Annotated in this window: 29 protein-coding genes; 15 read left to right on the top strand and 14 right to left on the bottom strand. The window is 70.6% G+C overall.

Features of this window, described 5'->3' with window-relative positions; genetic code table 11:
* Nucleotides 1-888: 888 nt before the first annotated feature.
* Nucleotides 889-2,577, bottom strand: coding sequence for a response regulator (locus Vgi01_RS26835; RefSeq protein WP_204292930.1), 1,689 nt, complete (start codon nt 2,575-2,577; stop codon nt 889-891).
* Nucleotides 2,574-7,076, bottom strand: coding sequence for an ATP-binding protein (locus Vgi01_RS30915; protein ID WP_239089179.1), 4,503 nt, complete (start codon nt 7,074-7,076; stop codon nt 2,574-2,576). The genes Vgi01_RS26835 and Vgi01_RS30915 overlap by 4 nt, the downstream gene beginning before the upstream one ends.
* 160 nt (nt 7,077-7,236) lie before the next feature.
* Between Vgi01_RS30915 and Vgi01_RS26825 the strand changes: the two genes are divergently transcribed.
* The 3 genes from Vgi01_RS26825 (at nt 7,237) to Vgi01_RS26815 (ending at nt 10,123) form a co-directional block, all read left to right on the top strand.
* Nucleotides 7,237-7,788 carry a hypothetical protein gene (locus tag Vgi01_RS26825; RefSeq protein ID WP_204292929.1) on the top strand — a complete coding sequence of 184 codons (552 nt, stop codon included), beginning with the start codon at nt 7,237-7,239 and terminating at the stop codon, nt 7,786-7,788.
* A gap of 266 nt (nt 7,789-8,054) precedes the next feature.
* A complete protein-coding gene (locus Vgi01_RS26820) occupies nt 8,055-8,906 on the top strand; it encodes a glycosyltransferase family 2 protein (RefSeq protein WP_204292928.1) in 852 nt (283 codons plus the stop codon).
* Nucleotides 8,903-10,123, top strand: coding sequence for a CorA family divalent cation transporter (locus tag Vgi01_RS26815; RefSeq protein ID WP_204292927.1), 1,221 nt, complete (start codon nt 8,903-8,905; stop codon nt 10,121-10,123). The genes Vgi01_RS26820 and Vgi01_RS26815 overlap by 4 nt, the downstream gene beginning before the upstream one ends.
* A gap of 249 nt (nt 10,124-10,372) precedes the next feature.
* Here Vgi01_RS26815 and Vgi01_RS26810 read toward each other — a convergent pair whose 3' ends face one another.
* The 3 genes from Vgi01_RS26810 to Vgi01_RS26800 all read right to left on the bottom strand — a co-directional run bounded on the left by Vgi01_RS26810 (nt 10,373) and on the right by Vgi01_RS26800 (nt 11,657).
* Nucleotides 10,373-10,870, bottom strand: coding sequence for a hypothetical protein (locus Vgi01_RS26810; RefSeq protein WP_204292926.1), 498 nt, complete (start codon nt 10,868-10,870; stop codon nt 10,373-10,375).
* Complete coding sequence (locus Vgi01_RS26805; protein ID WP_204292925.1) at nt 10,870-11,184, bottom strand: hypothetical protein; 315 nt, start codon at nt 11,182-11,184, stop codon at nt 10,870-10,872. The genes Vgi01_RS26810 and Vgi01_RS26805 overlap by 1 nt, the downstream gene beginning before the upstream one ends.
* 170 nt (nt 11,185-11,354) lie before the next feature.
* Nucleotides 11,355-11,657, bottom strand: a complete 303-nt coding sequence (locus tag Vgi01_RS26800) for a hypothetical protein (protein ID WP_204292924.1) — start codon at nt 11,655-11,657, stop codon at nt 11,355-11,357.
* A 97-nt stretch (nt 11,658-11,754) separates the two neighbouring features.
* On the opposite strand from Vgi01_RS26800, the gene Vgi01_RS26795 reads away from it, so the two are divergent.
* Nucleotides 11,755-12,705, top strand: a complete 951-nt coding sequence (locus Vgi01_RS26795; RefSeq protein ID WP_204292923.1) for a hypothetical protein — start codon at nt 11,755-11,757, stop codon at nt 12,703-12,705.
* A gap of 400 nt (nt 12,706-13,105) precedes the next feature.
* Entirely contained in the window at nt 13,106-14,449 is a 1,344-nt protein-coding gene (gene gdhA / locus Vgi01_RS26790) for an NADP-specific glutamate dehydrogenase (protein ID WP_102656250.1), read from the top strand.
* Nucleotides 14,450-14,491: 42 nt separating this feature from the next.
* Here the strand turns inward: gdhA and Vgi01_RS26785 are convergent, their stop codons facing one another.
* On the bottom strand, nt 14,492-15,088 hold the full coding sequence (locus Vgi01_RS26785) for an ATP-binding protein (RefSeq protein ID WP_233196575.1): 597 nt from the start codon (nt 15,086-15,088) through the stop codon (nt 14,492-14,494).
* Nucleotides 15,089-15,099: 11 nt separating this feature from the next.
* On the bottom strand, nt 15,100-15,948 hold the full coding sequence (locus tag Vgi01_RS26780; RefSeq protein WP_239089178.1) for an aminoglycoside phosphotransferase family protein: 849 nt from the start codon (nt 15,946-15,948) through the stop codon (nt 15,100-15,102).
* A gap of 262 nt (nt 15,949-16,210) precedes the next feature.
* Between Vgi01_RS26780 and Vgi01_RS26775 the strand changes: the two genes are divergently transcribed.
* Complete coding sequence (locus Vgi01_RS26775; RefSeq protein ID WP_102656252.1) at nt 16,211-17,140, top strand: tyrosine-type recombinase/integrase; 930 nt, start codon at nt 16,211-16,213, stop codon at nt 17,138-17,140.
* 96 nt (nt 17,141-17,236) lie between these two features.
* On the opposite strand, the gene Vgi01_RS26770 is transcribed toward Vgi01_RS26775, so the two are convergent.
* The 5 genes from Vgi01_RS26770 to Vgi01_RS26750 form a co-directional block, all read right to left on the bottom strand.
* Complete coding sequence (locus tag Vgi01_RS26770; RefSeq protein ID WP_102656253.1) at nt 17,237-17,707, bottom strand: hypothetical protein; 471 nt, start codon at nt 17,705-17,707, stop codon at nt 17,237-17,239.
* A gap of 894 nt (nt 17,708-18,601) precedes the next feature.
* Nucleotides 18,602-21,655: a Tn3 family transposase gene (locus Vgi01_RS26765; protein WP_239089177.1), complete on the bottom strand. Its 3,054-nt coding sequence runs from the start codon at nt 21,653-21,655 to the stop codon at nt 18,602-18,604.
* Between the two features lie 352 nt (nt 21,656-22,007).
* On the bottom strand, nt 22,008-24,245 hold the full coding sequence (locus Vgi01_RS26760) for an ATP-binding protein (protein WP_203224519.1): 2,238 nt from the start codon (nt 24,243-24,245) through the stop codon (nt 22,008-22,010).
* Nucleotides 24,246-24,374: 129 nt separating this feature from the next.
* Nucleotides 24,375-25,889: an MFS transporter gene (locus Vgi01_RS26755; RefSeq protein ID WP_307817138.1), complete on the bottom strand. Its 1,515-nt coding sequence runs from the start codon at nt 25,887-25,889 to the stop codon at nt 24,375-24,377.
* A gap of 67 nt (nt 25,890-25,956) precedes the next feature.
* A complete protein-coding gene (locus tag Vgi01_RS26750) occupies nt 25,957-26,847 on the bottom strand; it encodes an NAD(P)-dependent oxidoreductase (RefSeq protein ID WP_013733165.1) in 891 nt (296 codons plus the stop codon).
* Nucleotides 26,848-27,032: 185 nt separating this feature from the next.
* Between Vgi01_RS26750 and Vgi01_RS26745 the strand changes: the two genes are divergently transcribed.
* The 8 genes from Vgi01_RS26745 (at nt 27,033) to Vgi01_RS26710 (ending at nt 38,585) form a co-directional block, all read left to right on the top strand.
* Nucleotides 27,033-30,227 (top strand): AfsR/SARP family transcriptional regulator, encoded by a 3,195-nt coding sequence (locus Vgi01_RS26745; RefSeq protein ID WP_204292922.1) that lies wholly within the window; start codon nt 27,033-27,035, stop codon nt 30,225-30,227.
* 187 nt (nt 30,228-30,414) lie between these two features.
* A complete protein-coding gene (locus Vgi01_RS26740; RefSeq protein ID WP_233196578.1) occupies nt 30,415-31,971 on the top strand; it encodes an aspartate aminotransferase family protein in 1,557 nt (518 codons plus the stop codon).
* A complete protein-coding gene (locus Vgi01_RS26735) occupies nt 31,968-33,221 on the top strand; it encodes a cytochrome P450 family protein (RefSeq protein WP_126713204.1) in 1,254 nt (417 codons plus the stop codon). Before Vgi01_RS26740 ends, Vgi01_RS26735 begins: the two co-directional genes overlap by 4 nt.
* Nucleotides 33,218-34,372, top strand: coding sequence for an acyl-CoA dehydrogenase family protein (locus Vgi01_RS26730; protein WP_204292921.1), 1,155 nt, complete (start codon nt 33,218-33,220; stop codon nt 34,370-34,372). The genes Vgi01_RS26735 and Vgi01_RS26730 overlap by 4 nt, the downstream gene beginning before the upstream one ends.
* Before the next feature lie 35 nt (nt 34,373-34,407).
* Nucleotides 34,408-35,817, top strand: coding sequence for a flavin monoamine oxidase family protein (locus Vgi01_RS26725; RefSeq protein ID WP_102656262.1), 1,410 nt, complete (start codon nt 34,408-34,410; stop codon nt 35,815-35,817).
* Between the two features lie 50 nt (nt 35,818-35,867).
* A complete protein-coding gene (locus Vgi01_RS26720; RefSeq protein ID WP_204292920.1) occupies nt 35,868-37,439 on the top strand; it encodes a GMC family oxidoreductase in 1,572 nt (523 codons plus the stop codon).
* Nucleotides 37,440-37,549: 110 nt separating this feature from the next.
* Nucleotides 37,550-37,969, top strand: a complete 420-nt coding sequence (locus Vgi01_RS26715; protein ID WP_013733172.1) for a YybH family protein — start codon at nt 37,550-37,552, stop codon at nt 37,967-37,969.
* Between the two features lie 70 nt (nt 37,970-38,039).
* Nucleotides 38,040-38,585, top strand: coding sequence for a flavin reductase family protein (locus Vgi01_RS26710; RefSeq protein WP_204292919.1), 546 nt, complete (start codon nt 38,040-38,042; stop codon nt 38,583-38,585).
* A 339-nt stretch (nt 38,586-38,924) separates the two neighbouring features.
* On the opposite strand, the gene Vgi01_RS26705 is transcribed toward Vgi01_RS26710, so the two are convergent.
* Together Vgi01_RS26705 and Vgi01_RS26700 are read right to left on the bottom strand one after the other, a co-directional pair.
* The gene (locus Vgi01_RS26705) at nt 38,925-40,484 is read right to left on the bottom strand and encodes an aspartate aminotransferase family protein (RefSeq protein WP_204292918.1); all 1,560 of its coding nucleotides are present in this window, start codon (nt 40,482-40,484) and stop codon (nt 38,925-38,927) included.
* A gap of 10 nt (nt 40,485-40,494) precedes the next feature.
* Nucleotides 40,495-40,893 carry a YybH family protein gene (locus Vgi01_RS26700; protein WP_239089176.1) on the bottom strand — a complete coding sequence of 133 codons (399 nt, stop codon included), beginning with the start codon at nt 40,891-40,893 and terminating at the stop codon, nt 40,495-40,497.
* Between the two features lie 218 nt (nt 40,894-41,111).
* Here Vgi01_RS26700 and Vgi01_RS26695 point away from each other — a divergent pair.
* Nucleotides 41,112-49,335, top strand: an 8,224-nt coding sequence (locus Vgi01_RS26695; RefSeq protein ID WP_204292917.1) for a type I polyketide synthase, incomplete at its 3' end; no start/stop codon positions are given.

The raw sequence follows: 49,335 nt of genomic DNA, 5'->3' as shown, positions 1-49,335 counted from the left end.
CGTGCCGAGTTGACGGCGTCCCGTGCCACAGTAAGAACCCCCTGTTCTGCCACCTGATCGGAGTCGACGTTGAGAGAAGAGCCCGAGCCGGCACGACATCGGCACTCAGCAGGCACGTCAATTCAACAGTCAACACAACTGCAGGTCGCGGCCATTCTGATCATGTAGTTGGGGTTCAACTCGGGCCTCCGACATGAACTCCCATGCTCGATCGCCAGTGTGGGTGTGTCGGTCCGTCTTCGGTGTCGCCGGCGGCTCCCCGCAGGAAGGTCGCCGTCGCTGGACCCGCGGCGGTGGCTGGTGGATCTCGGTCCAGAAGGCAAGCCGAGATTCCTGCTCTGTCGGGCTCGAGTCGACCTGCGCGATGTATCAACCGGTCGGTTCTCCCATGGGATGGGTTGGCGCGGGTTGCCATGGTGTGGATGTCCGTGCTGCGTCGCGACCGCGCCCCCCATTTACCCCCCGAAAACTCCAGCTGGTGATTGACAATCAGTGACAAGGCGAGACCAGTGATCTGCGCTTTCTTTGCAGGTCAATGCCCATTTGTGGCAAGCGGTGACAAGCTTGTGATGGCTACGTTCCGTAACAAGGGGGGTCGTCGGTTCGAATCCGGCCATCCCGGAAAGGGGAAGCCCTGACAAGCGGAAACGCGGTCAGGGTTGTGGTTTCTTCGATGGCGCTTTGAACCGTCCCCCGAAACCCCCGTTTACCGGGTGTGGCATTCAAGTAATCCGGTGTCCACGTCCCGGAGGAACCTCAGCCCGGGATGTCCGGGCGATGCGATCACATGCTGGCTGGTTCTACCGTGTCTGACACCCGCCTACGGGGAACCGAGATCGTGGTGCTGGCTTCGCATGGCGACGAGCGTAGATGCAGGCCCGATCGCCATCAGTCGGCCAAGGCCTCAGCCGCCTGCTGCAGGTGGCGGGCAGCCGCAGTCAGCGCGAGGACGGCCCGCGTCGGCAGCAGGCCCGGACGTGATCCCTGGCGAAGGAATTCGCGGGCTAGGGCGACGTGCCATTGCCAGTGCCAGTCCACCCGACGCGGTGCCAGGTCGTCGAGGCAGAGGTACGTGACGCGTTCGGTGACCAGCTCGACGATATAGGCGTCGGTGGGACTGCCGGGGTCGGGTTTGAGGCTTCCGGTGCAGTCGCACAGGCCGATCGCGAAACCAGCCTCGGCCGCAACGCCTGTCCACAGCATCGACTCGATGCCCGGGCGACGGACCTGCAGGACCAGGTCGACCAGCAGACGGGTCGTGTCGGTTGCCCAGTGGTGGACGCCGTACTGGGAGGCGTCGATCAGCAGGGGATGGGGCTCGCCGACGGACTGCACCAGGATGTTGCCCGAGTGCAGGTCGCCGAAACCGCCGGCGTGCAGCACCTCCTTGCCGAGGCGTTTCGGTGCGACGCCGGGCAGTGCTCCCGTCCCCACGAAGTCGCGCAGCACGGCGGCCATCGGCTCCGCGTCGGCCTGACCGGCGCCGCGATCGTCGTGCCACACCTGCGCGTAGGTGTCGAGGGCGTCGAGGACGCGGCCGCGCAGCACCGGTGACATGGTGAGCCACTGGCTGACCGGCCGGGACTCGTGTAGGGCCGGCTGCAGCAGTTCTCTGAGGTGGCCGCGGTGTAGTTCGCGGGCCAGCTTTGTCGCCTGCTCGGTGGTGGTGTCCCGGTGGTGTAGCCAGTCCTTGAGAGTGACCGCGTCTCTTGCCAGTTCGGCGGCGATCGCGCTGTAGCCCGACTGCTCGTGGGACCGCAGCTCGCGGTCGAGCCGGACAAGTACCTGCGAGCGCAGCGCTCGCCCCGCTCGGCGGTTAGCCTCCTTCTCTGCTAGGAGGGACGCGCGATCGAGGCCGATCTTGAGGACGAACGACTCTTTGGGTTGGCCCTGCTGTACGCGAACGACCTTGCAGACGTGAGCGCCGGAGCGGCCGGGAGCGAGGTGCCGGACGGTCAGCGAGGTGCCGGCGTCGTCGTCGGTCCCGAGGCACTTGACGATCAGGGTGCGTGCGATCAGATCGCCGCGCTTCATGGCATCGCGATACTCCCCGGGTGGGTCGCCGAGGCTGTGGAGCATGGATTGCACTCCCGCCTCCGGTGCGAAGACGATCCGGAACCCGTCCTCTCGATCCTGCACGCGCATCCGCTCACGGATTCTGCGGGCCAGATTCTCGCCATCCCAGCCGTTCCGGTCGCCCTCGAACGCTGGATACATGGTCAGCTGGTTGTCACGGATGATGGCGTCATCCGCGCCGGCCTCCACAGACCGTTTCAGGAAATTCGGGTTCTTCTTCGATTCCCCGGTCACGACGAGGATGTAGCAGTTGTCCTTGCGGTGCTTACGTAACTCTCGCACGACCGGGAGGCAGGTCTCGTCGTTGAGGTCGTAGTCGAGGACTGCGAAGTCGAAGTCCACCTCGCGCGCCAACCTGACCGCGTCGGTAGGGGTACTCGCCTCCTTGTACTCCACCTCCCATTCGCCCAACTGGGAGAAGCCGTAGTCGAGGATGTCTTGAACCTGCAGGATCACCGCGGCCTCGTTGTCGACGACAAGCCCGCGTGCACGGGTTCTCATGTAGGCATCCTCCAGCGATCCAGCTCGACGGTCACCGCATAGGTCCACGGCGGCTCGAACTTGGCTTCGTGCAGCGTTCCGCCGAAGCGCTCGAGCCGGTGCCGCAAGGTCTCCAGGCCTTTTCCACTGCCGCCGGAATGCGGCGCACTGCCGGTATTCCGAACCGTGATCAACAGGCGTTCCTGTCGGTATTCGAGTTCTACCTGGAATGTCTGCGGCACGCCGGCCACGCGGTGGGTCGTGTCGGCGTTGTGCCGGATGTCCAGCAGCACCTGCTCTAGCAGCCGATCGGTACAGAAGACACGGTAGGCTCCCCGCTGTTCGGCGGGCACCAGCCGGTCCACGAGTACGTCGCCCCGATCCCCGAAGAACTCCCGTGCCGCCGGCAGCGCGTCCACTGGACCGCGCGCGACGAATCTGCGCAGTACGGACTTGTCACCGTCGAGCGCGAACCGTAGCCACCACAGCAGGTCGGGGAGCAGATTCGCGGCCTCTTCCTTGCTGGGGACCAGACCGGACTTGATTTTCCCGACAAAGTTGTCGACGCGCACCGTCGTTTCGTCGACGAACTTCGGCCCGTCGTCGGAGAGGGTCCGCTCCCACAGCGGAATCTCCTCCTGAGACAGGTCGCGCTCCGCGCTGCGACTGACCAGGATGTCCCGCAGCATCGCCGCGTTCGGCAGGATTACCTCGAGCAGGAAGTTCTGGCAGTGGTTCCAGGCCTCTGCGATCGCCTCGTGGTTGCGCGGCAGCCGACCGGTGGCGATGACAAATTCGACGGTTGACTTCGCCAGCCACATCGGGGTGGAGAAGTCGTGCGCCACGTAGGCGATCTCGTGCCTGATCTGCGACCAGGCCTCCTGCTTACCGGGCGGCGGCGCGTGCAGCGGCCGCCGCGTGTGCGAAAGCAGATAGCGGACCAGTGGCACGTTGACGTAACTGGACCGGATGCCCGGCGCTTCGTTCTTGTCGCGCAGATCGTCTAGGAGGCGGCCCAGGGCGTCCGTGAGCTGCTGCGCCACGCGCATCCGGGGAAACGGTGCGCCGGTGCGTCGCGCAGACATCAGCTGCAGAACCTCCAGCATGACTTGCGGGACGACGAGCCCGTCGTCACGGTTGGTACGCATGATCCGGACGAGTTCGGCGGCGAACCGCTCGGGTGCGGCCCGGGTGAGCAGGATGACCGCTTGCACCCGCAAGCGCGCCCCGATCAGCAGCGCGGCCTCACCCACCAGCATCGCCGCTGCCATGTCCACGATCAGGGCACGGCAGCGGGGAAATGACAGCGGCGCCGACGACAGCCACTGCGGCTCGGCGACCAGCAGCCGGATCAGCGCGTCGCGGTACTCCCCGTTGCTGGCCGCCTCTTGGAGCCGCTCCACGATCCGGGCGCGGCGCCTGGTGTTGACGTCGGCGTCGCGCAGGCGTAGCCGCCACCTCAGGTAGGCCACGCATTCGCGCTGGGTCACGTCCGCACCGAAGAGGTCGGCCGCCTGCTCCTCGAACAGCTGCTGTTTGGTCCGGGCCTCCAGCAGCTTCAACAACCAACCCCGGTGGGTGGCGAGCGGCTCGGGCACGGGCGCGTAGAGCGTCAGCTCAGCGTACCGGCGGCGCAGGGCGCAGATGCCGCAGTGGCTGCTGCGGAGGTTACTCATGGCGGTCCGAGCCACGTAGTAGATCCTCAGCGCAGCCCGTTCTCGGGGCGAGGACTCGTCCGAGCGGCGGACCCTAGCGATGCGCTGCAGGTTCACCGCGTCGCTGTCGCCGAGCCCGTTGATTAGCAGGATCACGGTGATCGTGACGGCGCCCTTGTCAGCCGCCAGCCCGACCAGTTGCTGCACCGTCCGGCCGCTGCTGGCACCCGAGTCGAGGATGAGCGCGTGCTCTACTGTCGGCAGCGCCGCCGATCCGGGCAGCTGCCAATTCGCGGTGTGTGCCGCCCGGGGCACCGAGGCAACCTCCGCTCGCATGGTTGCCGGCAGTGCCCGCCTCATCTGGTCAGCGGTGACGCTCAGGTCGTCCGCCGTACCTTCGGGAAACAGGATGGTCACCCTGGCCGACGTCTCGCCGAAAGCCTCACGGTGGCGCCGTTCAATCTCGGGGACCAGGCAGCCGAACACCGTGTCGGTCCAGCGTCGCTCGCGGAACAGAAGCGTTGGGTCGACGTAGGCGGTGTAATGCCTGTCGGCTGGGCGTTCGATGTGCCCGAGCCTGGCCGCGGCGTTGCGCTGCATCGTCTCGACGTACTGGTCTTGGTCGATGACCGTCGCCGGGAGTGGTCGCCCGCCGTGCTCGGGGCTGCGCAGGACCGGATCGATCGGCTGCGTCGGGCCGTCGTCGTCCGCGGGTAGGCCGACGTCCACCACGGCGAGTGCTGCTACCGGCAGGTCGATGCCCGGTTCGTCGGGTGTACGGGCATCAACGATGGTCGTGACGGCGACCGGATTTATTCCCAGGTCGCGCACTTCAGCCACGACGCTGGCTACCGAATTGCCGCTGGAGACCACGTCGGCCACGAGTAACACCCGCGGCTGCTCATCGGTGTGGGGGACGTCGCGCAGGAAGTCGTAGTTGCCTTGCGCGGCCACGGTACGGGCTACAGCGGCTGCGACCTCCGTCGGTGTGTGGGGAAGCCGCAGCACGACCAGCGGCCCATTCTCGTCGGACGGTGGTAGGCACTCCTCGGCACGTGCAGCGAGGGTGATGCCGACCAACGCCCGCAGGTCCAGTTCGGACAAAACACCATCGAGGTCGAACCAACGGTTGGTCCGGCGCAGGCTGGGTGTCAGAAATCGTCCGCGGCGCACGTTCTCGCCGGCCGCCGTACCCTCGCCCCTGTTCTCGGGCGGGTCCTCGATTGCGGCGGCTATCCGCTCGCCGACCCAGGTCGCCATGGCCCGCACGGCGCTGCGAGGCGACGTCCTCAGCCGGACCCGGGCGCCATCAATCACGATCAGCGCCGTGTGCCGGGCTAGATCATCCACGGCGGACGACTCGTCCGGGGAGAGCTCCGTCAGTGGCGGCGGCTCGCCTGCTGTGGACAACCGGATGAGCACCTGTCGCTGCGCCAGCGTGCCGCCCACCCAGTAATGCCGATTGTCCGGCGCCAACACGAGGACGGGCGGGGGAACATCCTCACCGGAGGCGACCCGGTCGTCGTATTCGGCGTTGACGTATTCCATCGCCACCGCCATCAGCGGGCGGTTGACGCTAGGAAACGCCAGGATAGCGGCGCGGTGACCGCGGAAGCCCGCCACGATGTCGATCACCTGGAACGCGGCGCGGCCGATCTCGACGTCGTGGGCGCCGTGACCGTCGTCCGGCGCATTCACCGCCACGACGAGATGTGCATCGTTCGCGAGCTTGCCGCGGATGTCATTGCGGCCCTTCTCGTTAAGCCCCAGAGACGAGTAGAGCCTGACCGCCAGGCAGTTCGTCGCCGCCGGCTCATCGTCCGGCTTCGCCGCCGGCGTCCGCAACTCGCCGGCCCCGGCGAGCGCGGAGTCACCGGGATCGGCGAGGATGTTGCACTCGATAAGAGTGCCGGGCACAATCGCGGGCCTCCGGGCGGCGATCTTCTGGGTCGTGCCCCGGTAGACGCGGCCGCTCGCCTGCCCCTGACTGGTCACCAGCAGGGCGCCCTGGAAGGCGCGGACCACCCGTGCGACCTTCCACATCCCGCGGGCCGCACCCTGCGCTCCGGTGCGCGTGTCGACCACGCTTACGCCCCCATCGATGCCCCGGCCGGTGTCCGCCACGACCAGCCGGATCATCGGGCTTTGCGCCGCTGCGGCGTGCTGGGCGAAGCCTTCCAGCGACTCGTCGAAGTCCGTCGCCCGCTGCCCGTAGGTCTCGGGATCGACGATCACTCCGCCAATCAGCACCTCTTTCGCCCCAGAATGCCGTTCCGCGTTCTCGAAAAGCTCGAGCAGGATGCCGCGGGTCACCGCAGCGGCTGTTTCGGGCCGCAGACCCAGCTCGCGCAGCGACCGTTCCGTGGCGGTCGGCCGAGTGACGAGCGTGATGTCACGCAGGCTCTCGCTTGGCAGCCACTGGTACCGCAGAATGCGTCGGTAGCGGTGCGGCCGCTCGGACGTCGGCGGGGCCGTGAGCACCTCGCCGTCCGCGTCGGTCGACGTGCCGTCGCCCGCGACCACCTGCTCGTCCAAATGCTCGCCCAGCACCTCGACGACGCCCGCCTGTTCCAGGTAGCGGCGGCAGTTGTGCCGTTTCACAATGCGCTGCGCCGCGAGCGGATCGGCCGGAGTGCCGCTGGGCAGCGCGTCGGCGCTGGGTAGACGCACCTTGCAGTCGGCGCCTGCGGCCGCGGCGGCCCGGACGAAGACCAGCAGGTAGCCGAGGGTGACGAAGTCGGCGAAGCCTAGGTCACTGAGGTCGATCAGCAGACGTCTGCCTCGCAGCGGGCCGGGTCGCAGACGAGTCAGCGCCGCAGCCCATGTCGTCGCGTTGAGGCGGCTACCGATTCTCAGATCTGTCATGATGGGTGCCGTTCTGTCCGGGGCTGAATCGGCGACGGACTTCGAAGCTACCCACAGCGACTCACGTATCACCATCCTGCGGATGCGTATTGATTCGAGCCGACAGACGTGATCCGATCCGACTGAGCCGAAAAATACGCCGGAGCGGAGGCTAACGAACGTGACGGTCCCCAGCTACGACGGAGCGCTCGCCGAGTTCAGCGCCCTCCGGACCGAGATCGACTCGCGATCCAAGTATCAGCAACAGATTCTGTCGCTGCAGTTGACTCTCACAACCGCCCTCTTCGGACTCGGCCTAGCCGAGCCAGTGCCGCTTGGCGTCCTGCTGGTCATTCCCCTGACGTCTTACTTGCTCTGTGCGCGTTACATCGGACAGCGCTCCGCCATCCGCTGGGCGTCGAAATACATAACCGAGCAGCTCAGCCCGCGAGTGCCGGATGGCCTCGGCTGGTCGGCGTGGGTCGCCCGGAACCGCCGACCCGACCGGCTGATCGACTGGTACGTGCCAATGCTCATCTGCTTCCCGGGAGCGAGTCTGCTCGCGCTCGGTTGGACCACACGCCTCGTCTTCGTCCAGGACCACCGCTCCGGCTGGGCCACCACAGGTCTGGTCATCGTCTGGCTGGCCGGGCTCTTCGCCACGGCCGGATGCGGCTATCTCGTCCATCGCGTCTTCCGCGACCGATCACCGACAGCACCCTCGACCCAATGACGCAGCCTGCCGATTGCGATTCCGACATTTAGTCACGCGTGGTCGGCTCCGTCGTCGGCTCGAACCGGCACCAGGTACGGAACCATTTCGATCGCCTCGGTGCGGCTCGACGAGGCCATCGCCGTCAATCACGCCGATAAGCCGCGTCGAGGCTGATGAGTCGCCGTGCCAGGCCGCGGCGTGCGGGGTGGAGGGCGGCCAGTGGGCTGGCGGTAACGGCACCCATCGGGTCCGCCCACCCCTGCCCAGACAGCTAGGATCACGCAATGATCAGCGTCATCACGCCTGTTCTGCCGGCTCACGTTGACATGCTCGCCCAGGCCCACGAATCCCTGCTCTCGCAGGACAGCGGCGCGGACTGGGAGTGGCTGATCCAGATCGACGGCACCCCAGACGGGCCGGTCGACGAGACTTTCCCGGCGGCGGCCACCGACGGCCGGATCCGGGTTGCGGCCAACGGGGAGAGACTCGGTATCAGCGCGACGCGTAACCGGGCCCTGCTGCGCTCCACCGGGCGCTGGGTGGCGCCGCTCGACGCCGACGACGAGTTCTTCCCGAACACGCTCGCGCTGCTCTCCGAGCCACTGCGTACCCGCCCGGAGGTGTCGTTCGTCTTTGGTGAAAGCGTCGACGTCTTCCCGGACGGCAAGCGGTTGGCCCGCTTCACCCGCCGGCCGTACGAGCCGGGGCCGGTGCCACCCGGGCGCCTGGAGGAGATCTGGCGGCACCACAAGAACCTCTTCTTCCACCCGGGCGCGGTGATGTTCGACCGGACCTGGCTGCTCGCCGCCGGTGGCTGGCCGGCCGGTACGGAGATGGAAGACCAGGATGTCCTGCTGGCCATCTCGACGTTCGCGTCGGGGTGGTACGTGCCGCACCCGGTCCACCTCTACCGGCAGCACCGGGGCCAGACTGTGCGGACCGCCCGGTTCGAGTCCAACCGGGAGAGCTACCGCCGGTGGAGTCACACCCGACTGGTCGCGCTGCGCACGCTGCGCGGCGACGATCCCGACGAATTGCGGATGCTGGAGACGCCCTTGCCCTCGCCCGAGGAGATCAGCACGTTCACCACGGCGGACTGGCAGGCCGAGATCGCAGGTCAGGTCACCGCCGGATGAGCTCACTGGCCACCTGCGGACTACGGGTCACCCGAAACGATCAGGAACTGAGGCTGGTCACCGGCGCCCGGGCCGAGATCGAACGACGCAACCGTACGCTCCTCGACACAGACAACTTCCGACACGAGGTGCTCGGGGCCGGCTGGATCAGCGGCGGCACCGACCTGGCCGCGTTGGTCGCCGTCGGTACGGACGGCTGGGATCTGGAGATCGGCGAGCCCGGGCCCGCGACCACCGCCGCGTTGCGGCTGCTCCTTGCCGACCTGCTGCCGGCCGGGGCGGTGGAAGAACTGGCCGTGTTGGCTGACGGGCTGCGCGACGAGCCGATGCCCTGGCACGCCGAGTGGATCCCGCCGGTCCCGCCGGCCCTGGCCCGCGAGGGCGCCGCCTGGTTCGACGTGCTGGCGCCGTCGGTGAACTGGCGGCAGGACGACACCGCCGCCGATCCGGTGGCGCACTACCGGCACGCCCGGATCATCTGGGCGCCGCGCTGGTGCGTTGTCGTCTGGAGCGGACGGACCGGTGGCGAGGGCTCGAAGTACCGGACGTGGGGGTTGCCGGACCGGCGCCTGGAGGACCAGTCGGCGGGCGGCAGCGGCGCGGAGCGGATGGCCCGCATCCTGCGCGCGGTGGTACGGCACATCGAGTGGTCCGTCGACATGGTCGACCTGGAGCTGGAGACCTGGGAGAACTACTTCCTGGCGCAGGCGGCGGGCGATGGTGGCCTGTTCGTCGGGCCGGACTTCAACCGCCTGCAGCGCCACCTCGCCTTGCTCGGGCACGGCACCGCGCTCAACCGGGACGCCGTGCGTACCCTGGTCCGCCGGATCGAGATCCAGCCTGGCATCCCGGGCGATGTCCGCGACCTCGTCAGGGAGAAGTGTGAGCGGTTCCTGGCCCAGTCGCAGGCGCAGCGCCGGGCGGTCCGGCAGTCGTTCGACCTCATCGCCAACGCCACCTCTGGCCAGCAGTTCCGGTTGGCCCAGGAACGCGCCGACCGGGACGGCGCCTTCCAGGCCATCGTGGGAATCCTGGCTGCCGTCTTCGTGGCGCCCGCCCTGATCGCCGCGTTCTACGGGGCGAACGTGAAGGGCCTGCCGGGTGCCGACGCGCGGGAGGGGCTCTGGTACATGCTGCTCGGGTCGGTCCTCGCCGGACTGATCAGCGTCTGCCTGATCCTGGTGGTGCGGGCACGGTCCCGCCGCCCCCGGAGCTGAGCGCCCGGTGGCGAGCTGCCGGGCTGGTGGCGGCCAGCGACCGGGACGCCACCTGGCAGGGGAGTGGCCGCCTGCGGCCAGTTGCGCCTGCGGGAGCCAAGGCCGCGTAGGGCGAGGTTGGCCAACTGCGCCACTGTGGAGGTGTCTGCCGGTGGGGCGGTCCGCGGTACGAGAGCCGACTCAGGCTGTCCCGGCAGCGTCCGTACGCGCGTCAAGGTGAGCGTGACGCGGTAGGGCGTTGCGGTCTGCTCACCGGCGCGGATCGACGTTAGTGAGCTCGGCGTCCAACAGATGGGCTGCTTCCTCGACCGTGGCCACGAATTCCTCGGGCGGGATCCTGGCGACGAAGACCTTGCCCAGGTCCTCTGGAAAGGGATGGTCATTGCGCCAGAACTCGAAGACGATCACCAGGTCGTCGTCCAGGTATCCGTACATGGAGACGTTGTCGACCGTCTCTCCCCACCGCATGAACCAGAACTGCTCCCGGAACTCCGTTTCGTCTGCGTGGAGCAGCCGGAAGACCTCCTCCGGTGCGCGGCCCGGAAAGGGACAGGGCTTGACGTCACGTCGGCGCACCTGCGCCGCGCTTGACCGCATAACGCGGATGAAGAACGGGAGGAAGGCCCAGTTGTCCCCGATGGTCAGCCTCTTGCCAGCCGCCCACAAGTCGACGACGCGGAGTTGGTGCGGTTCGACCTCGCCGATCTCCACCGCGAACGTGGCCCGGTCACCGAAGCGTCGCGTCATCAGTCCGACGGCGCAGTCATATGAAAGGCCATGCCTGGCTGGGTAGGTTGCCATCCCTCGGCCAGTGCTGCTCGGACGATCGCCGCGACCGTCGACGGGAGAGCGGGCACCGCCGGCCCGCCAAACCAGTTGCTCGGATGGTTCTGAGGCATGCTGGCCAGCAACACCCTGCCCTTGCAGTCGACCTGTTCGACAGCGACAGCGAGTGGCTTCTCACACAGCGCTTGGGCATAGGTTGGTCTGGCGCGTACTCGCCACCTGTAGGTGATCCCGTCAACCGTGATGAGCCGAGAGCCCTTCTTGACCAACGCCATGACGACCCTCCTCGACGTCAGATGCCCGTGCCCGTGGCGCGCCCGATGCAATGGTCAGTATGGGGCGGCCGAGAAACCCGGGCAGGAACAAGCCTGCCCGACCGACGAAGCCCACCACCGCCGAGCCAGGTGACAGCCGCCGTCGAGTCGGGCGCGACGTTCGACTGCGGCTACGACCCGACGGGAGGCCAGAACTCGTCGTCCTCCTCGTCCGGCGACGAAGGGGCGTACTGGCGTAGAGCGCCCTCGGGGTTCTTATGTCCGCCCCACTGATTGTCCACACCGGTGATGAGGCGCAGGCTACCGCAGCCGCCTGGCCCCATGCCTGGTTCACGACAACGACACCGGCTGTCGAGCCAGTCGCTGAACGCCTCCGCGTTGAGGCGGTCCGCCAGGCCCACCGACAGCATCACGTTGGCAACCCAGCTCACCGCATCCTCCGATCCACGCCCGGACCGTACCGCCAGGATCATCCGCTGACACCGGCACAGACAAGGCGATGACGTGCTGGGGCAGCATGGCCGTCGGTCCGCTGGGCGGCCGGTGGGACGGTCTGGCTAGCATTCCCTCGTGATCGAGGAGCTGATCCAACAGGTTGCCGCCGAGGACGGCGACGCGATCGAGGAACTGTGCCAGATCGCGGACACCGATCCGGGCAGGCTGACACCACACCTGGGCTCCCTGCTCGATCTGGACGTGCTGTGGCCGGCGAAGTTGTACCGGGCTGCAGACGCCGACGTGGTTCACCGGATCATCGAGCGGATCGATGGTGGTCGAACACCCGGGCGGTTCAACCACCTGCTGGTCATCCTGGCGCACACCGCTCACCCGCTCGCCGAGGACGCCTTGCGCCGCTGGTCGACCGAGCCACCGAGCGGCGCGGACCAGCTGTATGTCCCGGTGCTGACCTACGCGCATGAGGGCGGTTGGACGGTCACGCCGGACGGCAGCCGGCGGGAGCTGTGCGGCAGCACCGCGTACCAGTGGGTCATGCGCGACACACCGCGCCGCGCGGACGGCCCCACCTGTCCGTGGTGCTCGTCGCCGCTGTGGATTGCCGCGGACCTCGACACCACGGAACCTGCCATCGCTGCGGCCTTGGCACACACCGGCTGGTCCGGTCGGCTGGTGATCGAGACCTGTCACTTCTGTGCCTGCTACACGACGCTGTACAGCCAGGTCACACCGACCGGGTCCACCACCTGGTGGAGCGGTAACACCCGCCCCGGCTACATCGGCTCCGCCGAACCGGAGGATCCGCCGGCGCTGGCACCTGTCCCGGGCGCGGCCCGGCCGAGCCCTTACCAGGCGTGTGCTTGGAGTCGCGGGGGCTCGACCCTGGGTGGCTGGCCCGACTGGATTCAGGACGCGGAGCACGCCGACTGCCCCGACTGCGGTCAGCCCATGGACTATGTGGGCCTGGTCGGCGGCGCGGACCTCGACGACTACGGCGAGGGTGCCTACTACCTGCACCTGCACCAGCCGTGCGGGTTCGCCGCAGTCAACTACCAGCAGAGCTGACCGCCGTACCCGCTCCGCCCGCAGGCCGCTGGCACCACCCATGCCGCGCGCCGCGGATGGAGGAAGAATTGGCTGTCTTCCAACGCATTGCCTGCGGCACACGACTTCAAATGTTGCGTTACTGACTCCCGTCATTGGGCGAATGAGATGGGGGTGGCAATACAGTTACCCCTGTCGACACCGGCGGTTCTCCTCTCAGTCATGAAGCTCCATCCCTCCGGCTGGCCCCACGCCACCTGCTGTTCTACATACCAGGATTGGGGGCATGCGCGTCGCCGTGGATCTCGACGCCCATATGCTGTTACCGAGACCAGGGCCTACGACGGGTGGACGACTGCCGCGCGGGCCCGTCCGATGTCTTTGGCGCGAGGTCGCGTAGGAAGCATGCCTGGAGGGCCATTTGTCGACGCATGAGAAGTTCGAGGCCGTTCTGACCGGTGTGATCCGACGCAACCCCGGCGAGGAGGAGTTCCACCAGGCGGTGCGCGAGGTGCTGGACAGCATCCGTCCCGCGCTCGTGCGGCACCCGGAGTACGTCGAGGCGAAGATCATCGAGCGGATCTGCGAACCGGAGCGGCAGGTGATCTTCCGCGTACCGTGGGAGGACGACCGTGGCGAGGTGCACGTCAACCGCGGTTTCCGGGTGGAGTACAACAGCGCCCTGGGCCCGTACAAGGGCGGCCTGCGGTTCCATCCGTCGGTGTATCTGGGCATCGTGAAGTTCCTCGGTTTCGAGCAGATCTTCAAAAACTCCCTGACCGGTATGCCGATCGGTGGTGGCAAGGGCGGCGCGGACTTCGATCCCAAGGGTCGCTCGGATCGCGAGGTGATGCGCTTCTGCCAGAGCTTCATGACCGAGTTGTACCGGCACATCGGCGAGTACACCGACGTGCCGGCCGGTGACATCGGCGTCGGCGCACGCGAGATCGGTTACCTGTTCGGCCAGTACAAGCGCATCACCAACCGGTACGAGTCCGGGGTGCTGACCGGCAAGGGCCTTGCGTACGGCGGCGCCCAGGTGCGTCGGGAGGCCACCGGGTACGGCTGCGTGTTCTTCGCCGAGGAGATGCTGCGTGCCGCCGGGGACGGGCTCGACGGCAAGCGGGTGGTGGTCTCCGGATCCGGCAACGTGGCGATCTACGCCATCGAGAAGGTCCAGCAGTTCGGCGGCGTGGTGGTGGCGTGCGCGGACTCCTCCGGGTACGTGGTGGACGAGAAGGGCATCGACGTCGAGGTGCTCAAGCAGGTCAAGGAGGTGCAGCGCGGCCCGATCAGGGACTACGCCATGGCCCGACGACACGCGACCTTCGTACCCGGGCGCAGAGTGTGGGAGGTGCCCTGTGAGGTCGCCCTACCCTGCGCCACACAGAACGAGGTCAGTGGCGCGGACGCCGCAACCCTTGTCGCGAACGGCTGCATCACGGTGGTGGAAGGCGCGAACATGCCGACGACGCCCGACGGCATCCGGGTCTTCACCGAAGCCGGTGTACGTTTCGCCCCGGGTAAGGCCGCCAACGCCGGTGGTGTGGCCACCAGCGCCTTGGAGATGCAGCAGAACGCGAGCCGCGACTCATGGACGTTCACCTACTCCGAGCAGCGGCTCCAGCAGATCATGCAGGACATCCACGCCCGCTGCTTCGAGACCGCCGAGGAGTACGGGATGCCCGGCAACTACATGGCCGGGGCGAACATCAACGGCTTCCTCCGGGTCGCCGAAGCCATGCTCGTTCAGGGACTCATCTGACTGTCCTGCCGGTGGACGGCGTGGGGCGCGTGACGAGCAGGCTCAGCACACTGTTGACGGCCAACGATGTCTGCGCCACCCGTCCCATGTCGTGAACCCGGCCGGTGGGTTGTCGACGGGTTCACTGCCGTCGAGTTCCCCTGGCGTGGGGATGTCGAAGCGCTCAGCCCACTCGGCGAGGTCCCGATCGGACATGGGCCACGTGGTGTGTGGCGCTGCGGCTTGACGTCGGTCGCGTCGTCTCCGCTGTTCCGTGAGAGTGAGTTCGAAGTAGCGCATCTGCACTGCCACACCGAGGTCTGCTGCTGCCTGGCGTAGCGCCGAACGTTCGTTGCGGTCCCAGAGGCCGAAGTCGATCACGACGTTGGTGCCGAGTTCGAGGGCGCGTAGCCCGATCTGGATGAGCCGCCCCTCGATCACGTCCCCGGCCGATGGTGGATTCTCGGGCCCGTAGAGGGCCTTCACCCATTCGTCCTTCGTCAGGCGCAACGCTTCCTGCTCGATCTCGATGCGCCGGGCGGCTGTGGTCTTTCCCGTACAGGGAAGCCCCACGGTCAGGAACAGTGTCGCTTGCCCCATCATCACCCTGCGAACGTACGCCTCATCACCACCTTCGGTGGGGTGGGGAGAAATCAGCACCGGCGCTCGAATCACCGCCCTGACGTCGCGTGCTCGGAGACGATGTCGTCGATGACGCGGTGGGCCTCTGCGACCGCGGCCGGGTCGTCGTGCAGCGCGCCAGCGTACGTGATCAGGGTCTTCCACAGGGCCCAGGCCCGCCCGCGGGCCCAGGTCGCCGCATCGACATCGAGCCCGGCGCGGAAGGCGTCGCGGCTCGGACCGGACAGCAGCGTCCAGGCGATCGCCACATCGCACGCCGGGTCGCCCACCCCGCAGGTGCCGAAGTCGATGACGGCGGCGAGCACCCCGTCTCGGATCAGGAGGTTTCCCGGGGCCATGTCGCCGTGGAACCACACCGGGCGGCCGTCCCAGGTCGCCGTCAGTGCCGACTGCCAGATCTCGGTGATGATGTCGCGGGGTATCCGGTGGTCCAGTGTCTCGACCGCCCGGCGGACCTGCGGGTCGTAGACGTGCAGGGGCCCGCCACGAAACCAGTTGTGCAGTCCGGGCTGCGGCCCCGTGGCCGGATCGACGCGACGCAGAGCGACGAGGAACGCGGCCAGCTCTTTCGCGAACCCGGTCAGGTCGCCGATCCTGTCGAGGCTGGCGGGTTTCCCGTCGATCCACTCGTAGACCGACCAGTCGAAGCGGTACCCGTGGGCGGGGACGCCGCGCGTTACCGGCCTGGGCACCGGCAGCGGCAGTTGCGGCGCGAGCACCGGCAGCCATCGGTGTTCCTTGTCGACCGCCAGGGCGTACTCCCGCGCGGTGGGCAGTCGTACCGACAAACGCTCACCCAACCGGAACGTCTGGTTGTCCCAACCGCGCGGCACAGGCCGAACCGGCAGATCGGCCCACTGCGGGAACTGGCTCGCCACCAGCCGGCACACCAGCGCCCTTGAGGACCAACGCTCGGAGAAGTCCCGTTAGGCAAGATCAATTAGCCACGCCCGAGTTGGGGGTCTAGCGGAGGCGGGCGCCCACTTGCCGGCGGGCGGCACCTTGATGGCCCTATCGCAGAAAGCTATTGATTTTCTGCGATAAGGTGTCCGAGCGGAAGCGGCGACCTCAAGCCGACCGCGACCGGCACGGTGCTGACTCGCCGTGCTTTTCTGCGATAGATGCGGGAGGGCGGTCCGGATGGGTACGGTGCGCCGGCTGCGCTCGGTGGCGGGGCCGTCCGTGGTCGAGGCGATCGACGGCTTCCTGGCTACCCTCGATCACCCAGAAACCGCTGGCACCCGTCGGGTCTACGCCTCCACCCTGCGGCAGGTGCGGGAGCACCTGGGCGCGGCTACCCCGCTGGCGGTGCTCGACACCCCGGCCGCCGCGGCGGGATTGGTTGCCTGGTTCACCGTCCGGTGGGGTGAGCGGGCGCCGGCCACGTTCAACCGCAACCTGGACACCCTGCGCTCGGCGATCGGCTACTGGCGGGAGCAGGACTGGCTGGCCGGCGATCCGAGCCGGGCGTTGCGACGGCGTGGCCGGGCACCGGACCGGACCCGGTCGCTGGGCCGGGCGGAGATCACCGCGCTGCTGGGCCGGGAGGAGCTGCCGCTGCGGGAGCGGACGCTGTGGCGGCTGCTGTACGAGAGCGCCGCCCGCGCCGGCGAGGTCCTCGCGCTTGACGTGGAGGACCTCGACCTGCGCAACCGGTGCGCGAAGGTGCGCCGCAAGGGCAACGCCGTCGACGTGATCGTGTGGCAGACAGGCACCGCCCGGCTGCTGCCCCGCCTGCTCAAAGGGCGGTCCGGCGGGCCGGTGTTCCTCACCGACCGCCGCGCCCGGGTGCCCTTGGCCCCGGGCGACGTCTACGAGCCGACCGGGCAGGCCCGGCTGTCCTACCGCCGCGCCGCCGAGACGTTCACCGCCGCGACCGGCGGCGCGACGCTGCACCAGCTGCGGCACTCCGCGTTGACCCACGCCGCGGAGGACGGGGCGAACACCTCGACCCTGCTGTCGTTCTCCGGGCACACCTCGGTGGCATCTCTGGCCCGCTACGCCCGGGTGTCACCGGAGGCGCTGCGCCGCTGGCAGCAACGCCGCGACCCGGCCACCCGTTGCCGGTAGGCGTCAGCGCGGCCGGGCCGGAGGCCGGCCGCGTAGCGATTCCCACGCCACCTGCTCGTCGGGCTTGGCCATCAGCGCCTCGATCCGTCGTCGGCCTCAGGGCTTTGCGAGCCAGCGAAGCACGTCGTCGGTGAGGATCACGTCGTATGGAAGACCGCGCAGGTCTTCGGCAGAGGCCTTCAGGCCGCGAGCCCGAGCCAGGTCGGCCAGCTCCGCCCACGGGTGTGTCTCGGGGTTTTCGTCGTCGTCAGGAAGAACGGCGTTCAACGTCGCGTGGATGATGCTGTCCCGGGCCACGTGGTCCGGGACAGCATCGTCGCGTGTGCTACCGGACGTCCGGCCGATCGTGAAGCCACGAGCATTATGCAAGATCACGCGGCGGCCGTCATCGAGCGCGGCGTATTCACTGACCGAGAAGCTCTGGGCGTCCGGGTCGTCAAGGCGTTCCGGTCGGATGTCGCAGATCGCACCCAGCCCTACGACTCGTCCTGGGTTGACCGGGCGAAGATCGGCGTGATCGTCAGCGGCGTCCGGGTACGCATGCCAACCGCTCTCCACGTCGCTCACTTCCTCGGAGGTCCCGCGTTGCCGCGTCGAAGCTCATCGCGGTAGACCGTTCAACCCGATCAGATGCTGCGACGCACTCCGACGCTGGTGCGGCTGGAGCACGTCCTATTGAAACAAGCTTTGCCGTCCACGGGGTCCGAATTGGCGCAGAGGCGGTCAGGGACTGCACGCGAGGTTCTGAATGGTCCCCGTAGTGGTGCCGGACGGGTCGATAATCCCGGGTAGGTCCACGTCCACGACACCGCGCCAGCCGACCGTCGAGGAGTTCGAGCACGCCTTTCTCCCAGTGGCGCGTTGGCCGGAGCCACCCCCGGGGTAGTACCTGCCGCTGCCCGACCCGACCGTCACCCAGTAGCACGAGAAGGAGTCACAGAAGTAGCCCTGCAAATTCACCGACACGTCTGATTTATCGGGGCAACTGCCGGAGACCTTGATCCACCAGCCGTGAACAGAGGTTTCCCCACCGGACAGGTGAGGGTCATCAACGGCCTGCCGGTACGTGCAGCCGCCGGCACTGATATTGGACGACTCCGTCTGCGGGCTGACCCCACCCGGGTAGGGCGCGAAGTGACCCGCCCGCGAGGGCGATGACGGCTGCGACGCTACCGATAGTGCTGGCGATGCCACCGCGGCGGTGGGCATCGCGCCGAGGAACACCGCAGCAGCGCAGCACGCCGCGACGGATGCGCGGCGCAGAGTTCGGAGTCTGTGGGCTCTGGTCACAACAACCACATCCACGAATGTCGATGTAACTCGTGGTACACCTCATGGGTGCAGCCTGTCAACAGGCGGGAGGGGTCTGCGCGTTGCCGAGGGCCTGGCTCGGTCGCCGGCATTCGCTGCGGACGCGGCCCGGACCTAGCGTGACTTCTGTTCTGATGCTCCCCAGCGGCTTTACCGCTGGTCGGGGTTGCGCAGCGGGCGCCGCCCGCCGGCGAGGTCGGGTAGCACGAACGAGTAGTGGCCGTGGACGTTGAGGTGCGCGTGCTGGTAGACCGACAGGCGGGCGGCGTCGGCGTCGCGCACCGGGTAGCCCTGGGTTCGCAGGGTGTCCATGGCGTGATCGAGGTAGAGGGTGTTCCACAGGGTCACGCAGTTGAGGACCAGGCCGAGGGCGCCGAGTTGGTCTTCCATGCCGTCGTGGTATGCCCGGTACACCTCGCCCTTGCGTCCGTGGAACACCTTGCGGCCCAGGCCGTGGCGCTGCTCCTGCAGGTTGCGCATCCGCTTCATCTCCCGCCGGTACGCCGGGTCCTCGACCAGGGTCAACACGTGCAGGGTCTTGAAGATCCTGCCGTAGTGGGCGATCGCCTCACCGAGGGCGTTGAGCCGGCCGTCGCGTTGCAGCACCCGGATCGCGTCGTGAGCGGAGATCTCCCGGGTGTGGATCGAGGCGATCACCCGCAGGATGTCCGGCCAGTGCCGGGCGATCTTGCCCAGGTCGCTGCGGCCCCGAGCGGTGCGGTCCAGGTAGCCGTAGTCGGCGCTGGCGTCGATGCGCCACAGCTTGGTGTCGGGCAGGTCGGCCAGCACCGGCCGGTAGTCGAAGCCGAGCAGGGTGACGATGCCGAAGATCAGGTCCGAGTACGAGCCGGCGTCGGTGATCAGGACCTCGGGTCGGGGCCCGCCGTGCGGGTCGTAGACCAGGTCGACGAAGTGCAGGGTGTCGCGGGGGGTGCCCGACAGCACCCGCCCGGTCAGGCCGATGGCCTGATCCGAGATCATGTTGAGCCAGGTCACGCCGCGTTTGCGGGCAAAGTACTTCGGGTTCGGCCGGGCATCGACGCTGCGCACCGGGACCACGAAGCGCATCCCGTCGACCGCGGCGACCAGCCCGCCGCCGAACAGCTGCGCCAGGCCGAGCTCGGCCTGGGCGTCGACGAACACTGCGTTGGCGCCGCGGTAGCAGTTCGGGCGCAGGTAGTACTGGTCGACGTGGGCGAGCCGGTCGCGGGTCAACGCGTCCGCGCCGGCGATGACGGGGCCGAGACCGACGTTGAGCGCGTGCGCGGTCAGCAGCGCCGCGACCGAGACGTGCAGGTCGCCCAGCCGCGACGTGCTGCCGGAGATCGAGGTGAACGCCGCCGGGAACGCCGGGTACAGCGCCATCAGTTCCAGGATCATCTCGGGCAGGTCGACCTCGGGCAGCATCGCCGAGGTCCGCGCCCGCAGGTCGACCAGGCTTTGCGGCTCGTCCAGGGCGTCGTCCTTCGCCAGGTGCAACCGGCCGTCGGCGTCGACGGTGACTGGTCCGTCCGGCACGATCCCACCGGCGGCGGCCCGCCACGCGGCGTCGACGGTGGCGGTCAGCTCGTCGAACAGCTCGTCGGGGCGGTCGGGCAGTTGCAGCGCCGACAGCGCCGGCCCTCGCACCTGCTGCCACCGCTGCCCGGCGAGAAGCTTGGCCCGCGGGTCGGCCCACCGGTCGGAGACGACCGCGTAGATGTCGCGGTGCTTGAGCGCCGTGTGGAACAGCTCCAACACGCAGAACACGTACGCGTTGCGGTCCACCGTGCCGGCTGGCCGGTCGGAGGGGAACACCAGCTGCTGCCACCAGCCCTTGGGCACGATGTCGACGTTGACCTTCCGTGCGTCCAGATATCCCTTGGGCACCCGCTCGCTCGGGCGCGCCTCCAGCAGGTGCGCCAGGTCGCGCATCGCGGCCAGCACCGACGCGGCGTCCACCGTCGCCCCGAACTCGATCACCTCGCACAGCAGCCGCACGAAGGGGCGCACCGTGGCGAAGCGTTCCACCACCTGCGCCCGCCACTGCCCGTGCACATCCGCCGCCGGCGGTGGAATCATCTCCTGCACCCCCGCCACCGCGGCGGCCAGCCGGGCCCGCGACCCGACCGCGGTGTCGATCGCCTCCCACACCAGGTCCAGGGGCACCGCCTCCCCCCAACCGTCGGCCTCGAACAGCACCTGCACCGCGCTCGCCAGCACCGCGACGTGCCGGGACTGCCCCGGCAGGCGGCGCAGCTTCTGCCGGTCCGCGTTCTTGCCCGCCCGGCCGATCAGCTCGTTGGTCATGAACACGTCGAACAGCTCGAGGGCGTCGTCGGTGGCCTGGACCTCCAGCCACCGCACCGTGGCCAGCAGCGTCGCCAACTTGCGCTCGTACGGGTGCCCGGCCAGCTTCGGCGCCTTCGCCGCCATTCCGTACCGGGCCAAGCCGATCACCCGCCGGGCCGGCACCGCCGGCACCTCGACCGCGCGCATCCCCAACCCGGCGATCTGCGTCACCCGGTGCAGCGCCGCGCTCATCCCCTTGCCCGTCGTGCTGCGCTCGGCGTGGCGCCACAGGTCAAGCTGCGAACGGCGCCGACCCTCCGGCACCCGCAGAATCGCCTCGAGCTCCACCGCCTGCTGCGCGCTGACCGCCTGCGCCAACACCGCGTACAGCCGCTGCTGGGCCGCGTTACGCACGCTGGCCACCGCCTCCGCCAACGTGCTCACCCCCGGCAGCAGCACCCGCCGCTGCCGCAGCCACGCCACCGCGGCGTAGAACAACGCCTTCGGCCCCTCACCGGTGGTCCACGCCTGATCATCCAACCACCGCAAGAACTCGCCCTCGGCCGCCGCGAAGTCTCGGTACCCGTACACCGCAGCGATCTCCGCCTGGTGCTCATACCGGGTGTTCCGCCGCTCCAGATACCGCTTCACCGACGACGGATCGTCGATGCGCAGCTGCACCGCCAGGTAGTCCACCACCGACGCCGGCACGTCCAACGGATCCGGTAGAAACCGGCCCACATGACGAACCGTCACCAACTGCAGCCCAAACCCCAACCGTGAGTGCGTCCCACGATGCCCCTCGACCAGCTCACGATCCGCGTCGTCGAGGAAGAAGAACCGCTCCAGCGTGCCCCGGTCCGGCGGCGTCTCGGCGTACCGGCCGAACCCGTCCCACTCCGCCTGCGACAAAAAGCTCACCGTCGATGACACGACCGATCACCGTACGCGACACCGCCCCACCCCACCAGAGCCGATCTTGCCTAACGGGACTTTTCCGAGCGTTGGTCCTCAAGGGCCGCTGCGTCAACGAGGCGGCGAACCGGCACGGGAACGGTATCGGGATCGGCGCTCACACCCTCAACCTCGCAAAACGTGCCATCGGTGACAACCGATTTCGCGTTCCTCACGCGCATGGGGACGAGAAGACCCGGAAGACCGAGGGCTCCACCGGATTCGGCGTGGCTTCAGCAACGGGAGGCCTACGGCTTCTCGATCACCGCCCCGGCGATCATCGCCACTGACCTTGTACGACAGGCGTACCCATGTACCCATCGCGGCGTCGTCAGCGCGGGGGCGGACATGGGCCGTCCAGACGGACTGTGCTGGCAAGAGCCAACTCATCGTCGGCTACGTCATCGAACACGGCGCGGCACAGCGTATCGGCGGAGTCAGGCGTGGTGAGCCGGATTCCATGGGTCAGTGGAGGCACATCCAACGCCGCCAGGCGCGGCTCGGGGCGGCCGAGGTCCCACGGCGGGGTCAGCGGCGCCGGCCTGCGCCACTGGTCGGGTAACTCGCCGTCGCAGCGGCCGCCGATGCTGGCGGACGCCATCAGGTGGCGCAGCCGGTTGATCGTGCCGCTCTGGGGCGGGTCCAGGGTGATGCACGCCGCGTGGGGCTTACCGCCGCCCCAGCTCGGTCGGCGCTTCAGCAGCGCCGACCGGGCCGCCGCCACCACCAGCAGCGGCAACGGCGCGTTCAGATCGGCCAGTTCCTCGACAGCGTCGAGCAGGTCGTCGCCGGCCAGGTGCAGATCCCGCAGGAGCACCACCAGCGGCTGGGCTCGCGCCGCCTGTTCCAGCAGCAGCTGCCACGCCGCGAGGGTGCCCGGCTGCGCCGAATGTTCCGGGCGCAGCAGCGGCAGCAACGCCGACACCACGGACTCTGCCGGACCGCCTGCGCCCAGAGTCGTCCGCAACCGGCCGCGTACCACCTCCGGTGTGTCTTCCGGTGCGACTGCGCACAACTCGGTCACCAGTTCGGCCGCCGCGCTCAGCGGATCATCGGGGACGGTGCGGCCGTCCAGGACCCGGGGTCCGTTCACCAGCCCGGTCAGCCGGTCGAGCAGGTCGTCGGAGTCGCCGAGGACGGTCACCAGGTGTGGGCTGTTGCGCCGCAACGCCCGCTCCAGCAGGCCGTGTATCAGGGCCAGATCACTGTCACGCTCGGGGTCGTGGCCACCGACGCCGCGAATCTCCCATGCCCCTTCTGCGGCCGGCAGGGCGTCGAAACCGTCTCCGATCAGCTCGCGGGTGCGCGGGCAGACCCACACCGTTCCCTCCGGTACGGCCGACAGCATCTGGTGGCACCGGTCGACCAGGGCGCCGCTGACAGTCAGTCGGGAGTTCGGCTCGGTCAGCACCAGCGTCTCACCGGTCGCCACCGCGACCTGCATGACGAGGCCGCGTCCCATTCCGTCGGCAAAGCAGTCGCGCAGGGTCAGTGCCGCACGCACCGCGCGTTCCTCGTCGCCGCCGCGTGTGGGTGGCCTGCCGAACACCGCGAGTGTCGCCGACCCGATGGACGTGGCCACCGTGCCGCCCAGTTCCTCGATGCCCGAGCGCACCATGCGGGTCGCCGCCGCCAGTTCGTAGTCGACGCGGACCGGATCGGTGGCATCTGCGCAGGTGCGCACTCGCACCATGGCCAACGTCAGGTGTGCCCGTCGCGGGTCGGAGGGTCCCCGGGGTGCCGGGATCGGCGGCATCGGGCGTGGCGGCCGCACCACGGCGACGTCACGGGCGGGCGCCGGGACGGTGGCCGGGTCGAGGGTGAGCGAGGGGTCGTGGGTGAGGATGGCGTGTTGCAGCTTCTGCAGCGCCGGGCCCGGCTCCAGCCCGAGGTCCTCGACCAGGGACGTGCGGAGGCCACTGTAGACGGCGAGGGCGTCGGCGTGGCGCCCGCAGCGGTAGAGGGCCAGCATCAGTTGACCGCAGGCCCGCTCCCGCAACGGATGCGCCTCGACCATGGCCTTCAACTCACCGAGCACCGACTGGTGCCGTCCGCACGCCAGTTCCGCGTCGAACCAGTCCTGCTGGGTGTCCAGGCGGGCGTTTTCCACCGCTGCCAGTTCCGGCCACGAGATGCCGTTCTCCACCAGGTCGGACAGCGCGGTGCCGCGCCAGGTGGCGAGGGCCTCGCGGAGTATGGCCGCGGCGCGATCCGGCTGGGCCTTCTCGTCGCGGCCACGCTCGGCCAGCTGGTGGAAGCGGAACAGGTCCACGTAGGCCGGATCGACCTGCAGTATGTAGCCCGGCGCCTGGGTGGACAGGCGCAGCATGTCCGTTCCCTTGGTCACCGACAACGCGGCCCGCAGGCTCCACACTGCGTTCTGCAGGACCTTGCGCGCCGACGCAGGCGGGTCCTTGTCCGGCCAGAGCGCACTGAGCAACTGGCTGGTCGGCACCACCTGGTTGGCCTTGAGCAGCAGAAAACCGAGAGTGGCGCGTTGCTTGATTCCGCCGAGCCGAATCGGACGGCTGTCTATCAGTACTTCCAGCGGGCCCAGAACTCTGAACATCATCTCCCCCTTATTCGGATGGGGACGGAGCCTGTCCGGCCCCGTCCCCACCACGTCCGGCAGAATGAGCGACGGTGCTCTCCGGCTGTGTCTGTTTTTGTTATCTGGTGCGACGACCCGCCGTAGATGTCAGTTGCGGCTGGTCGCTGCCTCCTCCATCACCGACTGGTTCGGCCCAGCCTCAGGACCCCGTACCAGCAGAGCGGTCACGACCGCGATCCCGACGGCGGCGACCGCGCCGGCCCAGCCGACCGCGTTCAGCGCGGAGGTGAACGCCTCGCGGGCCGCCGCCACCAGGTCCGCGTTGCCGACCGCGAGCGCCCCGGCCAGGGACTCCGTCGCCTCCGCCGGCGTGCCGCCGGGCAGTTCCGACCGGTACACCGCAGCGCCGAGGCTGCCGAGTACGGCCACACCCAGGGCCAGCCCGAACTCCATGCTGGTCTCCGACATCGCGGCAGCCGATCCTGCCCGCTCGGCCGGGGCCCGGCTCACCACCAGGTCGGTGCCCAGCGCCATCATCGGTCCGATGCCGAGGTAGATCACGACCAGCCCGGCGACCACCAGTGCCATCCCGTTCGGGCCGTCCACGAAGGCCAGCAGCACGTAACCCACCGCCGAGACGACAAGTGACGCCGCCACCAGCAGCCCAGGGGCGACCTTGCGGGCCAGCACCGGCGCGGCGATCGAGGTGACGATCATCGCGACGGCCGACGGGAGGAGCCACAACCCGGCAGCCAGGGGCGACAGACCGGAGACCATCTGCAGGTACTGCGTGGCGAACAGGTAGACCACGCCGACCACGGCCAGGCCCACCAGCAGGGCGAGCAGGGCCCCGACGAACGACGGCCGGGTGAACAGCCGCAGGTCCAGCAGGGGGTCGGCCAGGGTCCGCTGCCGGCGTACGAACAGCACCCCGAACACGACGCTGGCCACCAGCGCGACCAACGCACCCACCTCGATGCCCTCGGTCGCGATCACCTTGAGGCTGTAGATCGCCGGCAGCATCGCGGCCAGCGACAGCGCCACGCTCACCAGGTCGATCCGGCCGGCCTGCGGATCCTTCGCCTCGGGCAGCAGAACCGGCGCGGCCACCAGCAGCACCACCATCACCGGCACGGCCAGCAGGAACACCGAGCCCCACCAGAACAGCTCCAGCAGCGCGCCGCCGATCAGTGGACCTGCCGCCAGACCGGCCGAGAAGCACGCCGCCCACACGCCGATCGCCATGCCCCGCTGGCCCGGGTCCCGGAACATGGTGGTGATCAGCGCCAATGTCGACGGCATCAGGGTGGCGCCGGCCACGCCGAGCAGGGCCCGCGCCGCGATCAGGACGGTGGGGTCGGTGGCGTACGCCGCCAGCACCGACGCCGCCCCGAACGCGAGCGCACCGATCATGAGCAACCGTCGGCGGCCGATGCGGTCGCCGAGGGTGCCCATGGTGATGAGGAAGCCTCCGATCATGAATCCGTAGATGTCGACGATCCACAGCGTCTGCGTCGCGGTCGGCCACAGATCCGTCGTCAGGTGCGGCAACGCGAGGTAGAGCACTGTCGCGTCTACCGACAACAGCAACGTGGGTAGGGCGAGCACTGCCAGGCCGAGCCACTCGCGCACTCCGGCTCGTGGTTGCGTCCTCACCGACACGTCTGGTACCTCCGCTCGTGATGGCGGGTCTGTGTCCGCCGTTCAGGCACTGCTTGTCGGGACTGGGCTACTGGGCTGCGGGTGCGCGCAGCACCTCGAACACGGCGCCGAAGCCGTCGCCCGCGTGCCCGCGTCGGATGGCCTGTTCGGCCCGGGCGTGCAGGAACTCCGGCAGGGTCGGGTCCACGCCCTGCGTACGGCTGGCCTCGACCAGGTGTTCGATGGCCACCGTCTGCATGCCGAGAGTGGAGTCGTTGTCCGGGTAGGCGCCGGTGTCGACCTGGGTTGCCAGGTTCGGCACCTCCGGTGAGATGACGTACTCGAACCAGGCCTGCGCGTAGGGCAGGAAGGCCGCTGCGGGCACCTTCTCCGAGGCGAGCAGTGCCGCCGAGTGCATGAAGCCGGCCCAGGTGGTCCACATCAGGCCGAGCAGGGCCACGTCGTACAGCGACGGCAGCCCCGGCTCCTCCCCGAGGTAGGTGCCCGCGCCGGCGATGGACCGCAGGGTGTCGGCGTGCGCGTCGTACACCTCCTGCGGGCCGCCGTAGAAGATCAGCGTCTCCTCCGAGCCGATCATCGACGGCGTCGCCATGATCGCGCCGTCGATGTACTCCATGCCCTGCTCCTGGGCCCAGGCCGCAGTGGCGCGGGCGTCGCCCGGCGTGCCGGAGGTGAGGTTCACGATCACCCGGTCGGCGGGCGAGTGGCCGGTGGAGTCGATGATCTCGCGCATCGCCCGGTAGTCGAGGACGCAGATCACGATCAGGTTGCCGGCCGACATCGCGTCGGCGACCGTCGCGGCCCGCACCGCTCCCTGGCCGACGAGGTCGTCGGCCTTGTCGGGTGACCTGTTCCAGACCGTCGTCGGATGTCCGGCGGCGAGGAAGGCCCGGGCCAGGGCCGAACCCATCGCGCCGAGGCCGATGACGGTGACTGGTGCGCGGCTGTCCGCAGCCATGTTGAATCCCCTTTTGTTGAACGGGCGTTCCTCGGGCGGGCACGATCGGCCACCCTGCTCTGAGCACAATCTGCCGGTTGGCTCTCCAAGAACTCTCTCGGTCCGCTCTTACGCCGCGGGCCAACTCTCTGCGTAGCAACTCCCATGACTGAGCGTGTGCTTGAGACCCCGTATCGTATGTGTCTATGCGTTTCGGCATTCTGGGGAACCTGGCCGTGTGGCCCGCGGACGACCGCCCGGCACACCTGCCCGGCCACAAGGTCCGGACGCTGCTGGCGGTGCTGTTGGTGCACGAGGGGCGGCCGGTGTCGGCGGACGCGCTGGCCGACGTGCTGTGGGGCGACGAGCCACCCGGCAACCTGATCGGCGCCCTGCACACGACCGTGTGGCAGCTGCGCCGTGCGCTGGAGAAGGCCGAGTCCGGTGCGGGCACCCGGGTGGTGGTGTCCCGCCCCCCGGGCTACCTGCTCGACGTGTCCGACCACGACGTGGATGCCCGCCGGTTCGAATACCGGCTGCGCCGGGCCCGTGCCGCCACCGACACCCGCGACCGCGTGTCGATCCTGGGTGACGCGCTCGCCGAGTGGCGTGGACCGGCGCTTGCCGACTTCACCGATGCCGAGTTCGCCCGCCCGGCCATCGCCCGTCTGGAGGAGCAGCGGCTGACTGCCCTGGAGGACCGGGCGCACGCGATGCTGGAGTTGGGCGAGCACCGCCTCCTGGTCAGCGAACTGGCCGACCTGGTGGTGCGTCACCCGATGCGGGAGCGGCTGCGCGCCGCGCACATGCGGGCCCTGTACGGCAGCGGCCGGCAGAGCGAGGCGCTGGCCGGCTTCGACGAGCTGCGCGAGCTGCTCGCCGAGGAACTCGGAGTGGAGCCGGGCACCGAACTGGTCACGCTGCGGCAGTCGATCCTGGAACGCGACCCGGTGCTGGCGCCGTCGCCCACCCCGATCACCACCACCGCGCGTCCGGTGACCAACCTGCCCGCGCCGGTCAGCGGCCTGATCGGCCGCGACGCCGCGGTGGTGCAGGTACGGGCCCTGCTGGAGGCCAGCCGTCTGGTGACGCTGCACGGCATCGGCGGAGTCGGCAAGACCAGTCTCGCGCTGGCCGCCGCCCGACAGGTCGCCGGTCAGTACCCGGACGGCGTGTGGCTGGTGGAACTGTCCATCGTCGCCGCCGGCCCGGACGAGCCGGACCCGTTCTCCGCCGTCGCCGACCAGGTCGCCATCGCGCTGGGGGTGCGGACGACCGCCCGGGAGGACTGGCTGATCAGTGCCGTACGGGCCAAGCAGATGTTGCTGGTGCTGGACAACTGCGAACACGTGGTCGCTGCCGCAGCCCAGCTGGTGGGGCTGGTGCTGCAGGCCGCCCCGGGAGTACGGGTGCTGGCCACCAGCCAGGAGCCGCTGGGCATCGCGGGAGAGCGGTTGTGGACGGTGCCGCCGCTGGCGCTGCCCACCTCGTTGGCGCAGGCCGCCACGTCCAGCGCGGTGCAGCTGTTCGTGGCCCGAGCCACCGACGCGTCGGCCGGGTTCGTGCTGGACGAGAGCACCGTCGAGGCGGTCGATGCGATCTGCCGTCGCCTCGACGGCCTGCCGCTGGCCCTGGAACTGGCCGCTACCCGGGTGCGGGCCCTCGGGGTGCACGAACTGGCGGCCCGGCTGGAGGACCGGTTTGCCCTGTTGACCCAGGGAATGCGGGGTGCGCCGGCCCGGCATCGGACCCTGCGCGCCGCGCTCGACTGGACCTGGGAGCTGTTGACCGAGCCGGAACGGGTGGTGCTGCGCCGCCTCGCGGTGTTCAGCGGTGGCTGCCCGCTGCAGATGGCCGAGGACGTCTGCGCCGGCGGTGTGGTCGGCCGCGCCGACGTGCTGGACCTGGTCGCCCGACTGGTCGACCGTTCGCTGGTCACCGTGACCGACGTCGCCGGGGTACGCCGCTACGGCCTGTTGGAGTCCGTCGCCGCCTACAGCGCCGAGCGGTTGCGGGAGGCCGGCGAAGAGGCTGACGTCCGGTTGCGGCACGCCCGCTACCACGCGGACCTGGCCGAACGGGTGCTGCCGCACCTACGCGGACCGAGCCAGCGCCGGTGGCTGGAACGGATGGACGCCGAACGGGCCAACTTCCGGGCAGCACTGGACGCCGGGGCCCGGCTCGGCGCGAACGGTCTGGCCCTGCGCATGGTCAACGCGCTGGCCTGGTACTGGTTCCTGCGGGGCCGGCTGGCCGAGGCCAAGCGGGCGTTCAGCGTCGCCCTCGACGGCTCACCGACCGACGGCGGCTCCCCGCGCGCCACCGCCCTGGCCTGGCAGGCGGGTTTCGGGCTGCGCGCCGGAGATGCCAGTTACGACCTCGACCGGTTCGACGAACTGGAGAACGAGGTGGCCGATCCCGTGGACCGGGCCATCGTCCGGTGGTTCCTGGGGTTCACCCGGATCGGATTCGGTGGCCAGGACAGCGCCGAGAAGTACCTGGACCGGGCGCTGGGCGAGTTCCGCAACCTCGACTACGCCTGGGGGACCGCGGCGGCGCTGGCCGCGCTGGCCACCCGCAGCATCCTGCGGGGAGATCTCGACGCCACCCGTCAGTACGGCGAGGAGAGCGCGGCCCTGTTCCGCGACCTGGGTGACGGCTGGGGCCGGCTGCAGGCCACCGATGCCCTGGCATCGCTGTCCGAAGTGCTCGGCCGCTACGACGAGGCGGCCCGCCTGCACCGCGATGGGCTGCGGATCGCCGAATCCCTGGGGCTGTGGAACGAGGCGTCCACCAAGATGTCCGGGCTGGGCCGAATCGCGCTGCTCGGTGGCGACTACCCGCAGGCGCGTGAGCTGCATGAGCGGGCGTTGCGGCTGGCCGCCGAGCAGAGCTACACCTTCGGGCAGCAGTTCGCCGAGGTGGGCCTCGGCCTGGTCGCCCGCCGCGAGGGCCGCCTCGACGCGGCCGAGATGCACCTGCGGCGCTGGCTCGACTGGTGCCGACAGCTCGACGGCGAGTACGGCGTCGCGCTGATCCTGGCCGAACTCGGCTTCGTCGCCGAGCAGCGCGGAGACGCCGAGACCGCGCTGCGCCTGCACCGTGAGGGCAGTGTGGCGGCGTGGGGGACCGGTGACCCGCGGACCATCGCGCTGTCCCTGGAGGGTGTCGCAGGCACCTACTCGCTGCTCGGCGACCACGAACGCGCGGCGCTGCTGTCCGGCGCCGCCCAGGCGGTCCGCGCGGGCGCGGGCGCGCCGTTGCCCCCGGCGGAGCGCGGCGACGTGGACCGGATCACCGCCCGCGGGGTCGCCGCCGTGGGCGATGCCTTCGCCAAGCACGTCGGCGACGGGCGGCTGATGGAGTTGAGCGAGGCCCGGCGGCTGGTCTTCGGCGACTGACCCACGGCCGCAACGTTAATCGTCCGGTAATCGGCTGCCCTTCGCGCGCCCATTCGCCGGTCGGTGAACCCGCGATGACCGGACACGACAGGAACTCACGATATACAAGACCTGTCGCTCGCTAAAACCGCGCGGGCCGCAGATCTTCGATATCCGCCGGAACCTTTCCTGATCGGAGACGGTAAAGATGACCTCTTCTCCTGGCGCGCCCGAATTCGCGGACTCCTATCTGGTCGAAGTGCTGACCGAGTTCGGTCTCGCGCTGAAGTACGTCCGTGCCCGCGGGAACACCCTGTACTACCTGGCCGACGACGGCACCGAGGTTGGGGTCTTCGACGCGGCCAGCGGATTCGGCTCCCTCATGTTCGGCCACAACAACCCGGAAATCGTCGAGCACGCGAAATGGCTGCTCGACCAGCAGACCCCCGTGCACGCGCAGTTCTCCGGCTATTCCTTCGCGCTCAACCTGGCCGCTGAGCTCAATGCCGTCATCCGGCGCGAGTTGCAGACCGACGACAAATTCTTCGCCCTTTTCGGTAACTCCGGTGCCGAGGCCGTCGAAATCAGCATCAAGCACGCCGAAATGGACCGCGGGGCGCGCATCGCCGAGCTGAAGGCGGAGATCGACACGCACGTGGAGCAGGCGCGCACCGCCGTCGCCGACGGCGCCCGGCTCTCCGCCGACGCGGCCGCCCTGGTGGGCGGCGCCGACTTCGACCTGCTGGCTGCCGAGGTGGCCCGACGCAACGCGCAGACCGAGGCCCGCCCGCCGCTGTTCCTCGCCCTGGAGGGCGGCTTCCACGGCAAGCTGGTCAGCAGCGTCCAGCTCACCCACAACGCCGAGTTCCGGGGCCCGTTCAAGGCGCTCGCCGCGCAGGCCCGCTTCATCCCCCGTGACCGTCCCGAGCTGATCGCCAAGGTCGTCGAGGACGAACGGGCCACCCTGCTCGACATCACGGTGCAGGACGGCGTGGTCGACCTGGTCGAGCGCGACTTCCCGGTGTTCGCCGCCTTCCTGATCGAGCCGATCATGGGTGAGGCAGGCATCTTCCCGCTGTCGGCGCAGCTGGCCGGCGCACTGCGCGAGGCGTGCGACACGATCGGCGTACCGCTGATCTCCGACGAGATCCAGTCCGGGATGGGCCGCTCCGGCACCTTCCTCGCCGGCACCCAGATCGGCCTGAAGCCCGACTACATCATCCTGGCCAAGGCCCTCGGCGGTGGACTGGCCAAGCTCGGCGTCGTCCTGGTCAACGAACACCGCTACCGCAAGGACATCGAGCTGATCCACACCTCCACCTACGGCCGGGACGGCTTCTCCAGCCGACTGGCGCTCAAGGTGCTGCAGATGCTGGAGGCCGAGGACGGCAAGGCGTACCAGTTGGCCGCCGAACGGGGCGCCAAGGCCAAGGCCATGATGGAGGCGATCAAGGCCGACTACCCCGATGTCGTCAGGGAGGTGCGCGGCGTCGGCCTGATGCTCGGCTTCGAGCTGCACGACCAGTCCAACTCGTCGTCACCGGAGATCCGCGAGGCCGTCGAGCACGAGGCACTCGCCTTCATCATCGGCGGCCACCTGCTGCGCAAGCACCAGATCCGGATCTTCTCCACCGCCAGCAACCTGGAGACGATGCGCTTCGAGCCGTCGATCTACCTGTCCGACGAGGAGATCGCGCGGGTGGACGCCGGCTTCCGCGACATCTGCCAGATCCTGCGCGACCAGGACGCGAGCCGGTTCGAATGACCAGCCGGCTGAGCATCCCGGTCATCGACACGGCCGGACGTGACATCCACGGCGAGGGCGAGCGCCTGCGTGCGCTCGGCCGGGCCGTCCAGGTGCTGCTGCCCGGCGACGTGACCGCGTGGTGGGTCACCGACCACGCGCTGATCAAGCAGCTGCTCACCGACGACCGGGTCTCCCGGGACACCTACCAGCACTGGCCGGCCTGGGGTGGCGGCGAGAGCGAGCTGGCCCGTACCTGGTCACTGGCGATGTGGGTGGCCGACCGCAACATGATCACCGCCTACGGCGCCGACCACAAACGCCTGCGCAAGCTGGTGGCCCGGGCGTTCACCGCGCGCCGCACCGAGGCGATGCGCCCGCGCATCGAGGCGGTCACCGCCGACCTGCTGGCCGACCTGGGCCGCACGCCCGCCGGCCAGGTGGTCGACCTGCGGGAACGGTTCGCCTACCCGCTGCCGGTCGAGGTGATCTCCGCGCTGCTGGGCATCCCCGACGAGATCCGCGGCCCGCTGCTGCGCACCGTGCACGAGATCATGGACACCGCCGCCACGCCCGAGCAGGCCAAGGCCAACGAGGTCGAGCTCTACCGGCTGCTGCACGAGCTGGTCGAGATCAAACGCCGCCAACCCGGCGACGACGTCACCACCGGCCTGATCCAGGCACACGACGAGGACGGCGGTGGGCTCAGCGAACGCGAGCTGGTGGACACCGTGCTGCTGATGTTCACCGCCGGCCACGAGACGACGGTGAACCTGCTCGACCAGACCATCGTCCTGCTGCTCAGCCATCCCGAGCAACTCGACGCCCTGCGTCGCGGCGACCTGGACTGGGCGGACGTGATCGAGGAATCGCTGCGCCTGCAGACCCCGTTTCCCAACCTGCCGCTGCGGTACGCGGTCACCGACATCGACCTCGGTGACGCCGTCATCGCCCAGGGTGACCCGATCGTCATCGCCTTCGGCGCGGGCAACCGCGACCCCGGCGTGTACGGCGACACCGCCGCGCAGTTCGACCCGTTGCGGCCCACCCGCCGCGACCACCTGGCATTCGGCTACGGCGTGCATCGCTGCCTGGGCGCGCCGCTGGCCCGACTGGAGGCGGCGATCGGCCTGTCCGCCCTGTTCGACCGGTTCCCGGACCTGCGTCTCGCGCAACCGGTGGACCAACTGCGGCCGCTGGGCTCGTTCATCTCCAACGGTCACGAGACGTTGCCCGCACTGCTGACCCGAGACGAAGGAGACCCCCGATGAGCGAGGTGCTGGACGCGGTCCGCAACATCGTGCCGAGGCTGCGCGACAACGGCCTGGAATCCGAGGAACGACGCTGGATCCTCGACGAGAACACCGAACTGCTCGACAAGGCAGGCGTGTTCCGGCTGGCCGTGCCGAAGCGCTTCGGCGGCCTCGACGCGCCGCTGCCCGAGCAGGTCGCCGTGCTCACCGAGATCGCCCGCGGCTGCGGTTCCACCGCCTGGGCCGCCGTGGCGTGGGTGTCCACCGCCTGGATGGCCACCCTCTACCCGGACCAGACGCAGGAGGAGATCTTCGCCGGCGGCTCGGTACGCATCTCCGGCGGCTTCACCCCGACCGCGAAGGCCGTCCCGACCGACGGCGGCTACCTGCTCAACGGCTCGTGGCGGTTCAACTCCGGCTGTCGGGGCGCCCACTGGGACCTGCTCGCCGCGATCGTCGAAGAGCCGGACGGCACCGAGACCGAGGTGTTCGCCATGGTGCCGATGTCCGACCTGAGCATCGCCGATGACTGGCACGTCACCGCCGCAGCCGCCACCGGCTCGTCGACCACCACCGCCCGGGACCTGTTCGTACCCGCGCACCGCGTCGTGACCGGCGAGGAGGCGCTGACCACCGGTGCCCCCGGCCGCACCCCCACCGCACCGGGCCGCTCCTACAGCCTGATCAGCTACGTGGTGGCCGAGTCGGCGGCCGCCTACATCGGCATGGCCAAGGCGGCGCTTGAGCTGTTCCTGGAGCGGCTGCCCGGACGCGGCCTGGCCTACACGTCCTGGACCGACCAGCGGCAGCACCCGCTGATTCAACACCGGGTCGCCCTGGCCGCCAACAAGATCACCGCCGCCGAGACGCTGTCCGCGTCCTACGTGGACATGCTGCAACGCCGCGCCGACGCCGGCGAGGACCCCACCTGGGAGGAAAAGGCCGCCGTGCGCGGCCAGGCCGGCACCGCGATCCAGCTGGTCAAGGAGGCCGTGCAGGACCTGCACACCATCGCCGGGGCCTCCGCGCTGAGCAAGTTCGCGCCGTTCCAGCGCTTCCACCGCGACCTGCTCGGCCTCACCACACACGGCCTCATGTCCCCGGACATGAGTCTGGAGGTGCACGGACGGGTCCTCGTCGGACTCGATCCGGACACACCTTTCCTGTAAATCCAACCCACCAAATCCCACAGGGGACGACACCAATGAGCAACACCACATTGTCCGGACTGCCGCTCACCCGGCGCGGCGTCCTGACCGCGGTCACGGCGGCCGCCGCCGCGCACACCATCCTGCGTCCATCGCAGGCCTCGGCGACCCGCAGACGCCACGCGTACGACGTCATCGTGGTCGGCGCCGGCTTCGCCGGCATCACCGCGGCACGGGACCTGCGGCGCAAGGGACTGCGCGTGCTGATCCTGGAAGCACGCAACCGCATCGGCGGACGCACCTGGACCAGCACCTTCCAGGGCGAACAGGTCGAGATGGGTGGCGTCTGGGTCGACCCGATGCAGACCCACGTGTGGCAGGAGATCGAGGACCAGGGCATCGGCCTCGTCGCCGACCCGGAGGCCGACCGGGCGCTGTTCCCGACCGCCACCGGCTTCGGCTACTTCAGCCCCGAGGAGGCGTTCGGCCGGCAGGGTGAGCTGCTCACCCAGTTCTGCGAACAGGCACCGCAGGTGTTCTCCGACCCGACGGACCCGATGGCCCAGGCCGACGTGCTGCGCCTCGTCGACTCGTACAGCATCCGCGACCGACTCAACGCCATGGGCCTGAGCACCCTGGACGAGAAGTGGCTCTCCGGGGCCACCGGCGGGCTCGGCGGGGGATCCGACCGCGGCGCGTACACGCAGTTCCTGCACTGGTGGGCGCTGTGCAACTACAACGCCGAGCAGTACTACGGCATCAACACCTTCCGACCGGCCGGCGGCATGACCGGACTCGCCCAGGCCATCCTGAACGAGGCGGCAGCCGACCTGCGGCTCAACTCGCCGGTGCGGTCCATCACCGACAACGGCCGCGAGGTGACCGTCCGCACCAGGGCCGGCATGTCGTACACCGCCTCCTCGGTCGTGGTCGCGGTCCCGGTGAACGTCTGGAACACAATCGATTTCGCACCGGGCCTCAGCCTGCAACGGCGGCGCGCCTCCAGCGAGACCTTCGGCGTGCCCGGCGCGCAGAAGTTCTGGCTGCGGCTGCGTACCTCGCTCGGCAACACCTACGTGCACACCCCCGACGGATACCCGGTGGACACCCTGGTGCCGATCAAGCAGCTCGCGGACAGCCAGCTGATGGTCGGGTTCAGCAACGACCGTCGGCTCAACGTCAACAACGTGGCACAGGTCGAACGTGCCGTACGGCTGGTCGTGCCGGACGCGAGGGTGCTGGCCGTCAAGGGCCAGAACTGGGGCGCCGACCCGTACGCGCGCGGCGGCTGGTCCTTCCGCCGGCCCGGCCAGCTGACCGGGCTGCTCGACGCGATCCAACGCCCCCAGGGCCGGATCTCGTTCGCCACCAGCGACATCGCCAGCGGGTGGAGCGGCTACGTGGAAGGGGCGATCGAGTCCGGACTGCGCGCGGCCGAACAGGTGACGCACTACGCGTTCAGGTGACCGGATCCCGGCCGGTCCCGCCCGTGCCAACCGCATCGCGAGGAGGAACAGTGGAATTCGACTACGTGGTGGTGGGGGCGGGATCGGCCGGGTGCGCGGTGGCCGCCCGGCTGTCCGAGGATCCGACCGTCACCGTGGCGCTGCTGGAAGCCGGCGGCCCCGACGACCATCCGGACATCCGGGTCCCGCTGGGCGCCCTGGAGCTGATCGGCTCCGAGCTCGACTGGGACTTCGGCACCCTGCCCCAGCCACACCTGGGCGGCCGGGAGGTGCGCTGGCCGCGCGGCCGGGTGCTGGGCGGCTCGTCGGCGACCAACTTCCAGATGTGGGTGCCCGGTCACGCCGAGGACTTCACGTCGTGGCCGCCGTCCTGGTCGTGGGAGCAGGTCCGGCCCTGGTTCCGCCGGGCCGAGCACTGGGCGGGCCCCGCCGAGGACAGGGGAGCGCTCGGCACCGGCGGCCCGTTGTGGATCTCACCCCAGCGAGACCCGGACGCCAGCAGCCTGCGTTTCCTGCAGGCGTGCGCGGAGGTCGGGCTCGCGCCGGTCGACGGCGGGCTGGCCGGTCCAGACAACCGTGGGTACGCGCTGACCCCGGTCACCCAGCGCGACGGCGCCCGGTGGAGCAGCGCGGACGGGTACCTCCGGCCGGCCCTGCACCGCCCCAACCTGACCGTGCTCACCGGCGCCCAGGCGCACCGGGTGCTGATCGACGCCGGCCACCGCGCCACCGGCGTGCGACTGGCCGACCGGACCGTCACCGCCCGCCGCGAGATCGTGCTCAGCGCCGGGACGGTCGGCTCGCCGCACCTGCTGCTGCTCTCCGGCATCGGCGACCCGGACGACCTGCACGCGGCCGGGGTGCGCCCACAGGTGGAGCTGCCCGCCGTTGGACGCGGCCTGCACGACCACATGATCCTCGATCTGGCGGTCCGGGCCGATGACGCGACCCGCTTCCTGCAGGACGGCCGGGAACGCTACCAACGCGATCGCATGGGCCCGCTGACCTCCAACATCGGCGAGGCGGTGGCGTTGCTGCGGGCCGACGGCGCGGCGGGCGCACCGGACGTGGAGCTGATCTGGTCCCCGATGGCGTTCGACGACACCGGCACCCCGATCCCCGGCTACACCCTCGGCGTCGTGCTGCTGCGCCCCCGCAGCCGGGGCCGGCTCACCCTGGGCAGCGCCGACCCGCACACCCCGCCGCGCATCGACCCGGGTTACCTCACCGACGACGCCGACCTGCAGACCTTCGTGGCGGGCGTCCGGTTCGCCGAACGGATCCTCGACTCCGCGGCCCTGCGCTCCCTGCACCAGGGGCCGGTGGTGCCGTGGCCGGCCGACGGCACGGTGGCCGAGTACGTCCGGCAGCGGGCGCAGACGGTGTTCCACCCGGTCGGCAGTTGCCGCTTCGGTGACGTGGTCGACGCCGACCTGCGGGTGCACGGCGTGACCGGGCTGCGGGTGGCCGACGCGTCGGTGATCCCCGAGGCGCCGCGTGGTCACACCCACGCCCACGCCGTGATGATCGGTGAGCGCGCCGCGGACCTGATCCGCGCGTCCGGGGTGTCGCACCCGGCAGCGCAGGAGGTCGTCGACGAGCGTCCCGTGGCTGCCCGGTAACCCGCATGGAACGCTGCGTGAGAGGTTGATTACCGGGAATCAGAATTGATGCCGTTGAATGTGTTGTGGTGCGCCGAACGTACCGATCCCCACCCGGAAGTGAGGACACGATGACCCAGACCGACGTGAGCAACCTGAGCCTGGAACTGACCGACGACCCGGAGACCCAGAACGCGGTCTTCCTGGCCGCGTTCAACTCCGGCCGGGGTGACCTGTTCGACCTGCTCTACCGTTCGGACGCGATCTCCAACCTGTCCGGCCAGCCACTCACCGGCGCGGCCCGCACCGAGGCGATCACCAAGCTGCTGGCCACCGGCCCCAAACTGCACTCGGTGGTGCGCGACTCCGTCGTGGCCGGCGACACCTCGCTCATCATCGTCGGCTTCGAGCTGGAGGTGACCGCCGCCGACGGCACCCGGCAACGGATCACCGGCCGCTGCACCGACGTGCTGGTCCGCGAACCCGACGGCAAGTGGATCATGGCGGTGGACCGCCCGGTGGCCGAGCACACCGAGACCCTCGGCGCCTGAGGCCGCAGCGGCTTGCGTCCCGCCGTCGGTCGGGACGTGGGCCGCGCCACCACGGCGGGAAGGACCGCACATGGATACGGCCACCAACGCATCCCTGGTCGGCGCTGCCCAGATGCGCTCGACGATGTCTCAGTTCGCCACCGGCGTCGTGGTTCTCACCGTCGGCGGCGACCACCTGCACGGCATGACCGCCAACGCCTTCAGCTCGGTATCGCTGGAACCACCCATGGTGCTGTGCTGCGTCGGCAAGAACGCGGTGATGCACCGGGCGATCACCGGGTCCGGCCACTTCGCGGCCTCCGTGCTCCGGGCCGGGCACGAGACGTACGCCCGGCACTTCGCCAGCCGCGACCGACCGCTGGGCAGTGCACAGTTCGCGGTGGGCGACTGGATGCCCGGGGCACTCACCGGCGCGCCGCTACTCACCGACAGCCTGGCCTGGGTCGAGTGCGCGCTGGCCGACGTGTACGAGGCCGGGGACCACTCGGTCTTCCTGGGCAGGGTCATCGGCTCCGGCCACCGCTCCGGCGCCGGACTGCTGTTCTTCGACGGCGAGTTCCACCCCACGACGACCTGGCCACCCAGCACCGACGCCGGCCCGACGGACAGCATCTGACAACCCTGCCGACCCACGGCCCCCGGGAGGCGCGCAGCCGCACCGGGACCCGGCCGAAGCACCCGAACACCAACAGGCGGACAGCGGCGCCTGCCGCGTGACGCCCCCGACCGTCGGCCTTCAAGACCACGACCAGGTCTTGAAGGCCGACGTCACGGTCTTGAAGGCCGACGTCACGGTCGTGACGGTCGACGTCACGCAGAACCCGAACTCACCGACAGCCTCCGAGAACGTCCCCGACGCCTTCTTCCGTGTGTCGGCACCACCCGGTGGGCCCGCACGACGACGGCCGCCGATCGCGATGATCGGCGGCCGCCACCCCGGCTGATGTGGAGGAGATCAGCCGGTCAACAAAGTCGGGTCGTTGGCGCGGATCAGCGCGCACACGTCGGTCAGCCCGGTCACCAGGCGGGCGATCGCCTCGTCGGTCACCGCGAGGGACGGCTGGAAACGCAGCGTGTGCGGCGCGCTGGCGGTCGGGAACACCCGAATCCGGTGCGCCCGCAGCAGCCGCCCCGCGACCATGTAGCCGAAGAGGCCGTTGCGAGCGAAGTCACGCACCACCCCGGCCGGCGCGTCGGTCTGGTCACGGAACTCCAGACCCCGCATCAGGCCCCGACCCCGCACCTCGGCCACCACGTCCGCGTTGGCCTCGGCCACCCCGTCCAGGGCCGCCCGCAACGCGTCGCCGCGTTCCCGCACGGTCCGGTACGCCTGCCCGCCGTCCGCCTCGAGCAGGTCGACGACGGCCAGTCCGATGTGACACGACAGCGCGTCCTTGGCGAACGTGGAGCTGTGCACCAGCTCGAACTCGGGCTGGTAGCGGTTGTCCCGCACCAGCAGCACGGCGTTCTTCACAAGCCCGCCGCCGATGCTCTTGGCCAGCAGCACGTAGTCGCCGAGCAGCCCGGCCTGTGCGCCGGCGAAGAAGGTGCCGGTGCGACCCACGCCGGTCTGGATCTCGTCCACCACCACGGGGAACCCGCCGGCCTCGGCGGCCTGGCGGATCTCGGCCGCCAGAGCGGCGTCCAGCGGCCGGATGCCGCCCTCGCCCTGCACCGGCTCGGCGAAGAACGCGGCGATCACCGGCAGGTCCCGCTCGACGAGCCGGACAGCGCCGTCGCCGGACTCCAGGTCGAACACCGTGACCCGCTCGGCCTCGACCGCCTTGGCCACCGCGCCCGGCCGGTCCACCGGCACGAACCGGGCTGGTGCGGCAAGCGTCCGGAACGGCAACCGGTAGGCCGGATTGTGGGTGAGCTGCACGCTGGCCGCGAGCTTGCCGTGGAAGGAGTTCTCCAGGGTCAGGTACACCGGTCCGCGAGCCAGCTGGGCCATGTTGTGCTGCCGGACCGCGGCGATCAGCCCGTCCACGCCGGTGAACGCACCCAGTCGGGCGGTGGCCGCGTCGCCGGGCAGGCCGGCTCCGGCCGCCGCGGCTGCCCGGGCATCGTCCAGGTGCGTGTCGATCTCGGCGGTCAGCGCGGCGACCCGCTGACCGCGTTCCATCTCGGCGTGCTTGAGCGCGCACTCGGCCGCCTCGGCCCCGGTGTTGGCGAAGATCGCCCGGTAGGGCTCCGCGATGCCGAACTCGCGGTGCAGCACCCGGTTCAGCGAGGCGGCCAGGTCGTTGGCGTACGGGTGCCGGGAGAACTGCGCGTGCACCGGCACCTGGCGCTCCAGCAGGTCGTGCAGCAGCCGGGTCAGGGTCGGATGGTGGTGACCGAAGATCAGCGACCCGTACCCCCCGACGAAGTCGTCGACGGCCACCTCGGCGCCGGTGTCGTCGACGAAGTAGAGGGTGTCACCGCTGGCCCGGGAGTAGGGCACGGCCAGGCCCAACTGGTCGAGTAGTCCGCCGAGGTGCGCCTCGGCCAGCTCGGGGAGCTCGGTGGTCACGGCGGCCACCTCAGACACTGTCGCCGTAGGCGTTGTCGACCGCGTAGCGCCACTTGCCGTCGGCGCCCCGGCGCAGGACGTCCAGCCCCGTCCCGGTCAGGTGCGTGGTGCCGCCCGCGCCGTCCGGGTGATCGATGCTCCAGTCCACCACGAGCAGCGCGGCGTCGCCGGCCACGTACGACTCGCGCAGCTCGGCGCGCATCGACGGGCGGGACGCGACGAACTCGCGTACCGCGTCGACGTGCTCCTGGCCGCGCAGCGGCTTGCCCGGTTCCCAGATGGTCACCGCGTCGTCGGTGTAGAAGCTGAGCACCGTCTCCGCGTCGCCGGAGTTCATCGCGTTCACGTACCGGGCGGTTACCTGTCGGGCGTCGTCGGCCAGCTGGGTGCCGTCCACTGAGGAGGTCATGCGTACACACCTGCCTTTCGGTAGTTGGGCACAACATAGAAGCCATGGGTGACTGTGCAGTCACTCAGCGGTAATCGTCATTCCATCGACGGTCATCGAGAGAGTCGAGCGACTGGAGCGTGACTGAGCACTGACGCTCCGTCGCCGATCCATTGATAGAAACGGATCAACCGCCGACTGCGGTTCCCAGGGGAAGCGACGAAGGGCAACCGAACGCGATGACCCATGACACGCACGCCGACGCCCCGACCACCGACACACCCGGCGCCCCGCACACCGCCGACACCGCGGTGGCCGTGGTCGGACTCTCCTGCCGCCTACCCGGCGCGGCGGACCCGGAGGCGTTCTGGGAACTGCTGGCCCAGGGCCGCGACGCCGTCACCGACGCACCCGCCGACCGCCGCCCCTCCGGCGACGACCACACCCCGGGCGCCCTGCGCGGCGGATTCCTGGACCGGCCCGGCGACTTCGACGCCGCCTTCTTCGGCATCTCCCCGCGCGAGGCCGCAGCCACCGACCCCCAGCAGCGGCTCGTCCTGGAACTGGTCTGGGAAGCCCTGGAGGACGCGGGCATCGTCCCCGCCGACCTGGCCGGCACACCGACCGCCGTCTACGTGGGGGCACTGCGCGACGACTGGGCCGGCCTGATCCACCGCGCCGGACCGGACGCGGTCACCGGGCACACCAACACCGGCACCCACCGCGGACTCATCGCCAACCGCGTCTCGTACGCGCTGGATCTGCGCGGCCCCAGCATGGTCGTCGACACCGCCCAGTCGTCGTCACTGGTCGCCGTGCACCTCGCCGCCGAGGCCGTCCGCGCCGGCACCGTTCCGCTGGCCGTCGCAGCCGGGGTCAACCTCAACCTGCTCGCCGACGGCGTGCATACCGCGCAACGCTTCGGAGGACTGTCCCCGGACGGCCGTTGCCACACCTTCGACGAACGCGCCAACGGCTACGTCCGCGGCGAGGGCGCGGCCGTCGTGGTCCTCAAACCCCTGACGCAGGCCCACGCCGACGGCGACGACGTCCTCGCCGTCCTGCACGGCAGCGCGGTCAACAACGACGGCGCCACCCCCGGACTGACCGTGCCCAGCGCAGACGCCCAACAGCGGATGCTGACCCGGGCGCACACCGCCGCCGGCATCGACGCCGCCGACGTGCAGTACGTGGAACTGCACGGCACCGGCACCCCCGTCGGCGATCCGATCGAGGCGGCCGCGCTCGGCGCCGTCTTCGCCGCCGGCCGCGACCCGGCCGACCCGCTCCTGGTGGGCTCGGTGAAAACCAACATCGGCCACCTCGAAGGCGCCGCCGGCATCGCCGGACTGGTCAAGGCCGTGCTGAGCATCCGGCACCGGATGCTGCCGCCCAGCCTGCACTTCGCCCGACCCCACCCGGCCATACCCCTGTCCGAACTGCGACTGCGGGTCGCCACTGCGCACAGCCCGTGGCCGCACCCCGACCGGCCGCTGATCGCCGGGGTGAGCAGCTTCGGCATGGGCGGCACCAACTGCCACGTGGTGATCGGCGAGCCACCACCGTCGCCAGCGTCCACCCCGACCGACCCCCTGCCGGCCGGCCCCGCGCTGGTCACGCTCTCCGCCCGGACCGCGCCGGCCCTGCGCGAGCAGGCCACCCGGTTGCTCGAGCACACCGGCCGCCACCCCGCCACCCCGCTGGCCGGCCTCGCGCACGCGCTGGCCACCTCCCGGACCGCCTTCCGACACCGGGCCGCGGTGTGGGCGGACGACCACGCCGAGCTGACCGCCGCCCTCACCGCCCTGGCCGACGGCACGCCCTCGGCCCACCTGGTCACCGGCGAGACCGCCACCCATCCCGGCGTCGGAGTGCTGTTCACCGGCCAGGGCGCGCAACGCATCGGGATGGGCCTCGGGCTGCGCACCGCATTCCCCGTGTACGCCGCAGCCTTCGACGAGGTCTGCGCACACCTCGACCCGCTGCTGCCCCGCCCGCTGGCCGACATCATCGGCACCGGTGACGGGCTCGACGGCACCGACCTGGCCCAGCCTGCGCTGTTCGCCGTCGAGGTCGCCGCGTACCGCCTGATCGAGTCCTGGGGGGTCACCACCGCCCGGCTGCTCGGCCACTCCATCGGTGAGATCGCCGCAGCCCATGTCGCCGGGGTGCTGTCGCTGCCCGACGCCTGCACCATGGTCGCCGCCCGCGGCGCACTGATGCGCGACCTGCCCGCCGGGGGCGCCATGATCGCCGTGGACGCCCCGCCGGACGGACTGCGCCCGTTCGTCGACGCCACCCCGGACCGGCTGGCCGTGGCCGCGGTCAACGGTGTGCGGGCCACCGTGCTCTCCGGCGCCGGCGCGGAGATCGACGCGGCCGCCCAGGCCCTGCGCGCCGCCGGGCACCGAGTCAAGCGGCTCACCGTCAGCCACGCCTTCCACTCACCGCTGATGGAACCGATGCTGCCCGCCTTCCGCCAGGTCGTCGCCGGGCTCACCCTGCGACCGCCGCGCCTGCCGGTGGTCTCCACCCGCACCGGTGGCCTGGCCGCGGACGCCCTGACCACCGTGGACCACTGGGTCGCCCAGATCCGCGAACCCGTGCTGTTCGCCGCGGCCGTCCGCGCCGCCGCCGACGCCGCGCCCACGATGATCGAGGCCGGTCCGGACGGCGTCTGCGCGGCCCTGGTCCCCGGCTGCGGACTCGACGACGGCACCGTCGTCGCGGTGCCGCTGCTGCGCGCCGGAACCGACGAAACCCGGTCGGCGCGCACCGCCCTGGCCCGGCTGCACGTGCGCGGTGTCCACACCGACCCGGCGGTCTGGGCGCCGCCGGTCGGACGGCGGCCGCGGCTGCCCACGTACGCCTTCCAGCGGCAGGACTTCGGCACCGGCCCGGCCGCCGCGCCCGCGCGCCCGCCCACCCCGGCCGCACCGCCCACCCCGACGGCAGCGCCCGTCCCGACGGCAGCGCCCGTCCCGACGGCAGGGCCCATCGAAACGCCGCGGATCGACACGTCGGCGCTGGTGGCCGCGCACGTCGCGGCGGTCCTCGGCGTGCCCGACCCCGACCTGGTCGACCGCCAGGCCACCTTCCGCGACCTCGGCGTCGACTCGCTGATGGCCGTCGAACTACGCGACGCGTTGGCCGCCGCGACCGGCGCCACGCTTCCCACCGGCCTGCTGTTCGACCACCCCACCCCGGACGCCCTCGCCGCCCACCTCGCCGGCCGCACCCCCGCCGCCACGGGCACCGACGCCACGGCCGCCGCCGGCGAGCCGATCGCCATCGTCGGCATGGCCTGCCGCTACCCGGGCGGCGCCGACACCCCGGACGCGCTGTGGCAGCTGATCGTCGACGAACGCGACGCCGTCGGACCGTTCCCCACCGACCGTGGCTGGCCCGCCGCCCTGTTCCACCCCGACCCCGACCACCCCGGCACCAGCTACGTGCGCGAGGGCGGCTTCCTGCCCGACGCCGCCGCGTTCGACCCCGCCTTCTTCGGCATCTCGCCCCGTGAGGCGCTGGCCATGGACCCGCAACAGCGGCTGCTGCTGCTCACCGCCTGGGAAGCCCTGGAACGCGCCGGCATCGACCCGGAATCCCTGCGTGGCAGCCGCACCGGGGTGTTCGTCGGCGGCACCGGCGGCGACTATGGCCCCCGCATGCACGACGGCGGCACCGCCGGCGAGGGCCACATCCTCACCGGCACCACACCCAGCGTGATGTCCGGGCGCATCGCCTACCACCTCGGCCTGGCCGGCCCGGCGCTCACCGTGGACACCGCCTGCTCGTCCTCGCTGGTCGCCCTGCACCTGGCCGTCCGGTCGCTGCGCAGCGGAGAGTCCACGACCGCTCTGGCCGGCGGCGTCACCGTGCTCGCCACCCCCGGCATGTTCCTGGAGTTCTCCCGCCAGCGCGGCCTCGCCCCCGACGCCCGATGCAAGTCGTTCGCCGCCGCGGCCGACGGCACCGCCTGGGCTGAGGGCGCCGGCCTGCTGGTCCTGCAACGACTCAGCGACGCCCGCCGCGCCGGACGCCCCGTGCTGGCCGTCATCCGCGGCTCCGCGGTCAACTCCGACGGCGCCTCCAACGGACTGACCGCCCCCAGCGGCCTGGCCCAGCGCCAGGTCATCCACACCGCGCTGGCCGACGCCGCACTGGCCCCGCACGACGTCGACGCCATCGAAGCACACGGCACCGGCACCGCCCTCGGCGACCCGATCGAGGCCGAGGCGCTGGCCGCCGCGTACGGGCCCGGCCGCGAACGTCCACTGTGGCTGGGCTCGTTGAAGTCGAACATCGGCCACACGCAGGCCGCCGCCGGGGTCGCCGGCGTCATCAAGCTGGTGCAGGCCATGCGCACCGGCACCCTGCCACGCACCCTGCACGTGGACGCGCCGACCCCCCGGGTCGACTGGGCGGCCGGCCCGCTGCGCCTGCTCACCGAGGCCCGCCCGTGGCCGACCGACGCCACCCGCCGGGCCGCCGTCTCCTCGTTCGGCATCAGCGGCACCAACGCCCACCTGATCCTGGAACAGGCACCCCGCGACCCGGACCCGCAACCACCCGCCGAGGTGCCCGTACCCTGGCTGATCAGCGCCCGCGACCCGGACGCTGTCGCCCGGCAGGCCGGCCGGCTGCACGCCGCACTGACCGCCGGCGACGCCCCCCACCCCGCCGCCGTGGCCCGCACGCTGGCCGGCCGGACCCGGTTCCCGCACCGCGCCGCGGTCGTCGCCCGCACCCACGCCGACCTGCTCGCCGGCCTGACCAGCCTGGCCACCGGGACGGACGACGCCCGGGTGGTCCGTGGCCTCGCCGAGCGGCCCGCCCGCGTCGCGTTCGTCTTCGCCGGCCAGGGCGCCCAACGGCCCGGGATGGGCGCCGAGCTGGCCGACGCCTTCCCCGTCTTCGCCGCCGCGCTGCACGAGGTCGCCGCCGCCCTGGACCCGCACCTGGACCGCGCGTTGACCGACGTGCTCAGCGCCGAGGACGTGCACCGCACCCGGTACGCCCAGCCGGCGCTGTTCGCCGTCGAGGTTGCCCTGGCCCGGTTGCTGGCCCACCACGGTCTGCGACCGGATCTGGTCGCCGGTCACTCGGTCGGCGAGGTGGCCGCCGCGCACGTGGCCGGGGCACTGACCCTGCCCGAGGCGGCCGCCCTGGTCGCCGCACGCGGCCGGCTGATGGACCGGGCCCGCTCCGGCGGGGCGATGCTGGCGGTGCAGGCCAGCGAACAGGAGGTGCAGGCCACGCTGGCCGCGTACCCGCAACTGAGCCTGGCCGCGGTCAACGGACCGATGTCGGTGGTGCTCTCCGGTGACCCCGACCCGATCGTGGAAGCGGCCGCACACTGGGCCGTCAAGGGCCGACGCACCCGGCGGCTGCGCGTGAGCCACGCCTTCCACAGCGCCCACATGGACGAGATCCTCACCGAGTTCGCCGAGGTGGCCGCAGCCCGCGAGGTCACCGAGCCGCAGGTGCCGTTCGTCTCCACCGCGACCGGGGACCGGCTGCCCGGCGACCGGCTGGCCGACCCCGCCTACTGGACCGGCCAGCTGCGCGGGACGGTCCGGTTCGCCGACGCGGTGACCAGCCTGCGCACCCTCGGAGCCACCGTCTTCGTCGAGGTGGGACCGGACGCCGCGCTGGTCCCGGCGATCCTGCAGACGCTTGGCGACGCCAACGCCACCGTGATCTCCACCGGTCGCGCCGGCCGCCCGGAACCGGAGACCGCCATCCTGGCCGTGGCCGCCGCACACACCGCGGGCGCCCCGCTCGACCCCACCTCGATCGGCGTCGGCTCACCGCCGGCGGACCTGCCCACGTACCCGTTCCACCTGGACCGCTACTGGCTCGCCCCACGCACCTCGGCCGACCCGACCGCACACCCGCTGCTGCACACCACGGTGGACCTGGCCGACCGCGCCAGCCTGGTCCTCGCCGGGGAACTGTCCCGGTCGGACCTGCCGTGGCTGGCCGACCACGTGATCAACGGCGCTGCGCTGGTGCCCGCCACCGCGTTCCTGGAGATGGCCCGGGTGGCCGGCGAACGGGCCGACGCGACCCGACTGGACGAGCTGACCCTGGCCGCCCCGCTCGCCGTCCCCGCCCAGGGCACCCTGCAGGTCCAGGTCAGCGTGGACGAACCGGACCCCGACGGCGGTCGCCGCTTCACCGTCCACGCCCGGGCCGACAGCGGCGCGGCCCCGCAGGACTGGCGACGCTGCGTCACCGGCCGACTCGTCCCGACCACCGTCGCCGGCACCGGGCCCGCGGACGCGCCGTGGCCGCCGCCGGGTGCGGTCGAGGAACCCATCGCTGACCTTTACCCCCGGCTCGCCGAGGCCGGCTACGACTATCGCGGCGACTTCACCGCGGTCCGCCGGCTGTGGCGGGTCGGCGACGAGGTCTGCGCCGACCTGGAACTGCCCAGCGACGCCGACCCCGCCCGCTACCGCATCCACCCGGCGTTGCTCGACGCCGCCCTGCACCCGGTCGTGCTGCAGGCCGCATCCCGCACCGCCCCGGGCCGCATCCGGCTGCCCTTCACCGTCACCGGCGCCGATCTGACCGGCACACCCGGCCACGCCCTGCGGGCCCGGATCACCCCGGCCGGCCCCGACACGGTGACCGTCACCCTCACCGACGCCACCGGCCGCCCGGTCGGCCGGATCGAGGGGCTCACCCTGCGCGAGGTGGACACCCGCGACCTGGCCGCCGCCACCGGCGGCACCGGCGGGCTCTGGACACTCGGCTGGCAACCACTGCCCGCCCCGTCCCGCCCGGCCGACCCCCGCGAGGTGCTCACCCTGGACGGTGACGACGACCCGCTGACCGCCGTCCGCACCGCCCTGCACACGGTGCGCGAACGGCTCACCGGCCCACTCACCGTGGTGACCCGCCACGCGGTCAGCACCCCCGGCGACCCCGCCCCCGATCCGGCCGGCGCGGCCGTCTGGGGCCTGCTGCGCAGCGTCCAGGCCGAACATCCGGACGTCACCCTGGTCGACCTCGGCGACGGCACCGGCCCGGAGGCGGTGGCCGCCGCCGTCGCCGTCGGCGAACCGCAGGTCGCCGTGCGCGGCGGCACACTGCTGGCACCCCGCCTCGGCCCGGCGCCCGCCACCGGGGACGCACCGGTGATCGATCCCGCCGGCACGGTCCTGATCACCGGCGGCACCGGCGGGCTGGGCCGGCTGATCGCCGAGCACCTGGTCACCACGTACGGGGTGCGTCACCTCGTCCTGGTCAGCCGACGCGGCCCGGACGCCCCGGACGCCGCCACGGCCACCGCCGCGCTGCGCGAGAACGGTGCCGAGGTCCGCGTGGTGGCCGCCGACGTCACCGACCGCGACGCCGTCGCCGCCGTGCTGGCCGCCATCCCGGCCACGCACCCGCTGACCGCGATCGTGCACGCCGCCGGAGTGGTCGACGACGCCACCGTGGCCACCCTCACTGACGAGCAACTGGACCGGGTGTGGCGAGCCAAGGTGGACGCTGCCCAGCACCTGCACGACCTGACGGCCGACCAGCCGCTGACCGCGTTCGTGCTGTTCTCCTCGATCGCCGGGGTGCTGGGCACGGCCGGGCAGGCCGGGTACGCGGCAGCAAACTGCGCCCTCGACGCCCTGGCCGCGCACCGGCACGCCGCCGGGCTGCCCGCCACCTCACTGGCCTGGGGCCTGTGGGACACCACCACCGGGATGGGCGCGGCGCTGCGGGACGCCGACATCGCCCGCTGGGCCCGGCTCGGCATCGAACCGCTGACCCCCGCCCACGGCCTCGCCCTGTTCGACCGGGCACTGCGCTCACCCGAACCGGTCCTCGTGCCGGTGGCCCTGGAACCGGCCCGGCTGCGCACCGACGACCCGCTGCCGGCACCCCTGCGCGCGCTGGCACCGGCCCGTCCGCGCCGGGCCGCCGCGCCCCCGAGCGGCGACTGGGCGGCGCACGCCGCCAGGCTCGACGAATCGGAACGGCACGCGTACGCGCTGGACACCGTCCGGACCGCCGCCGCCGCGGTGCTCGGCCACGACAGCCCGGCCGGTGTGCTGCCGGAGGTGCCGTTCCGCGACGCCGGCTTCGACTCACTGACCGGAGTCGACCTGCGCAACCGCCTCACCGCCCTCACCGGCCTGCCACTGCCGGCGACGCTGGTCTTCGACCACCCGACCCCGGCCGCAATCGCCGAATATCTGGTCGCAACGGTCAACGGTCCCGCCACCGAGCAGGCCCCGGCTGCGGTGGTGGTCGCCGATGAGGATCCGGTCGTGATCGTCGGGATGGGTTGTCGTTTCCCGGGGGGTGTCACGTCACCGGATGGGTTGTGGGATCTGGTGGTGGGGGAGCGGGATGCTGTCGGCCTGTTCCCGGAGAACCGGGGTTGGCCGGCTGATCTGGTCGATCCGGATCCGGAGGCGGTGGGGAAGTCGTATGCGGGTGAGGGCGGCTTCC

Source organism: Micromonospora gifhornensis (genome assembly GCF_016863515.1).
GTDB lineage: Bacteria > Actinomycetota > Actinomycetes > Mycobacteriales > Micromonosporaceae > Micromonospora > Micromonospora gifhornensis.
Note: the sequence above shows the minus strand (reverse complement) of the source record. Positions and strands in the feature narration are given on the sequence as shown.

Excerpts from the sequence above, each read along its gene's own strand:
- Vgi01_RS26810 (WP_204292926.1), bottom strand. The coding sequence starts at position 10,870 with ATGACGCGACGCTTCGGTGACCGGGCCACGTTCGCGGTGGAGATCGGC.
- Vgi01_RS26775 (WP_102656252.1), top strand. The coding sequence starts at position 16,211 with ATGGGTACGGTGCGCCGGCTGCGCTCGGTGGCGGGGCCGTCCGTGGTC.
- Vgi01_RS26735 (WP_126713204.1), top strand. The coding sequence starts at position 31,968 with ATGACCAGCCGGCTGAGCATCCCGGTCATCGACACGGCCGGACGTGAC.
- Vgi01_RS26725 (WP_102656262.1), top strand. The coding sequence starts at position 34,408 with ATGAGCAACACCACATTGTCCGGACTGCCGCTCACCCGGCGCGGCGTC.
- Vgi01_RS26750 (WP_013733165.1), bottom strand. The coding sequence starts at position 26,847 with ATGGCTGCGGACAGCCGCGCACCAGTCACCGTCATCGGCCTCGGCGCG.
- Vgi01_RS26835 (WP_204292930.1), bottom strand. The coding sequence starts at position 2,577 with ATGAGAACCCGTGCACGCGGGCTTGTCGTCGACAACGAGGCCGCGGTG.
- Vgi01_RS26740 (WP_233196578.1), top strand. The coding sequence starts at position 30,415 with ATGACCTCTTCTCCTGGCGCGCCCGAATTCGCGGACTCCTATCTGGTC.
- Vgi01_RS26760 (WP_203224519.1), bottom strand. The coding sequence starts at position 24,245 with ATGTTCAGAGTTCTGGGCCCGCTGGAAGTACTGATAGACAGCCGTCCG.
- Vgi01_RS26745 (WP_204292922.1), top strand. The coding sequence starts at position 27,033 with ATGCGTTTCGGCATTCTGGGGAACCTGGCCGTGTGGCCCGCGGACGAC.
- Vgi01_RS26715 (WP_013733172.1), top strand. The coding sequence starts at position 37,550 with ATGACCCAGACCGACGTGAGCAACCTGAGCCTGGAACTGACCGACGAC.
- Vgi01_RS26820 (WP_204292928.1), top strand. The coding sequence starts at position 8,055 with ATGATCAGCGTCATCACGCCTGTTCTGCCGGCTCACGTTGACATGCTC.
- Vgi01_RS30915 (WP_239089179.1), bottom strand. The coding sequence starts at position 7,076 with ATGACAGATCTGAGAATCGGTAGCCGCCTCAACGCGACGACATGGGCT.
- Vgi01_RS26710 (WP_204292919.1), top strand. The coding sequence starts at position 38,040 with ATGGATACGGCCACCAACGCATCCCTGGTCGGCGCTGCCCAGATGCGC.
- Vgi01_RS26815 (WP_204292927.1), top strand. The coding sequence starts at position 8,903 with ATGAGCTCACTGGCCACCTGCGGACTACGGGTCACCCGAAACGATCAG.
- Vgi01_RS26800 (WP_204292924.1), bottom strand. The coding sequence starts at position 11,657 with ATGATCCTGGCGGTACGGTCCGGGCGTGGATCGGAGGATGCGGTGAGC.
- Vgi01_RS26700 (WP_239089176.1), bottom strand. The coding sequence starts at position 40,893 with ATGACCTCCTCAGTGGACGGCACCCAGCTGGCCGACGACGCCCGACAG.
- Vgi01_RS26805 (WP_204292925.1), bottom strand. The coding sequence starts at position 11,184 with ATGGCGTTGGTCAAGAAGGGCTCTCGGCTCATCACGGTTGACGGGATC.
- Vgi01_RS26730 (WP_204292921.1), top strand. The coding sequence starts at position 33,218 with ATGAGCGAGGTGCTGGACGCGGTCCGCAACATCGTGCCGAGGCTGCGC.